Below are 42226 nucleotides of genomic sequence, written 5' to 3'. Positions count from 1 at the left end.
GCCGCCGCGCTGCCCGCCGCGGGCCGGGCCGCCCAGCAGGCCTCGGCCGCCGGCGCCGGCGCCGGGGCCGTGCTCGGCGCGGCCCGTGAGGTGCTGGCGGGCGCGCACGGGGTGGAGCCGGACTACGTCGCCCTCGTGGGCCCCGACGACCTCGAGCCCGTCCCGGACGAGTACGCGGGACCCGCGGTGCTGCTGCTCGCCGCGCACGTCGCCCCGCTGCGCCTCATCGACGCCGTCGACGTCGTCGTCGCACCGCCCGGGGTGAGCGGCGCGTGACCCGGGTCCCGCGCCACCTCGTCGCGCCGACCACGACGGACCTGCCCGCGGCCGTCGTCGACGACGTCGTGGTCGTCGGGTCCGGCATCGCCGGGCTCACGGCCGCGCTGCGGCTGTCACGGCGCGGCCTCGGCGTCACGCTCGTCACGAAGACGGAGGCGGCGAGCGGGTCGACGCGCTGGGCGCAGGGCGGCATCGCCGCCGCGCTCGCCGACACCGACTCCCCGGACGCCCACTACGACGACACGGTCGCGGCCGGCGGCGGCCTGTGCGACCCGGCGGCGGTGCGCGTGCTCGTCGACGACGGCCCGCACCGGGTCCGCGGGCTCGTGCGGCTCGGCGCGCGCTTCGACCTCGACCCTGCCGGCGGCCTCGCGCTCACCCGCGAGGGCGGGCACGGCGCGGACCGGATCGCCCACGCGGGCGGCGACGCCACCGGCGAGGAGATCTCCCGGGCGCTCGTCGCGGCGCTGGAGGGCGTCGTCGACGACGAGCGGGTGCGCCTGCTCGAGCACACCTTCGCCGTCGACGTCCTCACCGACGCCGCCGGCGCGGCCTGCGGCGTCCTCGTGGCCGGCGCGGCCGGCGCCACCCGCGTGCTGCGGGCGCGGGCGGTCGTGCTCGCGAGCGGCGGGATCGGCCAGGTGTACCGGTCCACCACGAACCCGCCCGAGGCGACGGGGGACGGCGTCGCCGCCGCGCTGCGAGCCGGGGCGGTCCTCGCCGACCTCGAGTTCGTGCAGTTCCACCCGACGGTGCTGTGGCTCGGGGGTGGTGCCCGCGGCCAGCAGCCGCTCGTGTCGGAGGCGGTCCGCGGCGAGGGGGCGGTGCTGCTCGACGAGAAGGGCCACCGGTTCATGCCGGACCTCGACCCCCGGGGCGAGCTCGCGCCGCGTGACGTCGTCGCGCGCGGCATCGTCGACCGGATGCAGGCCACCGGCGCCAACCACGTCCTGCTCGACGCCCGTCACCTGGGGGCGGACTTCCTCGCCCGACGGTTCCCGTCCATCGTGCGCCGGCTCGCCGAGCACGGCTTCGACCTGGCCGCGGACCCCGTGCCCGTCGCACCCGCCCAGCACTACCACTCCGGCGGGGTGCGGACCGACCTCGACGGGCGCACGAGCGTGCCCGGCCTCTACGCGGTGGGGGAGACCGCCTGCACGGGCGTGCACGGGGCGAACCGGCTCGCGAGCAACTCCCTGCTCGAGGGCCTCGTCTTCGCCGCCCGCCTCGCCGACGACATCGCCGCGCGGCTCGGCGCCGACGAGCTCTCGCCCGGCGCCCCGGTCGGGCGCAGCGGTCCCGCGGGGCTCGTGCCGGCCACCGTCCGGTCCCTCGTGCAGCGCGCCGCCTCCGACGGTCCCGGCGTCCTGCGCGACGCGCACGGCCTCGGCCGCGCGGCGCGCACCCTCGACGACGTCGTCATCGACGCGCACAGCCACGCGGGCGTGAGCGCGCGCCCGGACCGCCCGGAGTGGGAGGCCGCGAACCTGCACGCGGTGGCCGTCGCCCTGACGGCCGCCGCGACGGTGCGGGAGGAGTCGCGCGGGGGCCACGTACGACGCGACTTCCCCGTGCCGGACCCGGCGTGGCGACGCCACCTCACGGTCCGCGCGCGCCCGGACGGCACCGTCGACGTCGAGACCGAGGAGCCGCTGTGAGCGCACCCGCGGGCCCCGGGGGACCGCCCACGGTGCCGCCGGCCGAGCTCGACCGGATGGTCCGGACGGCGCTGGACGAGGACCTCGGCGGCGACCCGGGGGTCGACCTCACGACCGACGCGACGGTCGACGACGGGGCACGAGCGGTCGTCGAGGTCCGTTCGAGGGCCGCGGGGGTGCTCGCCGGGCAGGTCGTGTGGGGCCCGCTCCTCGCCGAGGCCGCACGCCGGACGGGGCAGGACGCACCCGTCGTGGAGCTGCTCGTCGACGACGGGGCGCCGCTGGCCGAGGGCGACGTCGTCGCCCGGCTGTCCGGGCCGACGCGCGCGCTGCTCGTGGCCGAGCGCACGGGCCTCAACCTCGTGGGCCGTGCGTGCGGGGTCGCGACGGTGACGCACCGATGGGTCGGCGTGCTCGCCGGCACCGGGGTGCGGGTGCTCGACACCCGCAAGACGAGCCCGGGGCTCCGGGCGTGGGACAAGTACGCCGTCCGCTGCGGCGGCGGGGTCAACAAGCGCGTGGGGCTGTTCGACGTCGCCATGGTCAAGGACAACCACGCGGCCGCGGCCGGGTCGGTCGTCGCCGCCTACCGCGCGGTCCGCTCGCGCTGGCCGGAGGTGGCGGTCGAGGTCGAGGTCGAGACCCTCGACGACGCGCTCGCCGTCGTGCGGGCCGGCGGGCGCTACCTCATGTGCGACAACATGCCGGCGCCGGGTCTGGCCGACGTGGTCGCCGCCGTGCGGGCCCTCGTGACCGAGCTCGACGGCCCGGCCGGGCGGGTCGAGGTGGAGGCGACGGGAGGGCTGTCGCTGGACCGCGTCCGCGAGGTGGCCGCCGCGGGCGTCGACGCGGTGTCCGTGGGGGCGCTCACCCACTCCGCGCCGCAGCTCGACGTCGGCATGGACTGGGTCGGCTAGGTCGACCTCCGAGGGGGCGGACGGTCCTCCCGCCGGGACGCGGCCCTCAACCCTCCGCCGGACGGACAGTCGCCAGGCGGGGGATCCGACCGCGCAGCTGGTTGGGGGTGTTGAGCAGGCGCACCTTCCAGCGGCGGTGCAGCCCCACGATGAAGTCGAGCCCGGCACCCTCGATCGAGTCGACCTCGTCGAGGTCGACGACCACGCGGCTCAGCACCATGCTCTCGACGTCGCTCATGGCCTCCGCCAGGCACTCGGCCACCCGGTCGTCGAGGTGGCCGTAGAGGCGGACGACGACCTGCGTGCCCACACGCTGGACAGACACGTCCCCGGCGCTCTCGCGAGGTTCCGGTATCCCGGGTACCTGCACGGTGGCTCCCTCGTCCCGACGGCTGTGGTCCGCGGCCATCGTGACCCGGCTCACGCCTGAGCGCCAGCCCTGGTACCCGGCGAGTTCAGTACCTCCTCGCTCTCCCCGACGACGAAACGGTAGGCGTAGGTGCGCTGCGCGAGGACGACGCGGCCGTCGGCGTCGGCCACCGCGGACAGCCGGTCGCCCAGGCCGGCGAGCAGGTCGTCCCGCGCGCCCGACAGCGCGAGGTAGGACCACGTCGCCGCGAGGGCCAGCGCGTCGGCGACCGGCATGACGACGTCGTTGCGGACCTCGTGCGTGCCGTCGTGCACGAGCGGGCCGGGCAGCCGCGGCACCGCCGCGAGGTCGGTGCTGTCCGCGGCGGCGCGCTCCAGCAGCTCGGGCTCCACGTCGGCGACCGTGGCCGCGACGGCCCGGCTGAGCGGCGCGTCCGGGTCGCGCCGGTTCCACACGAGCACGAGCCGCCCGCCGGGCCGCAGCACGCGCACCGCCTCCGCCGTCCCGGCCGACGGGTCCACCCAGTGCCACGACTGCGCGAAGGTGAGGGCGTCGACGGAGGCGTCCGGCAGGGGCAGCCGCTCCCCGCTGCCCTCGCGCACGTCGACGTCGGGCAGCACCTGCGACAGCCGCGCGCGCATGCCGGGGTCGGGCTCGACGGCCGTGACGTCGTGGCCGAGGTCGCGCAGGACGCGGGTCCACTTGCCCGTGCCCGCGCCGACGTCGGCCACCCGCAGCGGCGCGGGTCCGAGGGCCCAGGTCGCCGTCGCCGGCGGGTAGCCGGGGCGCACGCGCTCGTAGCCGTCCGCGACCGCCCCGAAGGACAGCGCCTGCGCGCGCCACGTCCGCAGCCGGTCGTCGTCGCCGCTGCTGCCCGCGGCGCCGGAGGAGTCCGTCACGCGCGCCATCGTGCCCGGCACCGGGGACGGCCGCCCGTCCGCGGGCTCCTATCCTGGCGCCTGTGAGCGACCCGAGCGCCGCCGTGGCGGAGACCCCGGCCGAGGACCCGTCGGAGTCGCGCGAGGCGGTCGAGGAGCAGGTCGCCGTCCGCCGCGGCAAGCGCGAGCGCATCCTCGCCGAGGGCCGCGAGGCCTACCCCGTCGAGGTGCCGCGCACCCACCGGCTCGCCGACGTCGTCGCCCACCCCGCGTGGGCGGCGCTGACCGCGGGCGAGGAGAGCGACGACGTCGTGTCGGTGGCGGGCCGGGTCATGTTCCTGCGCGGCACCGGCCGGCTGGCCTTCGCGACGCTGCAGGACGGCGACGCCCGCCTGCAGGTGATGCTGAGCCTCGCCGAGGTCGGCGACGACGCGCTCGAGCGCTGGAAGCGAGAGGTCGACCTGGGCGACCAGGTGGCGGTCACCGGGCGTGTCGTGAGCAGCCGCCGCGGCGAGCTCTCGGTCATGGCGACGGCCTGGCAGATGGCCTCCAAGGCGCTGCGGCCGCTGCCCACGCTGCACAAGGGCCTCGCGGAGGACACCCGCGTGCGGCGCCGGTACGTCGACCTGGTCGTGCGGCCGGAGGCCCGCGAGACCGTCCGCACGAAGGCGACGGTCCTGCGGTCGCTGCGGGAGACCATGCACCGCCTCGGCTACCTCGAGGTGGAGACGCCGGTCCTGCAGCTCGTGCACGGCGGCGCGAGCGCCCGGCCCTTCCGCACCCACCTCAACGCCCTCGACGTCGAGATGAGCCTGCGCATCGCGACGGAGCTCTACCTCAAGCGCTGCATCGTCGGCGGGCTCGAGAAGGTCTACGAGATCGGGCGGACGTTCCGGAACGAGGGCATCGACTCCACCCACAGCCCCGAGTTCACGATGTTCGAGGCCTACGAGGCGTACGGCTCCTACGACACGATGGCCGTCCTGGTGCGCGAGCTCGTGCTCGACGCCGCCCGCGCCACCGGCCGGACGGCGGTGCCCGACGGTCGCGGCGGCGAGATCGACCTGACCGGGCCGTGGCGGACCGTCACGGTCCACGACGCGGTGTCGGGTGCCCTCGGGGAGCACGTGACGGTGGACACCGGCGTCGAGGAGCTCCGGCGCCACGCCGCGCGGACCGGGGTCGAGCTGCGGCCCGGCTGGGGCGCGGGCGAGGTCGTCCTCGAGCTGTTCGAGAAGCTCGTCGAGCACACGCTGCTGGAGCCGACGTTCGTGCGGGACTACCCCGCCGAGGTGCGTCCGCTCGCCCGCCCGCACCGCGACGACCCGCGTCTGGCGGAGGCGTGGGACCTCATGGTCGCCGGGGCGGAGCTGTCGCCGGCGTACTCCGAGCTCGCCGACCCCGTCGTCCAGCGCGAGAAGCTGCTCGCGCAGTCCCTGCTCGCCGCCGGCGGCGACCCCGAGGCGATGCAGCTCGACGAGGACTTCCTGCGGGCGCTCGAGCACGGCATGCCCCCCACCGGCGGCATCGGCCTCGGCGTGGACCGCCTCGTCATGGTCCTGCTCGGCGTCGGCATCCGGGAGACCATCCTGTTCCCGCTCCTGCGGCCGGAGGCCTGAGGACGGTGGACGGCTCGCTGGCCGGGGAGGTGGTCCGGGGCCTCCTGCCCACGGTCGGGGTGTCGCTGCTCTTCGGTGCCGCGATCTGGGCCATCGTGCGCGCCGACGCCTCCGAGCGGGCCGAGCGCGCGCGGCTGGAGGCCGAGGAGGACGCCGCCGCCGCGAGGGCCGAGAGCCCGCACCGGACCGTCGCGGACGCCGAGCGGGACGGCCGTGTCGACGTGGCCCGCGCCTCCGCCGACGGGGGTGCCGACGAGGTTGTCGAGGACCCCCGGCGGGGTACCCCGGAGGCATGACCGACACGACCAGCCAGGCGGGCGCCCTGCCCGCGCCCCGCATCCGCCTGCACGACGGCCACGAGATCCCCCAGCTCGGGGTGGGCGTGTACCAGGTGCCGCCGCCGGACACGGCCGAGAACGTCGAGACGGCGCTGCGCATCGGCTACCGGCACGTCGACGGCGCGCAGATGTACGAGAACGAGACCGGGGTGGGCGAGGGCCTGCGGCGCTCGGGCGTGCCCCGGGAGGACGTCTTCCTCACGAGCAAGCTCGCCAACGGCGCGCACCGCCCCGACGACGCCCGCGCCGCCTTCGACCGGACGCTCGAGCAGCTCGGCACCGACCACGTCGACCTGTTCCTCGTGCACTGGCCGCTGCCCACCCGCTACGACGGCGACTTCCTGTCCACCTGGCGCGTGCTCGAGGAGCTCCGCGACTCCGGTCGCGCCCGCTCCATCGGCGTCAGCAACTTCCAGGTCGAGCACCTGGAGGTGCTCGCCCGCGCCGGTGCCAGCATGCCGGTGGTCAACCAGGTCGAGTGCCACCCGTACTTCCTCAACGACGACGTGCGGAGCTGGTGCCGCGAGCACGACGTCGTCGTCGAGGCGTGGTCGCCCATCGCCCAGGGCGGCGTCCTCGACGACCCGGTCGTGCGGGACGTGGCGGACGCGCTCGGGCGCACCCCCGCCCAGGTCGTGCTGCGGTGGCACCTGCAGTCCGGCCACGTGGTCTTCCCGAAGTCCGTGACGCCGTCGCGGCTGGAGGAGAACGGCGCGCTCTTCGACTTCGAGCTCGACGAGTCGCAGATGGCCCGGATCAGCGACCTGGACAAGGGCGAGGACGGGCGCACCGGCCCGAATCCCGACGACTTCGACTACGTGGGCTGACGAATACGCCGCGGCCGCGGCGCGGAAATCATGGTGAAAGGGTGACGGCGACGCGTCGTCACCCTTTCCCGTATTGCCACGGGAATAGGAGGACGGGCATGATCGTCGTGCATCACGGAAATACCCCACCCCCTCGCTCTTCCGACCGGAACGGAAATCGCATGGCACAGCAGGTGAATGTCGTCCTCGTGGACGACCTCGACGGCTCTCCCGCGGAGGAGACCGTCACATTCGGGCTCGACGGCATCACGTACGAGATCGACCTCAACGCCGAGAACGCCGCGCGGCTGCGCGACGGCTTCGCGGAGTGGGTCGGCCACGGCCGTCGCGTCGCCGGCGCACGGCGTCGCGGCGCCCGCACCACGCCCACGAAGCGCACGAGCGTCGGCTCGGACAACGCGACCATCCGCGAGTGGGCGCGCTCCAACGGCTACGAGGTCTCCGAGCGGGGGCGCATCAAGGCGGAGGTCGTGGAGGCCTTCAACGCCGCCAACGGCTGAGTCCCCCGCGCACAGGACGGCCCCTCGCGCTGCGGCGCGAGGGGCCGTCCTGCTGTCCGCCCGGTGACGCCTCCGTGGGAGGCGCTCAGCGGTCGCGCACGTCCTCCGCCTCGCGGACGTCCTCGCCGGGCGTCGTCTCCTCGTCGACGAGCGCCTCGGGCGGGCTGGTCCGGCGGTTGCTGAGGAGCGACGTGACGGTGACGACCACGAGCGCACCGACGATGACGACGAGGCTCCACAGCGTGGGCACCTCGGGCACGGACGTCGAGATGTCCTCGTGCGCCCAGTGCAGCAGCAACTTGACTCCGATGAAGGCGAGGATGAACGACAGCCCGTAGGACAGGTGGACGAGCTTCGACAGCGCCCCCTCGAGGAGGAAGTACAGCGCGCGCAGACCGAGCAGCGCGAAGGCGTTCGTCGCGAACACGAGGTACGGGTCGCCGGTGATGCCGTACACCGCGGGCACCGAGTCGACGGCGAACACGACGTCCGTGAAGAGCAGCACGAGCACGACGAGGGCGAACGGCGTGAGGTAGCGGGTGCCGTCGCGCACCACCCGGAACTTCGTGCCCTCGTAGTCGTCGCTGACGGGGGTCAGCCTCCGGACGACCTTCACGATGCGCAGCTCGGAGACGTGGATCTCCTTCTCCCCGCCCCGCAGCTCCTCGAGCAGCAGGTGGATCGCGGTGAAGATGAGGATCGCGCCGAAGATCAGGAAGGCGAAGCTCAGCTGCTGGATGGCGACCGCACCGACGGCGATGAACACGCCGCGCAGCACGAGCGCGCCGAGGATGCCCCACAGCAGGGCGCGCTGCTGCAGGTGCCGCGGCACCGCGAAGGCGCTGAGGATGAGGATGAAGACGAAGAGGTTGTCGACGCTCAACGACTTCTCGACGATGTACCCGGTGTAGTACTCGAGGCCGATCTGCGTGCCGTGGCGCCAGACGATGTAGCCGCCGAACAGGAGCGGCAGCGCGATGTAGAACGCCGACCAGCCGGCCGCCTCCTTCATCGACACGTCGTGCGGCTTGCGGGTCGCGATGAAGTCGAAGACGAAGAGCCCGACCACCACGGCCAGCGTGCCGATCCACAGGGTGGGGTGGCCGATGGTCTCCAGGTTGCCGCTGCCGGGGGCGGTGGTGCCGAGCGGGACCGCGAGGGACGTCATGCGCGGGGGATCCTTCCGTTCGGACGCGGGCGCGCCCGGTTCGTCGAGGTCTCCGTCGCCCGCCGCGGGAGGCGGGCTCGGCCCGGGGTCGCGACGCGACCGTGATGACCGGGACCGGTTCTGAGGACGTACTCCCCTCACGGGCGATGCTACGGGCTCGGAGTACCCCCCGCGGTCCGCGACGACACCTGTGGACGGACCCGTGCGCCGTCACCCGTGGACGGGTCCCTCCGCCGGCGTCCCGGCGGTGCTCCGGGCCCGGGCGGCGGGTGGGCCGCTAGCGTCGGCGGGTGGCCGGCGGCGGACAGGACCCACGGGGACGGCGGCCGCGCGCCGTCTTCGGCGTGGGCGAGGAGCCGGACCCGCGGTTCACCCTCGCCAACGAGCGGACGGCGCTCGCCTGGGTGCGGACCTCGCTGGCGCTCGTGGCCGCGGGCCTCGCGGCGGCGGTCGCGGACGGCGTCGTCGACACCGGCGGGCTCCTGCGCGTCGTCGCGCTGGTCTCCGTGGTGGCGGCGGGCTACCTCGCCGTCAGCTCGGTCGTGCGCTGGGGCCGCACCGAGCGGGCGATGCGGCTGCGGCGCCCCCTGCCGCCGCCGTCGGGGCTTGCGGTGGTCGTGGTGGTGGTGCTCGGCCTCGCCGTGACGGCGCTGCTGGCCCTGCGATGAACCGGCGGGACGGCGGCGAGGCCCCCCGGTCCCCAGGGGACGGGGCGTCCGACGGCGGGGAACCGGGGAACGGGGGACCGGGGGGCGGGGGACCGGGGGACCGGGGACCGGGCGGCGGGGGCACCGGCGGGGACGGCCTGCCCTGGGACCCGGGCCTGCAGCCGGAGCGCACGGCGCTGGCCTGGCAGCGCACCGGCCTCGCGCTGGCGGTCGCGGCGCTGGTCGCGCTGCGCGACGCCCTGCTGCGCCCCGGCCCGGCAGCCACGGTGGTGGCCACCGCGGCCGCGCTCGTCGCCCTCGTGGCCGGGCTCGCGGTGCTCCGGCTCGCGCGGACGGGCCTGGACGCCCGGGTCGAGGCGCTGCGCGGCGGCCGGGCCCTCGCGCCGTCGGGGGCCGCGCGGGTCGCGGCCGGCGGGGTCGTGGCGGTGGGCGTCGCGGTGGTCGCGATCGTCCTCGGGTGAACCCGACCGGCGCAGCGGTGGTGACGGTTCGCCGTCGGCGGACATCAGCCCGTCACCGGAACAGCCTAAGGTCCGCCCCTCGTTGTGCCGATCGACGGCAGAACACCCACCGGGTGACCGCACGAGGGGAGCCGCTGCGCTGGCAGCGAACGGAGGCTCACCAGGCGGGTGGTCGGCCGGTGCCGGAGCAACCGGACGTCTAGCATCGAGCGGGAACAGCAGGAACCCGGGTCAGGCCCGGGGGAGCGCATCCGCCCGCTCGTGAGGGAGCGACAGTCATGTTCGAGAGGTTCACCGACCGCGCTCGACGCGTGGTGGTCCTGGCCCAGGAAGAGGCCAGGATGCTCAACCACAACTACATCGGCACCGAGCACATCCTGCTCGGGCTCATCCACGAGGGCGAGGGGGTCGCCGCCAAGGCGCTGGAGTCCCTCGGCATCTCGCTGGACGCCGTGCGCGAGCAGGTCCAGGAGATCATCGGTCAGGGTCAGCAGGCCCCGTCCGGCCACATCCCCTTCACCCCGCGGGCCAAGAAGGTCCTCGAGCTGAGCCTCCGCGAGGCGCTGCAGCTCGGCCACAACTACATCGGCACCGAGCACATCCTGCTCGGGCTCATCCGTGAGGGCGAGGGCGTCGCCGCCCAGGTCCTCGTGAAGCTGGGCGCCGACCTCAACCGCGTCCGCCAGCAGGTCATCCAGCTGCTGAGCGGCTACCAGGGCAAGGAGCCGGCCACGGCCGGCGGGCCGTCGGCGGAGAACACGCCGTCGGGCTCCCTCGTCCTCGACCAGTTCGGCCGCAACCTCACGCAGGCCGCGCGCGAGTCCAAGCTCGACCCCGTCATCGGGCGCGAGAAGGAGATCGAGCGCGTCATGCAGGTCCTGTCGCGCCGGACCAAGAACAACCCCGTCCTCATCGGCGAGCCCGGTGTCGGCAAGACCGCCGTCGTCGAGGGCCTCTCGCAGGCCATCGTCCGCGGCGAGGTGCCGGAGACGCTCAAGGACAAGCAGCTGTACACCCTCGACCTCGGTGCGCTCGTGGCCGGCAGCCGCTACCGCGGCGACTTCGAGGAGCGGCTGAAGAAGGTCCTCAAGGAGATCCGCACCCGCGGCGACATCATCCTGTTCATCGACGAGATCCACACCCTCGTCGGGGCGGGTGCCGCCGAGGGCGCCATCGACGCCGCGAGCATCCTCAAGCCGATGCTGGCCCGCGGCGAGCTGCAGACGATCGGCGCCACCACGCTCGACGAGTACCGCAAGCACGTCGAGAAGGACCCGGCCCTGGAGCGCCGCTTCCAGCCGATCCAGGTCGCCGAGCCGTCGCTCGCGCACGCCATCGAGATCCTCAAGGGCCTGCGCGACCGCTACGAGGCGCACCACCGGGTCTCCATCACCGACGCCGCGCTCGTCGCGGCGGCGAACCTCGCCGACCGGTACATCAACGACCGCTACCTGCCGGACAAGGCGATCGACCTCATCGACGAGGCGGGCGCGCGACTGCGCATCCGCCGGATGACGGCGCCGCCGGACCTGCGGGAGTTCGACGAGCGCATCGCCCAGGTGCGGCGCGAGAAGGAGTCCGCGATCGACTCGCAGGACTTCGAGAAGGCCGCGTCCCTGCGCGACGACGAGAAGCGCCTGCTCGGGCAGAAGGCCGAACGCGAGAAGCAGTGGAAGTCCGGCGACATGGACGTGGTCGCGGAGGTCGACGAGGAGCTGATCGCCGAGGTCCTCGCCATCGCCACGGGCATCCCGGTCTTCAAGCTGACGGAGGAGGAGTCCCAGCGGCTGCTCCGCATGGAGGACGAGCTGCACAAGCGCGTCATCGGCCAGAACGAGGCCATCAAGGCCCTGTCGCAGGCCATCCGGCGCACGCGCGCGGGCCTCAAGGACCCCAAGCGCCCCGGCGGCTCGTTCATCTTCGCCGGTCCCACGGGCGTCGGTAAGACCGAGCTCGCCAAGTCGCTCGCGGAGTTCCTCTTCGGTGACGAGGACTCGCTCATCCAGCTCGACATGAGCGAGTTCTCCGAGAAGCACACCGTCTCGCGGCTGTTCGGCTCCCCGCCCGGCTACGTCGGGTACGAGGAGGGCGGCCAGCTCACGGAGAAGGTGCGTCGCAAGCCGTTCTCGGTGGTCCTCTTCGACGAGGTCGAGAAGGCGCACCCGGACATCTTCAACTCGCTGCTGCAGATCCTCGAGGACGGCCGCCTCACCGACTCCCAGGGTCGGATGGTCGACTTCAAGAACACCGTCATCATCATGACGACGAACCTCGGCACCAGGGACATCGCCAAGGGCGTCTCCATGGGCTTCAGCGCCGGCAACGACACGCGCACCGGCTACGAGCGCATGAAGAACAAGGTGATCGACGAGCTCAAGCAGCACTTCCGGCCGGAGTTCCTCAACCGCGTCGACGACACGATCGTCTTCCCCCAGCTCACACAGGAGGAGATCGTCACGATCGTCGACCTCATGATCGCGAAGCTGGACTCGCGCCTGCGCGACAAGGACATGGGCATCGAGCTCACGCCCGCCGCGAAGGCGCTGCTGGCCCAGCGCGGCTACGACCCCGTCCTCGGGGCACGCCCGCTGCGCCGCACCATCCAGCGCGACATCGAGGACGCCCTGTCCGAGAAGATCCTGTTCTCGGAGCTGACGTCGGGCCAGCTCGTGCTGGTGGACGTCGACGGCGAGGGCGAGCTCGCGCACTTCACCTTCGCGGGCACGGAGCGCCGTGTCCCGGAGTCGCCCGAGCTCGAGGGCGCGGGCGCCGGCGGGTCCCCCGCCGGTGAGGACGGCGCGGGGGCGGCAGCCTCCTGACGAGCACCGCGCACCACCACGGAGCCCGGCCTCCCCTTCGGGGGACGGTCGGGCTCCGTGCTGCCCGGCCGGCGGACGTCCCCCGCATCGCCGAGCTGGTCGAGGCCTACGTCGTCGACCGGCGGCTGCTGGCCAAGGACCTCGTGACGCTCTACGAGGACGTCCAGGAGTTCGTCGTCGCCGAGCGCACGGTGCCCGCCCCCGGCGGCGGCGTGCCGAGCGTCGAGGTCGTCGGCTGCGGCGCGCTGCACGTCATGTGGTCCGACCTCGCCGAGGTGCGCACGGTCGCCGTGGACGAGCGGCTGCGTGGTCACGGCGTCGGCCGCGCGCTCGTGGCGGAGCTGCTCGGTCGCGCCCGCCACCTCGGGGTGGCGCGCGTGTTCTGCCTGACCTTCGAGCGCGACTTCTTCGCCACGTTCGGCTTCCGCGAGATCGAGGCCGCGCCCATCACGCCCGAGGTCTACGCCGAGCTGCTGCGCAGCCACGACGAGGGGGTCGCGGAGTTCCTAGACCTCGCGCGCGTCAAGCCCAACACCCTCGGCAACTCCCGGATGCTCGTCGACCTCTGAGCCGCCGCACGCCGCCCAGGTCGACAGGAACGTCGACGTACGCCGTGTAGGTCGACAGGACTGCAGGCTTACGCCGTGCCGGTCGACAGGACTGCAGGCGTGCGCCGTGTAGGTCGACAGGACTGCAGGCGTACGCCGTGTAGGTCGACAGGACTGCAGGCTTACGCCGTGTAGGTCGACAGGACTGCAGGCGTGCGCCGTGTAGGTCGACAGGACTGCAGACGTGCGCCGTGTAGGTCGACAGGACTGCAGACGTACGCCGTGTAGGTCGACAGGACTGCAGGCGTACGCCGTGTAGGTCGACAGGACTGCAGACGTACGCCGTGTCAGAGCGGCAGTCGCACGCCCGTCGCGGTGCGCTCGGCGAGACCGTCGGCCACGAGGCCGGCGAGGCAGCGGCGGGCCTGCTCCGGCTGCTCGCACACGGCGAGCAGCGCGTCGTCGCCGACCAGGTCGGCGTCGCGGAGCAGCGCCATCATGCGACCGCGCACCTGGCGGTCGGTGCCGTGCCACGCCTGCCGGCGCGTGGTGCGTGCACGAGCCGGCGGGGGGTCGGCGGCCCACCGGCACCGCGACCGCAGGGGACACCGGTCGCAGCCCGGCGTACCGGCCGTGCACACGAGCGCGCCGAGCTCCATGACGGCGGCGTTCCAGGCCGCCGCACGCGCGGCCGGCTGCGGCAGCGCGTGCTGCGCCCGGGCCCGCTCCCCGACGGTCGGTGCGGCCGAGGTGGGGTCGGTGCCGTCGTGGACGCGCGCCAGGACGCGGCGCACGTTGACGTCGAGGACGACCGCCCGGCGTCCGAAGGCGAAGGTCGCGACCGCCCCCGCGGTGTACGGGCCGACCCCGGGCAGGGCGAGCAGCCCCTCGTACTCACCGGGCAGCGCACCGCCGTGCCGGTCCCGTACCGCGACCGCGGTCTCGTGCAGGCGCAGCGCCCGGCGGGGGTAGCCGAGCCGGCCCCACATGCGGACCGCCTCACCGGGCGAGTCGTCGGCGAGCGCGGTGGCGGTGGGCCAGCGCTCGAGCCACGCCGCCCAGACCGGGACGACCCGGGCCACGGGCGTCTGGTGGCTCATGACCTCGCAGACGAGCACCGCCCACGGGTCGGTGCCGGGCGCCCGCCACGGCAGGTCGCGGCCGTGGCCGGCGAACCAGGCGAGGACGGCGTCGACGGCGGTGTCGTCGAGGAGCCCGGGCGGTGCGCTCAGACGTACCGCTCGAGGATGCTCGTCTCGGCCAGGCGCGACAGCCCCTCACGCACGCCGCGGGCCCGCGACAGCGTGAGCCCGTCGACCTGCTGCAGGTCCTCCACGCCCGCGGCGAGCAGCTTCTGCAGGCTGCCGAAGCGGTCGACGAGGCGCCGCACGACGACGTCGGGCAGACGCGGCAGCCGGCGCAGCATGCGGTAGCCGCGCGGGCTCACGGTGGCGTCGAGACCGCCGTCGGAGCCGGTGGGTGCGACGTGCGCCGCCACGGCGTCGAGGGAGAGCAGCTCGGCCGAGCCGAGGCCCGCGAGGCCCGCGAGCGCGACCTCGGCCTCCGCGGCCGACCCGTCCGGGCCGACGTAGTCGTGGACGACGCTCGACAGCTCGGTCTCGAAGCCCGCGATGAGCTCGTCCATCTGCAGCTCGACGAGCCGGCCGTCGGTGCCCAGCTCGACGACGTAGCCCCGGACCTCCTCGGAGATGCGGCGGACCATCTCGGCGCGCTGCAGCACGGTGGCGACGTCGCGCACCGTCACGAGGTCCTCGATCTCGAGCGCGGAAAGGTTGCCGGTCACCTCGTCGAGGCGGGAGGCGTACCGCTCGAGCGTGGCGAGCGCCTGGTTCGCGCGGGCGAGGATCGCGCCGGAGTCCTCGAGAACGTGCCGGCGCCCGTCGAGGTAGACCGCGATGAGGCTCATCGACTGCGACACCGAGATGACGGGGAAGCCGCACTGGCGCGACGCCTTGTCGGCGGTGCGGTGCCGGGTGCCGGACTCGGGGGTGGAGATGCGCGGGTCGGGTACGAGCTGGACCCCGGCACGCACGATCGTGCCCGCACCGCGACCGGCGGTGTCGACGACGATCGCGCCGTCCATCTTCGCGAGCTCACGCAGCCGGGTCGCGGAGAAGTCGACGTCGAGCACGAAGCCGCCCGTGCACATCGTGGCGACCGTCTCGTCGAAGCCGAGGACGATGAGCGCGCCGGTCCGCCCGCGCAGGATGCGCTCGAGGCCGTCGCGCAGCTGCGTGCCGGGAGCCACGGTGGCGAGGACCTGCCGGAGGCGGTCGTCGACGCTCTCCATCCGGTGGTGCTCCTCCCGACCTGCCCGCGCCTGACGACGACGGGCACACCCATCCAGGGCCGCAGTCTAGGCCCGCTCCTCCGGACCCCGCGCCAGCTTCTCCAGCGACGAGAGCGCCGGCCCGAGGTGCGACAGCTCGCGCAGCGACACCCCGCTCGGCACGGAGCCCACCCGGGCGGACGTGCCGGACGGCACGAGGATGCGGCGGTAGCCGAGGCGCACCGCCTCCTGCACCCGCTGGGCGACCATGGCGACGGGCCGGATGTCGCCGGACAGCGCCACCTCGCCGACGGCGATGACGTCGTCCGGCAGCGGCGCCTCCCACACGGCGGAGGCGAGGGCGAGCACGACGGCGAGGTCGGTCCCCGGCTCGCCCAGCCGGGCGCCGCCCACGGTGGCGACGAAGACGTCCTTGTCCGCGAGCCGACGCCCCATCGCGCGCTCGGTGACCGCGACGAGCATGGCCGTGCGCGACGCGTCGAGGCCGGTGACCCCGCGTCGCGGGTTGGGCGAGGCGGCCTTCGCCACGAGCGCCTGGACCTCGGCGAGCAGCGCGCGGCGACCCTCGACCGCCACCGCGACGCACGTGCCGGGCACCGGGTGCTCCCGCGTGCCGCGGAACAGCTCCGACGGGTCGTGGACCTCGCGCAGCCCGCCGTCGGTCTGCTCGAAGCACGCCACCTCGTCGGCGGGGCCGAAGCGGTTCTTGGTCGCGCGCAGCAGCCGCAGGCTCGTGTGCCGGTCGCCCTCGAAGGTGAGGACCGTGTCGACGAGGTGCTCCAGCGAGCGCGGACCGGCGACCGAGGACTCCTTGGTCGACTGCCCGACGAGCAGCAGCGGCACCCGGCGCGACTTCGCCATGCGGGTGAGGACCTGCGTGACGTGCTGCACCTGGCTCGTGCCGCCGGCCCGCCCGTCGACGTCGGGGTCGGAGACGGTCTGCACGGAGTCGACGACGACGAGGTCCGGCTCGTGCTGCTCGACGTGGGCGAGGAGGGCGTGCAGGTCCTGCTCGTCGGCGACGAGGAGGCCGTGCGCGTCGGCTCCCGTGCGGCGCGCGCGCACCGCGACCTGCTCCGCGGACTCCTCGCCGGTGACGTACAGGACCGTCCGCGGGTCCTCACCGGTGGGCACCCCGGCGAGCCGTCGCCGACCGGGCGACGGAGCCGCGAGCGCGAGCGCGGCGGCGCGCGCCGCGGCGGCGGCGCCGCCGACGGCGCAGCGGTGGGCGACCTCGAGGAGCAGGGTCGACTTGCCCACGCCCGGCTCGCCCGCGAGCAGCACGACCTGCCCGGGCACGAGCCCGCCTCCCACCACGCGGTCGAACTCGCCGAGGCCGGTCGGGTCCCGGCGGGTGCGGGTCTCGTCGACGTCGGCCACGCGCTGCGCGGGCCGGCTCAGCGCACGGGCGGCGCCGCCGGCGCCGGTCGCCCCCGCCGGCGCGAGCAGGCCCGCCGGCACCTCCTCGACGGTGCCCCAGCCCTGGCACTGCGAGCAGCGCCCGGCCCAGCGGGGGTGCTCCGCGCCGCACGCGGTGCACGCGTAGGTCGGTCGTCGCGCGCGGGAGGTGGCCACACCCCGGACGCTACGGCCCGGCGGCGACAGAACCGCCGCGCCGCGTCATCGGCGCCGGCCGGACGGGCTCAGACCGCGAGCAGCGTCGCGGTGAGGATGACCCCGCCGGAGACGATGGACACCGCGGGCACCAGCGCGAACACGAGGACCGCCTGCAGCCGCAGGTGCCGCCACAGCAGCAGGCCGGCGCCGACGAAGATCGCGACGCCGAGCATGGTGACGGCGAAGGCGATGCCGACCTGGCTCGCGGCGGGGTCGTCGCTCTGCGGCGGCACGATGAGGAACGGGATGACCGTGGCGACGAGGACGCCGACGACCCACAGGAGGAAGAGCAGCACCGACACCCCGTCCGGGTGCGGCCAGCGCGTCGCCCGCCGCCCGGGCGGGCCGTCCGCGCGGGAGTACACCGCGGTCGACGACGCGGTCCCCGGCGCCGCGCCCGTCCGCTGCTCGGCCGTCCGGCTCGCGCTCCTCGTGCTGTCGGTCATGCCCTCAGGGTGCTGCGCGCGCGCCGGGCGCACCACCCGACACGCGTGTCGCGGGGTGCACGACGTGCAGCGGCAGCAGCACGGGCCCGGGCCCGCTCGGCGCGAGCTCCTCGCAGCGCGCCGCGAGGACCGCGTACACGGGCTCGCCGACCAGGGCGACGAGCTCGTCGCGCAGGGACCGCCACAGCGGCTCCGCGCCGACGTGCGCCGCGGGGGAGGCGGTGCAGTACCAGTCGAAGTCGGCGCCGCCGGCGCCCCAGCCCTCGCGCGTGTACTCCGTGACGGTCACCTCCAGGTACGTCGAGCCGTCGGGGCGCGAGGGCTCGGCGTACGTCCGGCGCAGCGGCAGCTGCCAGCACACGTCCGGCTTGGTGTCGAGGTGCGGGCGGCCCTCCGCGAGCGCGAGGGCGTGCAGCGCGCAGCCGTACCCGCCGGTGAAGCCGCGCGGGTTGTGGAACACGCATGCGCCGCCGACCCGGGCGGTGCGGCGGTCGCCGTCCTCGTCGGCCACCGCCCACTCGCCCCCCGCGCCGTGGCGGGGGTGCCCGGCGTTCGCCCACGTCGTCGCGTCGAGCCGCCCGACCGCGAGGGCGACGCGCTCCTCGTCGGCCGCCTCGCTGAACCAGGCGCCGTGCGTGCAGCAGCCGGCGTCCGGTGCGGCCGCGTCGATCCCGCGGCAGCCGGTGCCGAAGACGCACGTCCACGACGACGTGAGCCACGTGAGGTCGAAGCGGTACAGCGTGTCGAACGGACCCCCCTCGACGGCGTCGGCGAGGCCGTCGGCGGTCCCTTCGAGCGCGTCGGGGACCGGGTCCTCGCCGTGCGCCGCCACCTCGAGCCAGAGCCGGTTGACGGGTCCGGGCACCTCCGCGGCGCCAGGCCCCTCGGGCGCCCGTGCGCCCGCGCCGCCGTCCCGTAGTCGTCCCACCGCCCGAGGCTACGTCCGTCCGGGTCGGGGGTGGCACGAGCGGGCGCGGGCGCGCCCGGAGCGACGTAGGCTCGGACGCCGTGACGGCTGCATCGAGGGACCCGGGCGGCTCGGGCGGCCGGCTGCCGCTCGTGGGCCTCGCCACGTCGTCGGTGTACCCCGACGGCGCGGAGGTCGCCTTCCGCGCCGCCGCGGAGCTCGGCTACGACGGCGTCGAGGTCATGGTGTGGTCGGACCCCGTCAGCCGCGACGCGGACGCGCTGCGGCGGCTGTCGGCGACCTACGACGTCCCGATCCTCAGCATCCACGCCCCGACGCTGCTGCTCACCCAGGGCGTGTGGGGACGCGACAACTGGGCGAGGCTCGTGCGGACCGCGGAGCACGCGGAGGCGCTCGGCGCCGACGTCGTCGTCGTGCACCCGCCGTTCCGCTGGCAGCGCACGTACGGCCGGGCCTTCGAGGAGGGCATCGCCGCGCTCGGCGAGGAGCACCACTGCACCTTCGCGGTCGAGAACATGTTCCCGTGGCGCGTCGGCGGGCGCGACGTCCGCGCGTACGCCCCGGGCTGGGACCTGCTCGACCACGACTACAGCCACTGCACGCTCGACTTCTCCCACGCGGCCACCGCGCGCCAGGACGCGCTGCAGCTGCTGGAGGACCTCGGCGACCGGGTCGTGCACGTGCACCTCGCCGACGGGTCCGGGTCGCTCAAGGACGAGCACCTCGTCCCGGGCGACGGGAACCAGCCGGTCGCGGAGGTGCTGGAGAAGCTGGCGGCGGGCGGCTGGGCGGGGCACGTCGTCGCCGAGATCAACACGCGCCGCGACCGCGACCACCGCGACGTCGCGCTGCAGCGCACGCTCGACTTCGCCCGGCAGCACCTCGGGGTCGCGCCCGCGGACGGGCGTTAGCCTGCGGCTGTGACTGCCACCACCCCCTCCGCCTGCGCGTCGGGCCGGGCCCGGTGATCGCCGAGGCCCAGCGCGCGGTGCTCCTGGCCGCCTCGCGGAACGACCGCCTGCGCGGGCTCGTCGAGCGCGCGCCGGTGACCCGCGACCTCGTGCACCGCTTCGTCGCGGGCACCGGTGACGACGAGGCCCTCACCGCGACCGCGGACCTGCGCGGGCAGGGTCTGCTCGTGACGCTCGACCGGCTGGGCGAGGACGTGCGCGACGAGGCGGACGCCGCCCGCACGCGCGACGCGTACGTGGGCCTGCTCGGGCGGCTGTCGGCCCTCGGGCTCAGCGACGACGGCGACGTCGAGGTGTCGGTCAAGCTGTCGGCCCTCGGGCAGGCGCTCGGCAGCGGCGGGGAGCAGGTGGCGCTGGAGAACGCCCGGACGATCTGCGAGGCGGCGGCCCTCGCCGGCACGACCGTCACCCTCGACATGGAGGACCACTCGACCGTCGACTCGACGCTGCGGGTGCTCGAGCGGCTGCGCGAGGAGTGGCCGTGGGTGGGCGCGGTGCTGCAGGCGCAGCTGCGCCGCACCGAGGCCGACTGCCGCGACCTCGCAGGCACGGGCTCGCGGGTCCGGCTCTGCAAGGGCGCGTACGCGCCGCCGGACGCGGTCGCCTTCCCCGACCCGCACGGCACCGACCGCTCGTACGTGCGCTGCGCGAAGGTCCTGCTCGCGGGCGACGGCTACCCGATGCTGGCGACCCACGACCCCGTCCTGCTCGACATCGCCGAGGCGGTCGCCCTCGACGTCGGCCGGGCCGACGACGCGTGGGAGGTGCAGATGCTGCTCGGCGTGCGCGCGCAGGAGCAGGCCCGGCTGGCGGGGCTCGGACGCCGGGTCCGCACCTACGTCCCCTACGGCGACGACTGGTACGCCTACCTCGTCCGGCGGCTCGCGGAGCGTCCCGCCAACCTCGCCCTGCTCCTGCGCTCCCTGACGACGACGCGGTGAGCGCCGTGACGGGTTCCCGGGCGCCGCAGCGCGCCGACGTCGTCGCCGTCCTCGGCGCGGGCGTCATGGGGGAGACGCTGCTGTCCGGGCTGCTGCGCGCCGGCCGCCCGGCGGACGCGCTGCGCATCACCGAGCGGCGCCCCGAGCGGGCGCAGGAGCTGTCCGAGCGCTACGGCGTCCGCGTCGTCGACAACGCGACGGCCGTGCGGGAGGCGGGGACGGCCGTCCTCGTCGTCAAGCCCCAGGACGTGCCCGCTCTCCTCGCCGAGGTCGCCGCCGACCTCGCCCCGGACAGCCTCGTGGTGTCGCTGGCCGCAGGGGTCACGACCGCCGCGATCGAGCAGGCGGTCCTCGCCGCGGGCGGCCCGCACGTCCCCGTCGTCCGCGTCATGCCGAACACCCCGGCGCTGGTCGACGAGGGGATGAGCGCGCTCGCCGCCGGGACCGGCTCGGGGCCGGAGCACCTCGACGCGGCCGAGTCGCTGCTCGGTGCCGTCGGCAAGGTCGTGCGGGTGCCGGAGCACCACATGGACGCCGTCACCGCGGTGTCCGGCTCGGGACCCGCCTACGTGTTCTACGTGGTCGAGGCGATGATCGAGGCGGGGGTGCTGCTGGGTCTCTCGCGCGACGTCGCCACGACGCTCGTCGTGCAGACGGTCGTCGGCGCTGGGCGCATGGTCGCCGAGACCGGCCAGCACCCGACGGTCCTGCGGGAGCAGGTGAGCTCGCCCGCCGGCACGACGATGGCCGCGGTGCGGGTGCTCGACGACCACCGCGTGCGTGCGGCCTTCGTGACCGCGATGGAGGCCGCGCGGGACCGCTCGGCGGAACTCGGCCGCATCGCGGGCAGTTGACCCGGGGACGGGTCCGGACGACGACGGGTGCAGGAGGAGCGCAGGTGGGCTGGGTGTCGCGGCTGTTCGGCCGGAGCGGCGGGAGCCGGGGCGGCGGCCGCGGCGCGGGCTCGTCGGGCGACCAGGGGGTGCGGCACCTCCGTGACTTCGCCGAGTCCCGGCGCGGGGTGGAGTTCTACCTCGAGCCGGAGACCGCCGACTTCACCACGACGGTCGTCGCCGTCGCGCACGACGGCGAGTGGACGCGCCGTCCGGTGCGCTCCCCCCGGGTCGCGGGGGACCTCGCGCGCTCGCTCGCGCTGCCGCTGTACGAGGCCAAGGTGACGGGCTACCCGAAGCGCATGAAGGAGTGGAGCCGCAACCACCCCGAGCGGCGGCTCGGCCCGCGCTGACCCGGGACGCCACCCCGGCGGTGCGCGGCCCCGTGTCCCTGCGGGTCGCGGACGTCCCGCCCGCCCCCCGGTCGCCGGTCCCCTCCCGAGCCCCCGGGTGGGGGTCCGCGCGCTCGCGACGAGCGCTGGGTGCGGGGCCGCGACACGCCGGGGGGCACCTCGGGGAGCCAGCGTTCGTCGTCGCCCGACGGGTGCTGGGTGCCGAGGGCGACACGCCGGGCGTCGGAGACGCGGAGCCAGCCCTCGTCGCGAGCGCCCGCGACCGCGTCGCCCTCACCCGACGAGCGGGTGCGCCTCCGGGCGCCGGTAGAGCCGGGCGTGCTCGCGCAGCGCGAGGGCGGCGACGGCGGTGGTCGGGCCGACGCGCCCGATGAACATGCACACCATGAGCACGACGTCCCCGCCGCGGGGCAGGTCGGCGGTGATGCCGGTCGACAGCCCGACCGTCGCGAAGGCGGACACCACCTCGAACAGGGCCGTCGCCAGCCGGGCGTCGCTCACGTGCAGCAGCCAGATGGTCGCGGTCGCGATCACGGCGCCGGAGGTGCCGATGACCGCGAGCGCCTGCCGGATGACGGCCCCGGACAGCCGGTGCCCGAACACCTCCGCGTCGGGGTCGCCGCGCCCCTCGGCGACGATGGCGGCGACGAGCACCATGACGGTGCCCACCTTGATGCCGCCGGCGGTGCCGCCCGAGCCACCGCCGACGAACATGAGAAGGACCGTGAGGAGCAGCGAGGCGTCGCTCACCTGGCCGTAGTCGACGGTGTTGAAGCCCGCGGTGCGCGCGGTCACCGACATGAAGACGGCGAGCCACACCTTGTCCGCCCCGGCGACGCCCGCGAGGGTCTCCGGGTTGTCCCACTCCAGGACGAGGTAGAGCAGGGCACCGCCGACGAGCAGGACCGCGGTCCCCAGCAGCACGAGCCGGGTGCTCACCGCCCACGGCAGCCCCGTGCGTCGCAGGACCTCGAAGAGCACCGGGAAACCGATGCCGCCGAGGACGACGGCGAGCATGACCGGGACCGTCACCCACTCGTCCGTGGCGTAGGGGACGAGGCTGACGTTGCCCTCCGGCAGGGCGAAGCCGGCGTTGTTGAACGCCGAGACCGCGTGGAAGACGCCGTACCACGTCGCCTGGCCGGGGCTCATGCCGTAGCCGAGCGCGAAGCGCAGCGTGAGGGCGAGGGCGACGAGAGCCTCGACGACGAGCGTCACGCGGACGATGCCGGCGAGCACCGAGCGCGCCTCGGCCGGGGCGCTGCGCGTCGCGACGCCCGTCGCGAGACGGCTGCGCAGTCCGAGCCGGCGTCGCACGAGCAGGGCGAGCAGAGTGGCGAGGGTCGAGATGCCGAACCCGCCGACCTGGATGAGCACGAGGATCATCAGCTGCCCGGCGCCGGACCAGTACGTGCCGGTGTCGACGAGCACCAGACCGGTCACGCACACCGCCGAGACCGCCGTGAAGGCGGCGACGACGAGAGAGGTGCCGTCCGTCGTCGCGCCCTGCGCGACCGCGACGGGCGTGAGGAGCGCCAGGGTGCCGACGACGACCGCGGCGGCGAAACCGATCGGGATGAGCCGGGCGGGGTGCAGCAGGGTACGGAGCCGCCGGCGCCGGGCCACGGCCCCGCGCCTGCCCCCTCGGAGCGTCGGCACGAGCGGGAACGGTACGCCCTCGCGGCAGCCCCGCCGCGCCGAGGGCCCGACCCGGTGGTCCGCCCGGTGTGGTCCGCCTCAGCCGATGAGCGGGCGCGCCTCGGGCAGCCGGAACAGCCGCTGGCGCTGCTTGGTCGCCACGGCGGCGGCGACGGCGACCGGACCGACCCGGCCCACGAACATGCACCCGATGACGAACCAGCGCGCCGCGTCCGGCAGGTCGTCGGTGACGCCGGTCGACAGCCCCACCACCGCCGTGGCCGAGACCGCCTCGAAGATCGTGTCGCTGAGCTCGAGGTCGGTGAGCTGCAGCAGCACGACGATCGCGACGCCGGTCAGGACGATGGAGAAGCCGAGCACCGCGAGCGCCTGCCGGACCGTCGCGGTGGCGATGCGCCGCCCGAAGGCGTGGACGTCGGTGTCGCCGCGCGCCTCCGCGTAGACGGCGAGCGCGAGGACCGCGAGCGTGCCGACCTTGATCCCGCCGCTCGTGCCGGCGCTGCCCGCGCCCACGAACATGAGCGCGTCGGTGACGAAGCGGGCCGCCTCGCCCATGCCCGCGTAGTCGATGGTGGCGAAGCCGCTCGAGCGCGGCGTGACGGCCATGAAGGCGACGGCCAGCAGCTTGGTCGGCAGCGCCATGTCCGCGATGGTCTCCTCGTTGCCCCACTCGAGGGCCCCGAGGGCGAGGGCCGCACCGACGACGAGGACCGCGGAGGTGACGAGGACGAGCTGGGTGTGCAGCGACCACGCCGCGGGACGGCGGAAGCGGGCGAGCTCCACGAGCACGGGGAACCCGAGCCCGCCCAGCACGACCGCCGTCATGACCGGGACGGTGACCCACGGGTCCCCGACGAACTGCACGAGGCTGTCGCTGAACAGCGCGAAGCCGGCGTTGTTGAAGGCCGAGACGCCGTGGAACACCCCGAGCCACAGCGCGCGGGCGACGGGCTCGTCGTAGGCGACGAGGAAGCGCACCGCCAGCACCACGGAGACGACCCCCTCGATGAGGGCCGTCGTCAGCAGGAGCCGGGGCAGGATGGAGCGGATCTCCCCGAGGTCGAAGCCCTTCGTCTCCTGCCGGGCGGCGAGCATGCTCGACAGCCCGAACCGTCGCAGCACGGCGAGGCCGACGAGGGAGCCGAGCGTGGCGATGCCGAGGCCGCCGACCTGGAACAGCACGAGGATGACGGCCTCGCCGAAGGTCGACCAGTACGAGGGCGTGTCAACGACGACGAGACCCGTGACGCACGCCGCGCTCGTCGCCGTGAACACCGCGACGACCGTCGGCGGGATGCCGGGCGGCCCGCTCCCGCCCTCCCCGGCGTCCTGGACGGCGAAGGGCGTGTGCAGCAGCAGCGCCCCCAGCACGATGACCGCCGCGAGCCCGAGCGGGATGATCCGGACCGGCGACAGGAACGACTCGAGCCCCGCGCGGCGGGCGAGGGTCGACACGCGACCGCTCGTGCTGCGACGCAGCACGCCGCGCGCCGGGCGCGGCGGACCGCCGCCGCGGATGGCGTCCGCCAGCTCGTGCTCCTGGGCCGCGCCCGGCTCGCGCGGGCCGGGCCCCTCCTGCGTCACGGACGCGCCGCGAAGGCCTCGATCTGCTCCACGTGCCCCGAGACGATGAGGGTGTCGTCCGGGTGGACCTTCGTGCTCGGGATCGCGTACGTGAAGTCCTCGCCGGGCCGCTTGACCCCGACGACGGTGATGCCGTACTTCGAGCGCACCCCGGCCTCGTCGAGGGTGAAGTTGTGCGTCTCCCGGGGCGGCGCCATCTTGACGATGGCGAAGCCGTCGTCGAACTCGATGTAGTCGAGCAGCTTGCCGGTCACGAGGTGAGCCGTCCGCTCGCCCATCGTCGCCTCGGGGAACACGACCGTCACGCGGCTGCCCGTGCGACGCGGGACGCCGCGCTGGCGGGCCTCGCGCGAGCGCCGGGCGATCTCGTCGAGGTTGTCCGTGGTGCCGTCGACCCGCTCGACCTCGCCCTCGGTGGCGAGGCGCTCGAGGATCGTGCCGTGGGCCTGCGAGATCGCCTTGGCCCAGATCTGGTCGACCTTGAGGTCGACGAGGTTGAGCGTGGACAGCACGCTCGCCTCGATCGAGGTCCCGATGCCGACGACGGCGATGGGGAACTGGCCGGCACCGATCTGCTTGAGCGCCTCCAGGTTGGTGGCGTCCGCCTCGACGACGTGCGTGAGCCGGCCCGACCACTCCTGCACGAGCTCGGGGTTGCGCTCGACCGCGAGCACCTCGTGGCCCAGCCGGTGCAGGGCGTCCGCGGCGGCGGCGCCGAAGCGCCCGAGCCCGACGACGAGCACCGCGTCGGAGTGCAGCTTGCCGCCCATCAGCGGACCCCCCGTCGCCGGTCGGGTCGCTGCGACGGTGCGGCCACGAAGGTCAGTCCCACGGGCGCACAGGCTACGCCGGGCTCACCCCGCCGCGAGGTCGACCGGGCCGCCGCGCTCGTCGAGGAAGCGCTGGAGCGTCGTCAGCTCCGCCGTCTGCCCCGCGACCATGCCCTCCGCGAGGCGCCGGACCTGCGGCTCCTCGGCCCGCTCCGCGGCCTCCTCGGCCATCGCGATGCCGCCGAGGTGGTGCTCGATCATGAGCTGGGCCCAGATGCGCTCCGCCTCGACGCCGTCGGCGTCGGCGAGGGCCTGCATCTCGTCGCTGCTCGCCATGCCCATCGCGAGCATCGGGTTGCCGCCGCCCTCGCCGCCCTCGCCGTCGTCCTCGCTGTGCCCGGCCATGTCCATGCCGCTCATCGACCCCGAGAACGGCTCGTCGCCCATCCACGCCATGACCGGCACGGTCGAGGCGGGGGCCAGGCCCCACGTCGTGAGCCAGCCGAGCATCTGGCCCTGCTGGTTCTGCTGGGTGAGGACGATGTCGAGCGCGACCTGGCGCAGGTCGTCGGCGTCGGAGCGGTCGCGCACCAGGACGGACATCTCGACGGCCTGCCCGTGGTGCACGGACATGTCGCGCGCGAACCCCGCCTCGACGGAGTCCTCGGCCGGGGCCGCCGCGGCAGCCGGCCCGGCGAGCGCGACCCCGCCGAGCAGGCCCACCACCACGAGAAGGGCCGCGCCCACGACCGCGAGCGCCGTGGCGGCCGGACGGGCGAGGAGCCGTCCTCCGCCGCCGGCGGCCCGGTCGGTGCTCAGGCCATCCTCCCGCCGCTGCAGGCCGCGCCGAGCTCGGGCGTGAGCTCCTCGTTCTGCATGTACTTCGCGATGAAGACCTCGAGGCGCTCGTCCTCGGCGCTGTCGAGCGCGAGCTGACGCTGCCAGGAGCTGGCCACGACGGGGCTCGGCAGCTCCGCGCCGTCCGCCCACGGGGACACGAGGAGGAACGCGTTGCGCTCCGCGAGGTCCTCCAGGACCGCGACCTGCTCGGCGGGCAGCTCCGGGTCGTAGGTGACCCACACGGCACCGTGCTCGAGGGAGTGCACGCCGGGCTCGGTCGTGATCGGCGTGTCGTAGAAGCCGCACGTCTGCCAGTCGGGCGTGTGGTCGCCGCCGACCGGCGGGGTCACCGCGTACTCGACCGGGGTCTGCACGTGGTTGCGGTCCTGCTCGTCGAACTCCTCGACGCCGTCGATGTCCTCGGCGGCCGCACGCTCGACCGCGCTGCGCTCGCCCTGGGACTGCACGATGACGCCGACGACGACCCCGATGAGCAGCAGCGACACCAGGGCGGCGACACCGACCACGAGCAGCGAGCGACGCCGCTCGGAGCTGCGCTGTGCGGCCTGCATCTTGGCCAGGCGGGCCTGCCGGTCGTCGGAGGTGGCTCTGGGCACCGGTGCTCCTCGTGGTGGGCCGCCGGACGGACGGCGTCGGGGCGGTCGTGGGACGGGTCTCGCGGGGCCCGGGTGGGCGACCCGCCGTACACCATGGTGCACCGTCCTGTGAGCAACCTGGGACACCGCCCGGCCCGCGGCCGCGGTGGCGGGCGGTCGGTCGGCCTACGGCCACGACGGGCGGGGCTAGCGTGTCGCCATGTCGTCGCGACCTCCCCGCCGCACGCGCGTGGTCTGGGACGACGACTTCGTCCGCTACGACTTCGGTCCCGGGCACCCGCTCGCCCCGGTGCGGATCGCCCTCACGGCCCTGCTCTGCCGCGACCTCGGGCTGCTGGAGCACGTGGAGGTGGTCGACGCCCCCGTCGCCACCGACGAGCTGCTGCGGACCGTGCACACCCACGGCCTCGTGGCGGCCGTGCGCGCGGCGTCGGCCGACCCCCGCGCCGTGGTCGGTCACGGCATCGGGACGACGGACACGCCCGCCTTCGCCGGCATGCACGACAGCGCCGCCCGGGTGTTCGCGGGGTCGGTCGGGCTCGCGCGCGCCCTGCTCGCCGGGGAGGTCGACCACGGCGTCAACTTCGCCGGCGGCCTGCACCACGCCTCCGCCGACGCCGCGTCCGGCTTCTGCGTCTACAACGACTGCGCGGGCGCGATCCAGGCGCTGCTGGACGGCGGCGTGGAGCGGGTCGTCTACGTCGACACCGACGTGCACCACGGCGACGGCACCGAGTCGGTGTTCTGGGACGACCCCCGCGTCACGACGGTGTCCGTCCACGAGTCCGGCCGGACCCTGTTCCCGGGCACCGGGTACCCCACCGACGTCGGCGGACCGGGCGCCGAGGGCACCGCGGTCAACGTCGCGCTGCCGGCCGGCACGGGCGACGCGGGCTGGCTGCGGGCGATCCACGCCGTCGCGCGGCCCGTCGTGCGGGAGGTGCGGCCGCAGGTGCTCGTCACCCAGCACGGCTGCGACACGCACGTCCTGGACCCGCTCGCGCACCTGCGCGTCTCGGTCGACGGGCAGCGGGCCGCCGCCGCGCTCCTGCACGACCTCGCGCACGAGGTGACCGACGGTCGGTGGCTCGCCTTCGGCGGCGGCGGCTACGAGCTCGTCGACGTCGTGCCCCGGGCCTGGGCGCACCTGGTCGGGGTCGCCGCGCACCGTCCGGTCGAGCCGACGACCCCGGTCCCCGCCGGCTGGCTGGAGCACGTCGAGCAGCTCGTCGGGCAGCCCGGGCCCCGTCGCATGACGGACGGGGCCGACCCGACCTTCGACACGTGGGAGTCCGGCTTCGACCCCGCCGACCCGGTCGACCAGGCCGTCATGGCCACGCGGAAGGCCGTCTTCCCGCTCCTCGGCCTCGACCCCTGGTTCGACTGACCCGCACCGCGTCGCCGGCGGAGCCGGCCGGCCCGGCGCCCACCGGCTTCCCACCGGTCCCACCAGCCCCTACCGTGTGATCATCCGCTCCCGCCGCGCGCGAGGACGCCCCGGTCCGCCGGCCGACGGGGCGGTACGACCGGCTACGGAGGGACCATGTCCGACGGCTCCGCCCCACGACCGCTGCGCAGCGCCGCCGGGCGGCCGGCCCCGCTCAGCGAGGTCCAGTTCCTCACGGTGTCCGAGGTCGCCGCCCGCATGCGCGTGTCGAAGATGACGGTGTACCGCCTGGTCCACGGCGGCGAGCTGTCGGCGGTCCGGGTGGGCCGCTCGTTCCGGGTCCCCGTGCACGCCGTCGACGACTACCTGCGCGCGGGTCTGACCGACTCCGCCTGAGAGGTAGCCTGGGGGCCGGACCACGGGCGCACCGCGCCCGGCGCGCGCGGCCCCAGGGTCGGCCCCGCACCCAGCGCCACCGACGACCCGACCCGAACCGGAAGGACCCTCGTGGGCTCTGTCATCAAGAAGCGCCGCAAGCGCATGGCGAAGAAGAAGCACCGCAAGCTGCTGCGCCGCACGCGCCACCAGCGCCGCAACAAGAAGTAGCACCGGCCGGGCATCCCGTGGCCGCGCGAGTCGTCCTCGTCACCGGGGTGTCCAGGTACCTCGGGGGCGAGGTCGCGGCCGCGCTCGCCGCGCACCCGACCCGCCCACGGGTCGTGGGACTCGACGTCGTCCCGCCCCAGGTCGACCTGGGCGGGGCGGCGTTCGTGCGTGCGGACATCCGCAGCCCGGCCGTCGGCCGGCTGCTGCAGGACGAGGGCGTGGACACCGTCGTCCACATGAACGTCATCGCCACCCCGCGCTCCGCGGGTGGCCGGGTGCCGATGAAGGAGATCAACGTCATCGGCACGATGCAGCTGCTCGCGGCCTGCCAGAAGGCGCCGGGGGTGCGGCGGCTCGTCGTGAAGTCGACCTCCGGCGTCTACGGCGCGGGCCCGGCGGACCCGGCGATGTTCACCGAGGAGTCCGTCGCCGCCTCGCCGCCGCGCACGGGCTGGGCGAAGGACTGCCTCGAGGTGGAGGGCTACGTGCGGGGGCTGACCCGGCGCCGCCCCGACGTCGCCGTCACGCTGCTGCGCTTCGCGAGCATCGTCGGCCCCGGGCTGGAGACGCCGCTGTCGCGCGTCTTCTCGCTGCCCGCCGTGCCGACCCTGCTCGGGCACGACGGCCGGCTGCAGTTCGTGCACGAGGAGGACGCGGTCGAGGCGATGGTGCGCGCCACGGTCGGCGGGGACGGCGGGCCCGGCCCCGGCCGTACCGTCACCGGGGCGGTCAACGTCGCCGGCGACGGCGTGGTCACGACGTGCCAGGCCGCGGCGCTCGCGGGGCGTCCCGTCGTCGGCGTTCCGGAGGCGCTCGCGGGGACCGCCGGGCGCTGGCTCACCCGCACCGGGGCGGCCGAGGTGACGGTGGAGGACCTCCGGCTCCTCGGGTACGGCCGCGTCCTCGACACGACGCGCTGCCGCGAGGAGCTCGGGTTCGTGCCTCGGCGCTCCTCCCGCGAGGCCTTCGAGGACTTCTGCCGCTCGCACGGGCTGCGCGGCTACCGACCGGCCGTCGACCTCGTCGCCGAGGAGGTCCGCACGGCCGTGCGCGACACGGTGCGCGCCGGTGCCGGCCGCGGACCGGGGCACGCGTGACGCCCGGGACGCCGCCGGGGGACGGCGGAGCCCGACGGAGCCCGCTCGACCGCGCCGCCGACCGCGCCGCGGCGGAGCGCGCCCGTCGGCGACGCAGCGGCACGCCCCTGCTCGACGACCCCGGGCTCGGGCTGCGCGTGGAGCGCTACGGCGAGGAGGCGGGCCTGGAGGTCGTCGAGCGGCTCGGCGGCCCCCCGCGGCTGACGGTCGTGCGAGACGCGGACCCGACCGACCCGGCGGACCCGGCGGGCCCGGCGGGCCCGGTGGACCCGACGGACCCGGCCGTCGCGAAGGACCCGGCGGACCCGGCGGTCCAGCAGGCCGTCCCCGAGCCCGTGACCTCGCCCGCCGACCCGGTCCCCGACGCACCCCAGGAGCCGGACACGCTCGACCTCACGGGCGTCGGCGAGCTGCTCGTCGACGCCGTCGAGCTCGTCCGGCGCCGGCTCGAGGGCGACTACGCCGTCGACGAGTTCGGCTTCGACCCCGAGCTCACCGAGCGCGTGCTGCTCGCCGTGCTGCGGCCGCTGTACCGGCACTGGTTCCGCGTGGAGGTCCGCGGCGCGCACCACATCCCCGCCGACCGCGGCGCGCTGCTGGTCGGCAACCACTCCGGCACGCTCGCGTGGGACGCCCTCATGACGCAGGTCGCGGTCCACGAGGCCACGGGCGACCGGTTCCTCCGCATGCTCGGCGCGGACCTCGTGTTCGCCACGCCCGTCGTCGGCGACGTCGCCCGCCGGATGGGCGCGACCCTGGCCGCCAGCAGCGACGCCGAGCGCCTCCTCACCGCCGGGCAGCTCGTCGGGGTGTGGCCCGAGGGGTTCAAGGGGGTCGGCAAGCTCTACCGTGACCGCTACCGCCTCCAGCGCTTCGGGCGCGGCGGCTTCGTGTCGGCCGCGATCCGCACCCAGGTGCCGATCGTGCCCGTCAGCATCGTCGGGGCCGAGGAGGTACACCCGATGCTCGCCGACGTGCGCCCGCTCGCGCGGCTGTTCGGCACGCCGTTCTGGCCCGTCACGCCCACGTGGCCGTGGCTGGGCCCGCTCGGCCTCGTGCCGCTGCCGAGCAAGTGGCTCATCGAGTTCGGCGAGCCCGTGCCCACCGACGAGCTCGACCCCGGCGCGGCCGACGACCCGATGGTCGTCTTCGAGATCACCGACCGCGTGCGCGAGGTCGTCCAGCAGACGCTGTACGCCCTGCTCGTGCAGCGGCGCTCGGTCTTCCTGGGCTAGGCGTGGGACTGCTCGACCGCCTCCGCGGCCGCGCCGCCGCGCCCGCCCCCCGGGTGCGGCTGCTGACGCGGCCCGGCTGCCACCTGTGCGAGGAGGCCCGCGTCGTCGTGGAGCGGGAGTGCCGCCGCGCGGGCGCGGTGCTCACCGAGGTGTCGATCCTCGACGACCCGGCCCTGGAGGCGGCGTACTGGGACCGCATCCCCGTCGTCGAGGTCGACGGGCAGGTGGTGGAGGCGCTGCGCGTCGACCCCGACCGGCTGCGCCGCCGGCTGGCGGGCGACCGCCGGCTCACGTGGTGAGCCCGGCGGCCGGCCGGTCCGGGGAGCGCCGTGGGCGTGGGGCGGGTCACACCGGCCCTGACCTGCGGCTCTCCACCGTCGCGACTTTGTGCCTGTCGTCACAAGCACGTAACATGACGGGGTCACCGAGGAGGGACACGTGCCGCTGAAGCGTCTGCGCCTTCCCCGCGCCGACGTCCGCGAGCACCGCCGCAGCGAAGCTGGGGCGGACGCCGGGTCGCCGCCGGTCGCGGGCAGCACCACCGCCCCTGCCGCGGGCGTGCCCGAGGCGACCGTCGGCCGGCTGCCGACGTACCTGCAGGCCCTGCACGGCCTCGCCGACGCCGGCGTCACGACGGTGTCGAGCCAGGAGCTCGCGGAGACCGTCCACGTCTCGGCCGCCATGCTCCGCAAGGACCTGTCGCACCTCGGCTCCTACGGCACGCGCGGCGTCGGCTACGACGTCGCCACGCTCGTGCACGAGATGTCGGGCGTCCTCGGCCTCGAGCACGACTGGCCCGTCGCGATCGTCGGGGTCGGCAACCTCGGTCGCGCGCTCGCCCACTACGGCGGCTTCTCCAGCCGCGGCCTCAGCATCGCCGCGCTCTTCGACGCCGACCCCGCCGTCGTCGGCACCGTCGTCAACGGGCGCACCGTGCACCACGTCGACACCGCCGCCGCGCTCGTGCGCGAGCGCGGCGTGCGCATCGCCGTCGTCGCGACGCCCGCCGCGGCCGCGCAGAGCGCGTGCGACCTCCTCGTCGCCGCCGGGGTCACGAGCATCCTCTGCTTCGCGGGCGGCACGGTCCGCGTGCCCGCGGGCGTGACGGTCCGCGCCGTCGACCTGTCGAGCGAGCTGCAGATCCTCGGCTTCCACGAGCAGCGCAAGCGCAGCGACGTCCTCGACGACGTGCCCGCCGTCGTCCGGCCCGCCGCGCGCCTCGCCGGCCGGGGACCGGACGCCCGCGGCGGCGCCGCGACCGCGCCGACCGGGACGGAGGCGGCCCGGTGACCCTCCTCGTCGTGGGGGCGAGCCACCGCACCGCCCCGCTGCCCCAGCTGGAGCGGCTCGCGGCGGCGACCGCCGACGCGGACGCCGTCACCCGCGCCGCCCTCGCGCAGCCGTACGTCAACGAGGCGATGGTCCTCGCGACGTGCAACCGCGTCGAGGTGTACGTCGACGTCGACCGGTTCCACAACGGCGTCGCGGCCGTGTCCGCCGCGCTGTCGGCCGGCAGCGGCGTCGCGGTGAGCGACATCGTCGAGCACATGTACGCCCACTACGACACGGCCGCGGTGGAGCACACGTTCCAGGTCGTCGCGGGGCTGGACTCCATGGCGGTCGGCGAGGCGCAGGTGCTCGGCCAGGTGCGTGCCGCCTACGCCCGGGCCCGGGCCGAGGGCTGGGCCGGCGGACGCCTCGCCGCCGTCGTCGAGCGCGCGCTGCGCGTCGGCCGGCGCGCCCGCAGCGAGACCGGTCTCGAGCGGCTCGGCAACCGCATGGTCCAGGAGTCGCTCGAGCGCGCCGTAGCCGTGGTCGGCCCGCTCGCGGCCGCCCGCGTCGCCGTCGTCGGCGCCGGCGGCATGGCCGGCCTCGTGGCCGCCACGCTGTCGCGCTCCGGGGCGCGCGGGGTCACCGTGCTCAACCGCTCGCGCGAGCGCGCGGAGCGGCTCGCGGCGGGGGTGGACGGCGTCGTCGCGGACCTGTCGGCCCTGCCGACGGTCCTGCGCGAGGCCGACGTCGTCGTGTCGTGCACCGGGTCCGTGGGCCACGTGGTCGCCGCCGACGCCGTCCGCGCGGCCACGGCCGAGCGGGCCGGGCGCCCCCTCGTGCTCGTCGACCTCGCCCTGCCCCGCGACGTGGAGCCGGCCGGGCCCGGCGGCTTCTCGGCCGGCCCGGGCGCCGCCGAGGTCCACCTCGTCGACCTCGAGGGCCTCGCGCACGCCCTCGCGGGCCAGGGCGACGCGAGCGGAGAGGTCGCCCGTGCGCGCGCCGTCGTGGCCGAGGAGGTCGAGCTGTGGCGCGCGGAGTCGCACGCGGCCCGCGTCACGCCGACCGTCGTCGCGCTGCGCTCCCAGGCCGACGCGGTCGTCGAGGCCGAGCTCGAGCGGCTCCGCGGCCGGCTGGGCGCCCTGGATCCCGAGGTCGCGGCCGAGGTGGAGCGCACCGTGCGCCGTGTCGTCGACAAGGTGCTGCACACCCCGACCGTGCGGATGAAGGAGCTCGCGGCGCACCCCGACGGCAGCTCCTACGCAGAGGCGCTGCGCACGCTGTTCGGCCTGACCGTCAGCGACAGCCTCGAGCCCGTCGCCTCCGCCCGCCGCGACGGGGGGCCCGCGTGATCCGCGTCGGTACCCGGGCGAGCGCGCTCGCCCGCACCCAGTCCTCCCTCGTCGCCGACGCCGTGTCGGCGGCCACGGGCGAGCAGACCGTGCTCGTGACGGTGAGCACCGAGGGCGACCGCTCCGCGGCGCCCCTCGCCGAGCTCGCGCAGGCGACCGGAGGGGTCGGTGTCTTCGTGTCGGCGCTGCGGGAGGCCCTGCTCGCCGGCGAGGTCGACGTCGCCGTCCACTCGCTCAAGGACCTGCCGACCGCGCCCGCACCCGGCGTCGACCTGGCCGCCGTGCCCGAGCGCGAGGACCCGCGCGACGTCCTCGTCACGCTCCCCGGCCCTGCCGGGGACGCTGCCGACCCCCTCGCCGACCCCCTCGCCGACCCGCTCGCCGTCCTGCCCGACGGCGCGAGGGTCGGGACGGGCTCGCCGCGCCGCGCCGCCATGCTGCGCGCGGCGCTCGCCCGGCGTGGCCGGACGGTCGAGGTCGTCGACGTCCGCGGCAACGTCGACACCCGGCTCGCCCGCGTCGGCGCCGACCTCGACGGCGTGGTGCTCGCCGCGGCGGGCCTGCGCCGGCTCGGCGTCACGAGCGGTCCCGGGCGCGTCCTGACCGTCCTCGACCCCGCCGACATGCTGCCCGCGCCCGGCCAGGGCGCCCTCGCCGTCGAGTGCCGCGAGGGCGACCCGCTCGCCGCGCGGCTCCGAGCCGCCCTGGACCACCCCCCGACCCGCGCCGCCACGACCGCGGAGCGCCGCCTGCTCGCGGTGCTCGACACCGGCTGCTCGGCCCCCGTCGGGGCGCTCGCCCGCGTCGAGGGCGACGCCCTCGTCCTGGAGGGGGCCGCGACCGGCGAGGGCCCGCTCGCCGACGACGTGCTCCGCGTCCGCGAGACCGCGGCCGCCACCGACGCCGCGGAGGTGGGGGAGCGCGCCGGCCGGCGGCTCCTCGCCGCCCGCGGCGGGGGGAGCACCACCGCCCGCACCACCCAGCCCCAGCACGAGGAGAGCCTGCGATGACCACCCGCACGCGCGCCCCCGGACCCTCCGTCCCCAGCGGCACCGCCTCCGCGGTCCGCGACGAGGACGGCCCCTCGGTGCGGCCGCGTCGACCCGACGCGCCCGCGCACGTCGCCTTCGTCGGGGCCGGCCCCGGCGACCCCGGCCTCCTCACGCTGCGCGCAGTCGACCTGCTCCGGCAGGCCGACGTCGTCCTCACCGACCTGCCCGACCCCGAGCCGGTGCTCGCCCGGGCCGCGGCGCCGGAGGTCGAGGTCGTGCGCCTCGACACCGGCGAGGAGGGCGAGCTCGCCCGCGCCGCACGCGCCCGCACGGTCGCCTCCGCGGCCACGCCCGGTCGTCGCGTCGTCCGGCTCGTCCGGGGCGACAGCACGACCTTCTCGGCGGTGTCGGCCGAGCTCGCCGCCGCGCGCGCCGCCGGGGCCGAGGTCGAGGTCGTGCCCGGCATCAGCGCCGCGGTCGCCGCCCCGGCCTACGCGGGCGTGCCGCTCGCGCCGCCCGGCACGGGCCACGTGCACCTGCTCGACGTCCGCGACGGCGAGGCCGGCGACCACGGCGACCTGCCGCGCCCGGGCGGCACGACCGTCGTCGCGGTCGGCCCGCGCGACGCCCTAGCGGCGACCGCGACCGCGCTCGTCGGGGCGGGCTGGGACAGCGACACCCCCGCCGTCGCCGTCTCCTGCCCCACGACCGTGCGCCAGCGCAGCCTCGAGGCGCCGCTGGCGAAGGTGGGCGACCTGCTCGCCGACCTCGGCGAGCCCGTCACCCTCGTGCTCGGCGAGGCCGTGCGGCAGCGTGCCGTCATGTCGTGGTTCGAGACCCGGCCGCTGTTCGGCTGGCGCGTGCTCGTGCCCCGCACGAAGCACCAGTCCGAGCCGGTCGTCGCGCACCTGCGCGAGCTGGGCGCGGAGGCCGTCGTCGTCCCGACGATCTCCGTGGAGCCGCCCCGCACCCCGCAGCAGATGGACAAGGCCGTGCGCGGCCTCGTCACCGGGCGCTACGAGTGGGTCGGCTTCACGAGCGTCAACGCCGTGCGCGCGGTCCGGGAGCACCTGGAGGCGCTGGGCCTGGACGCCCGTTCGTTCTCGGGCCTGCGGATCGCCGCGGTAGGCGGGGTCACCGCCGACGCCCTGCGCGACTGGGGCCTGGAGCCGGACCTCGTGCCGACGGGCGAGCAGTCCGCGAAGGGGCTGCTCGAGGTGTGGCCGGCCTACGACGCCCAGCTCGACCCGATCGACCGGGTCCTGCTCCCGCGCGCCGACATCGCGACCGACACCCTCGTCGCGGGCCTGCAGCAGATGGGCTGGGAGGTCGACGACGTCACGGCGTACCGGACGGTCCGGGCCGCGCCGCCGCCCGCGCCGGTCCGCGAGGCGATCAAGACCGGCGGCTTCGACGCCGTGCTCTTCACGTCGAGCTCGACGGTGCGCAACCTCGTCGGCATCGCCGGCAAGCCGCACACGGCGACCGTCATCGCGTGCATCGGCCCGCGCACGGCCGCGACCGCCGAGGAGCACGGCCTGCGGGTCGACGTGCTGTCGCCCGTGGCGGAGGTCGCCTCGCTGGTCGACGCGCTCGCGGAGCACGGCGCGGCGCTCCGGGCCGCGGCCGAGGCCGACGGGCAGGAGTGGGCGCGACCCTCGCAGCGCACCCCGGCGGCCCGGCGCCGGGCTCGGTGACGGGCTCGGTGACGGGCTCGGTGACGGAGCGCCGCGCGTGAGCGTCCCGGTTCCCGGGGCGGGCGGGCGGCCCTCCGGCGCCGTCGCGGGGTTCCCCGTCGGCCGGCCCCGCCGGCTGCGCGGGACCCCGGCGATGCGGCGGCTCGTCGCGGGCACCCGGCTGCACCCCGCCGACCTCGTCCTGCCCGTGTTCGTGCGGGAGGGGCTCGACGAGCCGCGGCCGGTCGCGAGCCTGCCCGGCGTGCTCCAGCACTCGCGCGCCTCGCTCGTGGCCCTCGCCCGCGAGGCCGTGGCCGCGGGGGTCGGCGGGCTCATGGTGTTCGGCGTCCCCGAGGTGCGCGACGCGAGCGGCAGCGGGCTCGACGACCCCGACGGCGTCCTCAACGTCGCGCTCGCGGACCTCGCCGACGCCGTGGGCGACGAGACCGTCCTCATGGCCGACCTGTGCCTCGACGAGTTCACCGACCACGGGCACTGCGGCGTGCTCGACGACGCCGGGCGCGTCGACAACGACGCCACGCTCGAGCGGTACGCCGCGGCGGCCCTCGCGCAGGCGGCCGCCGGGGCGCACCTGCTCGGCACCAGCGGCATGATGGACGGCCAGGTCGGCGCCGTCCGACGGGCCCTTGATGCGGCCGGCCGCACCGACGTGGGCGTGCTCGCCTACGCGGCCAAGTACGCCTCGGCGTACTACGGGCCGTTCCGCGACGCCGTCGAGTCGACGCTCGTCGGCGACCGCGCGACGTACCAGCAGGACCCCGGCAACGACCGCGAGGCGCTCGTCGAGCTCGCGCACGACCTCGCCGAGGGCGCCGACCTCGTCATGGTGAAGCCCGCCCTGCCCTACCTCGACGTGCTGCGCCGCGTGGCCGACGCGAGCCCCGTGCCGGTCGCCGCTTACCAGGTGTCCGGGGAGTACGCGATGGTCGCCGCGGCGGCGGCGAACGGGTGGCTCGACGGCGACCGCGCGATGCTCGAGAGCCTGCTCGCGATCCGCCGCGCGGGCGCCGACGTCGTGCTCACGTACGCCGCGCTCGACGTCGCCCGCCGGCTGTCACCGTGAGCGCCCCGCAGGTCAGCGGCTAGGATCACCGTCCGTGACCGGGGTGCGGTGGCTGGACGGGGAGCAGCAGGCGGCGTGGCGCGCCTGGCTGGAGGGGACGACCCTCCTCGAGGACGCCATCGGGCGCGACCTCGCGCCGCACGGTCTCACCCTCAGCGAGTACGACATCCTCGTGCACCTGTCGGAGACCGACGGCCGCTCGCTGCGCATGAGCGAGCTCGCCGGGCTCGTGCTGCACTCCCGGTCCCGGCTCACCCACACCGTCTCCCGCATGGAGGCGCGCGGGCTGGTCCGCCGTGAGCCGTGCGAGGAGGACCGCCGCGGCGTGCGCTGCACGCTCACCGACGCCGGGTTCGACACCCTCGTCGCGGCCGCGCCCCACCACGTCGAGAGCGTGCGCCGGCTGCTCGTCGACCCGCTGTCGCGGGAGGACCTGCTCGCGCTCGGGCGGGTCATGCGGTCCCTGACCGCTCGCCTGCGCGACGACGGCGCCCGCTGATCCCCGGTCCGGGAGCACCCGCCGCCTCTTGAGACGATGGGGGCGTGACGCACGAGGCCACCCCGACGACCACGACCGCCCGGCCCGCCGCCGCGGCGGCCCCGGACCCGGGCGCGGCCGTCCCCGAGCCCGTCACCGACCGCTCGGCGGCCGTCATCGAGCGGGCGAGGGCGCTCGTGCCGGGCGGGGTCAACTCCCCGGTGCGCGCGTTCCGCGCCGTCGGCGGCACCCCGCGCGTCGTCGCCTCGGCCGCCGGTCCGTGGCTCACCGACGTCGACGGCAACCGCTACGTCGACCTGCTGTGCTCCTGGGGCCCGATGCTGCTCGGCCACGCCCACCCCGAGGTGGTCGCCGCCGTCCGGGACGCCGCGGGCCGGGGCTTCTCCTACGGCACGCCCACCGAGGGCGAGACGGCCCTCGCGGAGGAGATCGTGCGGCGCGTGCCGGCCGTCGAGCAGGTGCGCCTCGTCAGCAGCGGCACCGAGGCGACCATGAGCGCGGTGCGCCTGGCCCGCGGCGCCACCGGGCGCCCGCTCGTCGTGAAGTTCGCGGGGCACTACCACGGCCACGTCGACGCGCTCCTCGCGCAGGCGGGCTCCGGCCTCGCGACCTTCGGGCTGCCGAGCAGCCCCGGCATCACCGGGGCCGCGGCCGCCGACACGCTCGTGCTGCCGTACAACGACCCGGACGCGCTGCGGGCGGTCTTCGCCGAGCACGGCGACCGCGTCGCGTGCGTCATCACCGAGGCGGCCGCCGGCAACATGGGCGTCGTCCCGCCGCAGCCCGGCTTCGCGGCGCTGCTGCGCGAGGTGACGGCCGCGCACGGGGCCCTGCTCGTCTACGACGAGGTGATGACGGGCTTCCGCGTCTCCCCGGCGGGCTGGCACGGCCTCGAGCAGGAGCGGGCCCGCGCGGGCGGCGACACGCTGCCTGCGCCCGACCTCTTCACCTTCGGCAAGGTCATGGGCGGGGGGTTCCCCGCCGCGGCGTTCGGCGGCCGCGCGGACCTCATGGCCCACCTCGCCCCCCTCGGGCCCGTCTACCAGGCGGGCACGCTGAGCGGGAACCCCGTCGCGGTCGCGGCCGGCCTCACGACCCTCCGTCTCGCCGACGACGCGGTCTACGCCCGCGTCGACGAGGTGTCCCGCACGCTGTCGCGCGCGGCGGGCGAGGCGCTGGCGGCCGAGGGCGTGCCGCACGTCGTGCAGCACGCGGGCAGCATGTTCAGCGTGTTCCTCGCCCCCGACGACGCCGTGCGCGAGGCCGGGGTGCACGACTACGACGCCGCGCGCACGCAGAGCCAGGAGGCCTTCGCCGCCTTCTTCCACGCGATGCTGCGCCGTGGCGTCCACCTGCCGCCGTCGGCCTTCGAGGCGTGGTTCGTGTCCGCCTCGCACGACGACGAGGCCGTCGAGCAGGTCCTCGCGGCCCTGCCCGCCGGCGCGCGGGCCGCGGCCGAGGCCCTGGCCGGGGCGCGGGAGGCGAGCACCGCGTGAGCGAGCGCACGACCGTCCACCTGCTGCGCCACGGCGAGGTGCACAACCCCGAGGGCGTGCTCTACGGCCGGCTTGAGGGGTTCCGGCTGTCGGAGCGCGGGCAGCGCATGGCGCAGGCGGTCGCCGAGGACCTCGGCCGCGGCGACGTCGTCGCCGTCGTGTCCTCGCCGCTGCAGCGGGCGCAGGAGACCGCGGCGCCGCTCGCCGCCATGCTCGGCGTCGACGTGTCGACCGACGAGCGCCTCATCGAGGCGGGCAACCGCTTCGAGGGCCTCGTCCTCGGTCCCGGCGGCGGGCTGCTGCGGAGCCCGCGCTACTGGCACCTGCTGTGGAACCCGTTCCGCCCCTCGTGGGGCGAGTCGTACCGCGCGATCTCCGCGCGCATGCACGCCGCCGTGGTGGCGGCGCGGGACTCCGCCCGCGGGCACGAGGTCGTGTGCGTGTCCCACCAGCTGCCGATCTGGACCGCCCGGTCGTCGGCCACCGGGCGGCGGCACTGGCACGACCCGCGCCGCCGCGAGTGCGCGCTCGCCTCGCTCACGTCGTTCCGCTTCGAGGGCGACCGTCTCGTGGGTGTCGGCTACCGCGAGCCGGCGGCGGGCGTGTGAGCGCCGTGGTGCGGTCCGTCGTGCGCGCGGCCCCGGGCGTGGCCGTCGCCGCGCTGCTCGCCGGCTGCAGCGCCGGGCAGGCCGGGGTGCCGGACCTCCGTGACGAGGCGGACGCCGCGTACGTGTCGGGCGACGCGACGGTGCAGCTGATCGACGAGGACCGCCGCGGCGAGCCGGTCGAGGGGGTCGCCGGGACGACCCTCACCGGGGAGGAGCTCGACGTCGCCGACCTCCGCGGCAGCCCGGTCGTGCTCAACGTCTGGGGCTCATGGTGCGGTCCCTGTCACGAGGAGGCCCCCGACCTCGTCGCCGCGGAGGCCGAGCTCGCCGGGCGCGGCGTCCGCTTCGTCGGCATCAACGTCCGCGACCGGTCCGTCGAGGCCGCGGCCGGCTTCGAGGAGGAGTACGGCATCGGCTGGCCGAGCCTGCACGACCCGGGCTCGCAGCTGCTGCTGCCGCTGGCGGGCGAGGTGCCACCGAACGCGGTCCCTGTGACCGTCGTGCTCGACGACGAGGGCCGGGTCGCGGCCTGGCTCGTCAACAAGGTCGACCGCGCGACGCTCGTCGGGATCGTCGAGGAGTCGGTCGGGGTGGTCGCCGACGGGGACGGCGGGGCGGAGGGGACCGGCTGATGCTGCCGGGCTCCGTGGCCGCGCAGACCGTCCTCGACGGCGCGCTCGTCCTCGCGCTGCCGGTCGCGCTGCTCGCGGGGCTGGTGTCCTTCGCCTCGCCGTGCGTGCTGCCGCTCGTGCCCGGCTACCTCGCCTACGTCTCCGGCATGACGGGTGCCACGACCGCCGACCGGGTCGCGGTCGCCGCGCCCGGGGGCTCCGGCCCTCCTGGCGCCGCAGGCCCGGGCACGCCGTCCCGCAGCCCCACCGCGGTCCTCGCCGACCCCGCGGTCGTCCCCACCCGGCGCCTCGTGCTCGGGGCGTGCCTGTTCGTCGCCGGCTTCAGCGCCGTCTTCGTCGCGCTCGGCGCGGTGGTCGGCGTCGCGGCGGCCGTGCTGCCGCGGGCGCGGCTCGTCGAGGTGGTCGCCGGGCTCGTCGCCGTCGCCCTCGGGCTCGTCTTCGCCGGGATCGGCCCGCTCGCTCGCACCGAGCGGCGGCTGCACGTGCGCCCCGCCGTCGGCCTCGCGGGCGCGCCGCTGCTCGGCGCGGCCTTCGGTGTGGGCTGGGTGCCGTGCGTCGGCCCCACCCTCGCGGCGGTGCAGGCCCTGCTGCTCGGCGGCACGGAAGGCGGGGCCGGGCGCGGCGTGCTCCTCGCCGTCGCCTACTGCGTGGGGCTCGGGCTGCCCTTCGTGCTCGTCGCCGCCGCGTACGGCCGCGGCCTCGCACGCCTCGACCTGCTGCGCCGGCACCGCGTGCTCCTCACGCGCCTCGGTGCGGGCCTGCTCGTGACGGTCGGGCTGCTCCTCGTGACCGGGGCGTGGGGCTGGGTCGTCGGCTGGCTGCAGGGGCCGATCAGCCGCTTCGAGGTCCTGCTGTGACGGCGGAGGCACCGCCGCGCCCCCCGGCCGCACCGGCTCCCCGGCGGGCGCCCGACCTCGGCGTCGTCGGCAGCCTGCGCTGGCTGTGGCGGCAGCTCACCAGCATGCGCACGGCGCTGCTGCTGCTCCTGCTGCTGGCCGTCGCGACCGTCCCGGGCTCGCTGTTCCCGCAGCGCGGCGTCGACCGTGCCGCGGTCGAGGCGTACCTGCGCGAGAACCCGGCGACGGGGGAGTGGCTGGACCGGCTCGGCTTCTTCGACGTGTACGCCTCGCCGTGGTTCGCCGCGGTGTACCTGCTGCTGTTCACCAGCCTCGTCGGCTGCGTCGTGCCCCGCGGGCGCGACCTCGTGCGCACGTGGCGGCGCCGGCCGCCGCGCACGCCCGCACGGCTGGACCGCGTGCCGGCCCACGCGAGCGCGACCGTCGCCGCGGGCGTGCCGGAGCTCGCGGCCCGCG

General features: G+C 75.8%; 45 protein-coding genes. 32 read left to right on the top strand and 13 right to left on the bottom strand.

Features of this window, described 5'->3' with window-relative positions; all coding sequences use genetic code 11:
- The 3 genes from WAA21_RS16110 to nadC all read left to right on the top strand — a co-directional run.
- Positions 1-276, top strand: a 276-nt coding sequence (locus tag WAA21_RS16110; RefSeq protein WP_336923853.1) for a pantoate--beta-alanine ligase, incomplete at its 5' end; no start/stop codon positions are given.
- Positions 273-1937 (top strand): L-aspartate oxidase, encoded by a 1665-nt coding sequence (locus tag WAA21_RS16105; protein WP_336923852.1) that lies wholly within the window; start codon positions 273-275, stop codon positions 1935-1937. The genes WAA21_RS16110 and WAA21_RS16105, both read left to right, overlap by 4 nt.
- Positions 1934-2854, top strand: coding sequence for a carboxylating nicotinate-nucleotide diphosphorylase (gene nadC, locus WAA21_RS16100; protein ID WP_336923851.1), 921 nt, complete (start codon positions 1934-1936; stop codon positions 2852-2854). Before WAA21_RS16105 ends, nadC begins: the two co-directional genes overlap by 4 nt.
- Positions 2855-2900: 46 nt before the next feature.
- Here the strand turns inward: nadC and WAA21_RS16095 are convergent, their stop codons facing one another.
- A complete protein-coding gene (locus WAA21_RS16095; protein ID WP_336923850.1) occupies positions 2901-3179 on the bottom strand; it encodes an STAS domain-containing protein in 279 nt (92 codons plus the stop codon).
- Between the two features lie 95 nt (positions 3180-3274).
- Positions 3275-4123, bottom strand: a complete 849-nt coding sequence (locus WAA21_RS16090) for a class I SAM-dependent methyltransferase (protein ID WP_336923849.1) — start codon at positions 4121-4123, stop codon at positions 3275-3277.
- 62 nt (positions 4124-4185) lie between these two features.
- Here WAA21_RS16090 and lysS point away from each other — a divergent pair, with 62 nt between their 5' ends.
- The 4 genes from lysS to WAA21_RS16070 all read left to right on the top strand — a co-directional run bounded on the left by lysS (position 4186) and on the right by WAA21_RS16070 (position 7386).
- The gene (gene lysS / locus WAA21_RS16085; RefSeq protein WP_442893301.1) at positions 4186-5721 is read left to right on the top strand and encodes a lysine--tRNA ligase; all 1536 of its coding nucleotides are present in this window, start codon (positions 4186-4188) and stop codon (positions 5719-5721) included.
- A gap of 5 nt (positions 5722-5726) precedes the next feature.
- On the top strand, positions 5727-6017 hold the full coding sequence (locus tag WAA21_RS16080; protein ID WP_336923848.1) for a hypothetical protein: 291 nt from the start codon (positions 5727-5729) through the stop codon (positions 6015-6017).
- A complete protein-coding gene (locus tag WAA21_RS16075; protein WP_336923847.1) occupies positions 6014-6886 on the top strand; it encodes an aldo/keto reductase in 873 nt (290 codons plus the stop codon). The genes WAA21_RS16080 and WAA21_RS16075 overlap by 4 nt, the downstream gene beginning before the upstream one ends.
- A 161-nt stretch (positions 6887-7047) precedes the next feature.
- Positions 7048-7386, top strand: coding sequence for a histone-like nucleoid-structuring protein Lsr2 (locus WAA21_RS16070; RefSeq protein WP_336923846.1), 339 nt, complete (start codon positions 7048-7050; stop codon positions 7384-7386).
- Positions 7387-7471: 85 nt separating this feature from the next.
- Here the strand turns inward: WAA21_RS16070 and WAA21_RS16065 are convergent, their stop codons facing one another.
- On the bottom strand, positions 7472-8554 hold the full coding sequence (locus WAA21_RS16065) for a TerC family protein (RefSeq protein ID WP_336923845.1): 1083 nt from the start codon (positions 8552-8554) through the stop codon (positions 7472-7474).
- 290 nt (positions 8555-8844) lie between these two features.
- On the opposite strand from WAA21_RS16065, the gene WAA21_RS16060 reads away from it, so the two are divergent.
- From WAA21_RS16060 to WAA21_RS16045, 4 genes are all read left to right on the top strand, one after another.
- The gene (locus WAA21_RS16060; protein WP_336923844.1) at positions 8845-9222 is read left to right on the top strand and encodes a YidH family protein; all 378 of its coding nucleotides are present in this window, start codon (positions 8845-8847) and stop codon (positions 9220-9222) included.
- On the top strand, positions 9219-9683 hold the full coding sequence (locus tag WAA21_RS16055) for a DUF202 domain-containing protein (protein ID WP_336923843.1): 465 nt from the start codon (positions 9219-9221) through the stop codon (positions 9681-9683). The genes WAA21_RS16060 and WAA21_RS16055 overlap by 4 nt, the downstream gene beginning before the upstream one ends.
- Before the next feature lie 278 nt (positions 9684-9961).
- Positions 9962-12502, top strand: coding sequence for an ATP-dependent Clp protease ATP-binding subunit (locus WAA21_RS16050; protein WP_336923842.1), 2541 nt, complete (start codon positions 9962-9964; stop codon positions 12500-12502).
- Positions 12499-13071, top strand: a complete 573-nt coding sequence (locus WAA21_RS16045) for an amino-acid N-acetyltransferase (RefSeq protein WP_336923854.1) — start codon at positions 12499-12501, stop codon at positions 13069-13071. The genes WAA21_RS16050 and WAA21_RS16045 overlap by 4 nt, the downstream gene beginning before the upstream one ends.
- Positions 13072-13397: 326 nt before the next feature.
- On the opposite strand, the gene WAA21_RS16040 is transcribed toward WAA21_RS16045, so the two are convergent.
- From WAA21_RS16040 to WAA21_RS16020, 5 genes are all read right to left on the bottom strand, one after another.
- Positions 13398-14150, bottom strand: coding sequence for an A/G-specific adenine glycosylase (locus tag WAA21_RS16040; protein ID WP_336923841.1), 753 nt, complete (start codon positions 14148-14150; stop codon positions 13398-13400).
- A 128-nt stretch (positions 14151-14278) separates the two neighbouring features.
- Entirely contained in the window at positions 14279-15361 is a 1083-nt protein-coding gene (disA, locus tag WAA21_RS16035; protein ID WP_336923840.1) for a DNA integrity scanning diadenylate cyclase DisA, read from the bottom strand.
- A gap of 66 nt (positions 15362-15427) precedes the next feature.
- A complete protein-coding gene (locus WAA21_RS16030) occupies positions 15428-16936 on the bottom strand; it encodes a DNA repair protein RadA (protein WP_336923839.1) in 1509 nt (502 codons plus the stop codon).
- 68 nt (positions 16937-17004) lie between these two features.
- Entirely contained in the window at positions 17005-17424 is a 420-nt protein-coding gene (locus tag WAA21_RS16025; protein WP_336923838.1) for a hypothetical protein, read from the bottom strand.
- 4 nt (positions 17425-17428) lie between these two features.
- Entirely contained in the window at positions 17429-18352 is a 924-nt protein-coding gene (locus WAA21_RS16020; RefSeq protein ID WP_336923837.1) for a hypothetical protein, read from the bottom strand.
- Positions 18353-18432: 80 nt separating this feature from the next.
- Between WAA21_RS16020 and WAA21_RS16015 the strand changes: the two genes are divergently transcribed.
- From WAA21_RS16015 to WAA21_RS16000, 4 genes are read left to right on the top strand one after another with little or no spacing between them, the layout of a single operon-like run.
- Entirely contained in the window at positions 18433-19263 is an 831-nt protein-coding gene (locus WAA21_RS16015) for a sugar phosphate isomerase/epimerase family protein (protein ID WP_336923836.1), read from the top strand.
- A gap of 53 nt (positions 19264-19316) precedes the next feature.
- On the top strand, positions 19317-20264 hold the full coding sequence (locus WAA21_RS16010; RefSeq protein ID WP_336923835.1) for a proline dehydrogenase family protein: 948 nt from the start codon (positions 19317-19319) through the stop codon (positions 20262-20264).
- Complete coding sequence (gene proC / locus WAA21_RS16005) at positions 20261-21118, top strand: pyrroline-5-carboxylate reductase (protein WP_336923834.1); 858 nt, start codon at positions 20261-20263, stop codon at positions 21116-21118. Before WAA21_RS16010 ends, proC begins: the two co-directional genes overlap by 4 nt.
- 44 nt (positions 21119-21162) lie before the next feature.
- Positions 21163-21510, top strand: coding sequence for a hypothetical protein (locus tag WAA21_RS16000; protein ID WP_336923833.1), 348 nt, complete (start codon positions 21163-21165; stop codon positions 21508-21510).
- Between the two features lie 273 nt (positions 21511-21783).
- On the opposite strand, the gene WAA21_RS15995 is transcribed toward WAA21_RS16000, so the two are convergent.
- The 5 genes from WAA21_RS15995 to WAA21_RS15975 form a co-directional block, all read right to left on the bottom strand.
- A complete protein-coding gene (locus WAA21_RS15995; RefSeq protein WP_336923832.1) occupies positions 21784-23169 on the bottom strand; it encodes a TrkH family potassium uptake protein in 1386 nt (461 codons plus the stop codon).
- 78 nt (positions 23170-23247) lie between these two features.
- Entirely contained in the window at positions 23248-24753 is a 1506-nt protein-coding gene (locus WAA21_RS15990; RefSeq protein WP_336923831.1) for a TrkH family potassium uptake protein, read from the bottom strand.
- Positions 24750-25523 (bottom strand): potassium channel family protein, encoded by a 774-nt coding sequence (locus WAA21_RS15985; protein WP_336923830.1) that lies wholly within the window; start codon positions 25521-25523, stop codon positions 24750-24752. Before WAA21_RS15985 ends, WAA21_RS15990 begins: the two co-directional genes overlap by 4 nt.
- An 84-nt stretch (positions 25524-25607) precedes the next feature.
- Positions 25608-26270: a DUF305 domain-containing protein gene (locus WAA21_RS15980; RefSeq protein WP_336923829.1), complete on the bottom strand. Its 663-nt coding sequence runs from the start codon at positions 26268-26270 to the stop codon at positions 25608-25610.
- Positions 26271-26338: 68 nt separating this feature from the next.
- Positions 26339-26980 (bottom strand): DUF3105 domain-containing protein, encoded by a 642-nt coding sequence (locus WAA21_RS15975; protein WP_336923828.1) that lies wholly within the window; start codon positions 26978-26980, stop codon positions 26339-26341.
- Between the two features lie 199 nt (positions 26981-27179).
- On the opposite strand from WAA21_RS15975, the gene WAA21_RS15970 reads away from it, so the two are divergent.
- From WAA21_RS15970 to WAA21_RS15890, 17 genes are all read left to right on the top strand, one after another.
- Complete coding sequence (locus WAA21_RS15970; protein WP_336923827.1) at positions 27180-28367, top strand: acetoin utilization protein AcuC; 1188 nt, start codon at positions 27180-27182, stop codon at positions 28365-28367.
- A gap of 156 nt (positions 28368-28523) precedes the next feature.
- The gene (locus WAA21_RS15965; protein WP_336923826.1) at positions 28524-28763 is read left to right on the top strand and encodes a helix-turn-helix domain-containing protein; all 240 of its coding nucleotides are present in this window, start codon (positions 28524-28526) and stop codon (positions 28761-28763) included.
- A gap of 111 nt (positions 28764-28874) precedes the next feature.
- Positions 28875-28973, top strand: a complete 99-nt coding sequence (locus WAA21_RS15960) for a 30S ribosomal protein bS22 (RefSeq protein ID WP_012085056.1) — start codon at positions 28875-28877, stop codon at positions 28971-28973.
- A gap of 17 nt (positions 28974-28990) precedes the next feature.
- Positions 28991-30070 (top strand): NAD-dependent epimerase/dehydratase family protein, encoded by a 1080-nt coding sequence (locus tag WAA21_RS15955; RefSeq protein ID WP_336923825.1) that lies wholly within the window; start codon positions 28991-28993, stop codon positions 30068-30070.
- Positions 30067-31305, top strand: a complete 1239-nt coding sequence (locus WAA21_RS15950) for a lysophospholipid acyltransferase family protein (RefSeq protein ID WP_336923824.1) — start codon at positions 30067-30069, stop codon at positions 31303-31305. Before WAA21_RS15955 ends, WAA21_RS15950 begins: the two co-directional genes overlap by 4 nt.
- 2 nt (positions 31306-31307) lie before the next feature.
- Positions 31308-31604 carry a glutaredoxin family protein gene (locus tag WAA21_RS15945; RefSeq protein ID WP_336923823.1) on the top strand — a complete coding sequence of 99 codons (297 nt, stop codon included), beginning with the start codon at positions 31308-31310 and terminating at the stop codon, positions 31602-31604.
- Positions 31605-31743: 139 nt separating this feature from the next.
- Positions 31744-32595, top strand: coding sequence for a redox-sensing transcriptional repressor Rex (locus WAA21_RS15940; RefSeq protein ID WP_336923822.1), 852 nt, complete (start codon positions 31744-31746; stop codon positions 32593-32595).
- Positions 32592-33926, top strand: a complete 1335-nt coding sequence (locus WAA21_RS15935; protein WP_336923821.1) for a glutamyl-tRNA reductase — start codon at positions 32592-32594, stop codon at positions 33924-33926. The genes WAA21_RS15940 and WAA21_RS15935 overlap by 4 nt, the downstream gene beginning before the upstream one ends.
- Positions 33923-34936 (top strand): hydroxymethylbilane synthase, encoded by a 1014-nt coding sequence (gene hemC / locus WAA21_RS15930; protein ID WP_336923820.1) that lies wholly within the window; start codon positions 33923-33925, stop codon positions 34934-34936. Before WAA21_RS15935 ends, hemC begins: the two co-directional genes overlap by 4 nt.
- On the top strand, positions 34933-36615 hold the full coding sequence (locus tag WAA21_RS15925) for a uroporphyrinogen-III synthase (RefSeq protein ID WP_336923819.1): 1683 nt from the start codon (positions 34933-34935) through the stop codon (positions 36613-36615). Before hemC ends, WAA21_RS15925 begins: the two co-directional genes overlap by 4 nt.
- Positions 36616-36748: 133 nt before the next feature.
- A complete protein-coding gene (gene hemB, locus WAA21_RS15920; protein ID WP_442893303.1) occupies positions 36749-37678 on the top strand; it encodes a porphobilinogen synthase in 930 nt (309 codons plus the stop codon).
- A gap of 34 nt (positions 37679-37712) precedes the next feature.
- Positions 37713-38177: a MarR family winged helix-turn-helix transcriptional regulator gene (locus WAA21_RS15915; RefSeq protein ID WP_336923817.1), complete on the top strand. Its 465-nt coding sequence runs from the start codon at positions 37713-37715 to the stop codon at positions 38175-38177.
- Positions 38178-38332: 155 nt separating this feature from the next.
- Positions 38333-39673 (top strand): glutamate-1-semialdehyde 2,1-aminomutase, encoded by a 1341-nt coding sequence (gene hemL, locus WAA21_RS15910; RefSeq protein WP_442893302.1) that lies wholly within the window; start codon positions 38333-38335, stop codon positions 39671-39673.
- Complete coding sequence (locus WAA21_RS15905) at positions 39670-40281, top strand: histidine phosphatase family protein (RefSeq protein ID WP_336923815.1); 612 nt, start codon at positions 39670-39672, stop codon at positions 40279-40281. Before hemL ends, WAA21_RS15905 begins: the two co-directional genes overlap by 4 nt.
- Positions 40278-40913: a TlpA family protein disulfide reductase gene (locus WAA21_RS15900; RefSeq protein ID WP_336923814.1), complete on the top strand. Its 636-nt coding sequence runs from the start codon at positions 40278-40280 to the stop codon at positions 40911-40913. Before WAA21_RS15905 ends, WAA21_RS15900 begins: the two co-directional genes overlap by 4 nt.
- Positions 40913-41770: a cytochrome c biogenesis CcdA family protein gene (locus WAA21_RS15895; protein ID WP_336923813.1), complete on the top strand. Its 858-nt coding sequence runs from the start codon at positions 40913-40915 to the stop codon at positions 41768-41770. The genes WAA21_RS15900 and WAA21_RS15895 overlap by 1 nt, the downstream gene beginning before the upstream one ends.
- Positions 41767-42226 (top strand): cytochrome c biogenesis protein ResB (locus WAA21_RS15890; RefSeq protein ID WP_336923812.1); only part of this gene is annotated, 460 nt, incomplete at its 3' end. The genes WAA21_RS15895 and WAA21_RS15890, both read left to right, overlap by 4 nt.

This window comes from Aquipuribacter sp. SD81, from assembly GCF_037153975.1.
In the GTDB taxonomy this organism is placed as follows: Bacteria; Actinomycetota; Actinomycetes; order Actinomycetales; family JBBAYJ01; genus Aquipuribacter.
Note: the sequence above shows the minus strand (reverse complement) of the source record. Positions and strands in the feature narration are given on the sequence as shown.

Excerpts from the sequence above, each read along its gene's own strand:
- WAA21_RS16050 (WP_336923842.1), top strand. The coding sequence starts at position 9,962 with ATGTTCGAGAGGTTCACCGACCGCGCTCGACGCGTGGTGGTCCTGGCC.
- WAA21_RS15925 (WP_336923819.1), top strand. The coding sequence starts at position 34,933 with ATGACCACCCGCACGCGCGCCCCCGGACCCTCCGTCCCCAGCGGCACC.
- WAA21_RS16055 (WP_336923843.1), top strand. The coding sequence starts at position 9,219 with ATGAACCGGCGGGACGGCGGCGAGGCCCCCCGGTCCCCAGGGGACGGG.
- WAA21_RS16025 (WP_336923838.1), bottom strand. The coding sequence starts at position 17,424 with ATGACCGACAGCACGAGGAGCGCGAGCCGGACGGCCGAGCAGCGGACG.
- WAA21_RS15965 (WP_336923826.1), top strand. The coding sequence starts at position 28,524 with ATGTCCGACGGCTCCGCCCCACGACCGCTGCGCAGCGCCGCCGGGCGG.
- hemB (WP_442893303.1), top strand. The coding sequence starts at position 36,749 with ATGCGGCGGCTCGTCGCGGGCACCCGGCTGCACCCCGCCGACCTCGTC.
- WAA21_RS16070 (WP_336923846.1), top strand. The coding sequence starts at position 7,048 with ATGGCACAGCAGGTGAATGTCGTCCTCGTGGACGACCTCGACGGCTCT.
- WAA21_RS16040 (WP_336923841.1), bottom strand. The coding sequence starts at position 14,150 with ATGAGCCACCAGACGCCCGTGGCCCGGGTCGTCCCGGTCTGGGCGGCG.
- WAA21_RS15895 (WP_336923813.1), top strand. The coding sequence starts at position 40,913 with ATGCTGCCGGGCTCCGTGGCCGCGCAGACCGTCCTCGACGGCGCGCTC.
- WAA21_RS16075 (WP_336923847.1), top strand. The coding sequence starts at position 6,014 with ATGACCGACACGACCAGCCAGGCGGGCGCCCTGCCCGCGCCCCGCATC.
- disA (WP_336923840.1), bottom strand. The coding sequence starts at position 15,361 with ATGGAGAGCGTCGACGACCGCCTCCGGCAGGTCCTCGCCACCGTGGCT.
- WAA21_RS15985 (WP_336923830.1), bottom strand. The coding sequence starts at position 25,523 with ATGGGCGGCAAGCTGCACTCCGACGCGGTGCTCGTCGTCGGGCTCGGG.
- WAA21_RS16065 (WP_336923845.1), bottom strand. The coding sequence starts at position 8,554 with ATGACGTCCCTCGCGGTCCCGCTCGGCACCACCGCCCCCGGCAGCGGC.
- WAA21_RS15970 (WP_336923827.1), top strand. The coding sequence starts at position 27,180 with ATGTCGTCGCGACCTCCCCGCCGCACGCGCGTGGTCTGGGACGACGAC.